This window comes from uncultured Maribacter sp. (genome assembly GCF_947500405.1).
Lineage (GTDB): Bacteria > Bacteroidota > Bacteroidia > Flavobacteriales > Flavobacteriaceae > Maribacter_B.
In genome coordinates, this window is the sequence record NZ_CANMRY010000005.1 from 57,672 (window position 1) to 115,342 (window position 57,671).

General features: G+C 30.1%; 62 protein-coding genes (2 of these 62 cut by a window edge). 20 read left to right on the forward strand and 42 right to left on the reverse strand.

All coding sequences use genetic code 11. The features are described from left to right. The 5 genes from Q0945_RS08495 to Q0945_RS08515 all read right to left on the reverse strand — a co-directional run. On the reverse strand, positions 1 to 46 hold the beginning of the coding sequence (locus Q0945_RS08495; RefSeq protein WP_299433463.1) for a HEAT repeat domain-containing protein. 2,414 nt of this gene lie to the left of the window's left edge; only the first 46 of its 2,460 coding nucleotides appear in the window; its start codon is at positions 44 to 46; its stop codon lies beyond the left edge, outside the window. A gap of 12 nt (positions 47 to 58) precedes the next feature. After that, on the reverse strand, positions 59 to 424 hold the full coding sequence (locus tag Q0945_RS08500) for a response regulator transcription factor (RefSeq protein WP_299433466.1): 366 nt from the start codon (positions 422 to 424) through the stop codon (positions 59 to 61). A 6-nt stretch (positions 425 to 430) separates the two neighbouring features. Continuing rightward, entirely contained in the window at positions 431 to 2,209 is a 1,779-nt protein-coding gene (locus tag Q0945_RS08505) for an ATP-binding protein (protein ID WP_299433469.1), read from the reverse strand. A 340-nt stretch (positions 2,210 to 2,549) separates the two neighbouring features. Beyond that, positions 2,550 to 2,942, reverse strand: coding sequence for a hotdog domain-containing protein (locus tag Q0945_RS08510; RefSeq protein ID WP_298485787.1), 393 nt, complete (start codon positions 2,940 to 2,942; stop codon positions 2,550 to 2,552). 42 nt (positions 2,943 to 2,984) lie between these two features. Continuing rightward, positions 2,985 to 3,881: a DUF72 domain-containing protein gene (locus tag Q0945_RS08515; RefSeq protein ID WP_299433473.1), complete on the reverse strand. Its 897-nt coding sequence runs from the start codon at positions 3,879 to 3,881 to the stop codon at positions 2,985 to 2,987. A gap of 151 nt (positions 3,882 to 4,032) precedes the next feature. On the opposite strand from Q0945_RS08515, the gene Q0945_RS08520 reads away from it, so the two are divergent. Beyond that, positions 4,033 to 4,443: a glyoxalase gene (locus tag Q0945_RS08520; RefSeq protein ID WP_299433476.1), complete on the forward strand. Its 411-nt coding sequence runs from the start codon at positions 4,033 to 4,035 to the stop codon at positions 4,441 to 4,443. Here the strand turns inward: Q0945_RS08520 and Q0945_RS08525 are convergent. Beyond that, positions 4,432 to 5,100 (reverse strand): DUF2461 domain-containing protein, encoded by a 669-nt coding sequence (locus Q0945_RS08525; RefSeq protein WP_299433479.1) that lies wholly within the window; start codon positions 5,098 to 5,100, stop codon positions 4,432 to 4,434. The genes Q0945_RS08520 and Q0945_RS08525 overlap by 12 nt on opposite strands. A gap of 107 nt (positions 5,101 to 5,207) precedes the next feature. Between Q0945_RS08525 and epsC the strand changes: the two genes are divergently transcribed. Continuing rightward, complete coding sequence (epsC, locus tag Q0945_RS08530) at positions 5,208 to 5,999, forward strand: serine O-acetyltransferase EpsC (protein WP_299433482.1); 792 nt, start codon at positions 5,208 to 5,210, stop codon at positions 5,997 to 5,999. Further along, the gene (cysM, locus tag Q0945_RS08535; RefSeq protein WP_299433485.1) at positions 5,992 to 6,876 is read left to right on the forward strand and encodes a cysteine synthase CysM; all 885 of its coding nucleotides are present in this window, start codon (positions 5,992 to 5,994) and stop codon (positions 6,874 to 6,876) included. Before epsC ends, cysM begins: the two co-directional genes overlap by 8 nt. 2 nt (positions 6,877 to 6,878) lie before the next feature. Here the strand turns inward: cysM and Q0945_RS08540 are convergent, their stop codons facing one another. Then, positions 6,879 to 7,676, reverse strand: coding sequence for an alpha/beta hydrolase (locus Q0945_RS08540; RefSeq protein WP_299433488.1), 798 nt, complete (start codon positions 7,674 to 7,676; stop codon positions 6,879 to 6,881). Between the two features lie 7 nt (positions 7,677 to 7,683). Continuing rightward, positions 7,684 to 8,469 (reverse strand): tRNA pseudouridine(38-40) synthase TruA, encoded by a 786-nt coding sequence (gene truA, locus Q0945_RS08545; RefSeq protein WP_299433491.1) that lies wholly within the window; start codon positions 8,467 to 8,469, stop codon positions 7,684 to 7,686. Between the two features lie 76 nt (positions 8,470 to 8,545). On the opposite strand from truA, the gene Q0945_RS08550 reads away from it, so the two are divergent. Both Q0945_RS08550 and Q0945_RS08555 read left to right on the forward strand, forming a co-directional pair. After that, positions 8,546 to 8,980: a hypothetical protein gene (locus tag Q0945_RS08550; RefSeq protein ID WP_299433494.1), complete on the forward strand. Its 435-nt coding sequence runs from the start codon at positions 8,546 to 8,548 to the stop codon at positions 8,978 to 8,980. A gap of 178 nt (positions 8,981 to 9,158) precedes the next feature. Beyond that, positions 9,159 to 9,641: a hypothetical protein gene (locus Q0945_RS08555; RefSeq protein ID WP_299433497.1), complete on the forward strand. Its 483-nt coding sequence runs from the start codon at positions 9,159 to 9,161 to the stop codon at positions 9,639 to 9,641. An 80-nt stretch (positions 9,642 to 9,721) separates the two neighbouring features. Here Q0945_RS08555 and Q0945_RS08560 read toward each other — a convergent pair whose 3' ends face one another. Continuing rightward, positions 9,722 to 10,603, reverse strand: coding sequence for a hypothetical protein (locus Q0945_RS08560; protein ID WP_299433500.1), 882 nt, complete (start codon positions 10,601 to 10,603; stop codon positions 9,722 to 9,724). 235 nt (positions 10,604 to 10,838) lie between these two features. Here Q0945_RS08560 and Q0945_RS08565 point away from each other — a divergent pair, with 235 nt between their 5' ends. Both Q0945_RS08565 and Q0945_RS08570 read left to right on the forward strand, forming a co-directional pair. After that, entirely contained in the window at positions 10,839 to 11,540 is a 702-nt protein-coding gene (locus tag Q0945_RS08565) for a response regulator transcription factor (protein ID WP_299433503.1), read from the forward strand. 77 nt (positions 11,541 to 11,617) lie between these two features. Next, on the forward strand, positions 11,618 to 13,036 hold the full coding sequence (locus Q0945_RS08570) for a HAMP domain-containing sensor histidine kinase (protein WP_299433506.1): 1,419 nt from the start codon (positions 11,618 to 11,620) through the stop codon (positions 13,034 to 13,036). Positions 13,037 to 13,093: 57 nt separating this feature from the next. Here Q0945_RS08570 and Q0945_RS08575 read toward each other — a convergent pair whose 3' ends face one another. Both Q0945_RS08575 and Q0945_RS08580 read right to left on the reverse strand, forming a co-directional pair. Then, positions 13,094 to 14,563 (reverse strand): magnesium chelatase, encoded by a 1,470-nt coding sequence (locus Q0945_RS08575; RefSeq protein ID WP_299433509.1) that lies wholly within the window; start codon positions 14,561 to 14,563, stop codon positions 13,094 to 13,096. Positions 14,564 to 14,642: 79 nt separating this feature from the next. After that, positions 14,643 to 15,800 carry a VWA domain-containing protein gene (locus Q0945_RS08580; protein WP_299433512.1) on the reverse strand — a complete coding sequence of 386 codons (1,158 nt, stop codon included), beginning with the start codon at positions 15,798 to 15,800 and terminating at the stop codon, positions 14,643 to 14,645. Positions 15,801 to 15,997: 197 nt separating this feature from the next. On the opposite strand from Q0945_RS08580, the gene Q0945_RS08585 reads away from it, so the two are divergent. From Q0945_RS08585 to Q0945_RS08610, 6 genes are all read left to right on the forward strand, one after another. Beyond that, positions 15,998 to 16,537, forward strand: a complete 540-nt coding sequence (locus Q0945_RS08585; protein WP_299433515.1) for an RNA polymerase sigma factor — start codon at positions 15,998 to 16,000, stop codon at positions 16,535 to 16,537. Further along, positions 16,534 to 17,085 (forward strand): hypothetical protein, encoded by a 552-nt coding sequence (locus Q0945_RS08590; protein WP_299433518.1) that lies wholly within the window; start codon positions 16,534 to 16,536, stop codon positions 17,083 to 17,085. The genes Q0945_RS08585 and Q0945_RS08590 overlap by 4 nt, the downstream gene beginning before the upstream one ends. A gap of 19 nt (positions 17,086 to 17,104) precedes the next feature. Then, positions 17,105 to 18,157: a hypothetical protein gene (locus tag Q0945_RS08595; RefSeq protein WP_299433521.1), complete on the forward strand. Its 1,053-nt coding sequence runs from the start codon at positions 17,105 to 17,107 to the stop codon at positions 18,155 to 18,157. A gap of 76 nt (positions 18,158 to 18,233) precedes the next feature. Further along, a complete protein-coding gene (locus Q0945_RS08600; RefSeq protein WP_299433524.1) occupies positions 18,234 to 18,896 on the forward strand; it encodes a hypothetical protein in 663 nt (220 codons plus the stop codon). 71 nt (positions 18,897 to 18,967) lie between these two features. After that, positions 18,968 to 19,624, forward strand: coding sequence for a hypothetical protein (locus Q0945_RS08605; protein ID WP_299433527.1), 657 nt, complete (start codon positions 18,968 to 18,970; stop codon positions 19,622 to 19,624). Positions 19,625 to 19,807: 183 nt separating this feature from the next. Then, positions 19,808 to 20,560: a head GIN domain-containing protein gene (locus Q0945_RS08610; RefSeq protein WP_299433530.1), complete on the forward strand. Its 753-nt coding sequence runs from the start codon at positions 19,808 to 19,810 to the stop codon at positions 20,558 to 20,560. A 74-nt stretch (positions 20,561 to 20,634) separates the two neighbouring features. Here the strand turns inward: Q0945_RS08610 and hisIE are convergent, their stop codons facing one another. From hisIE to Q0945_RS08725, 23 genes are all read right to left on the reverse strand, one after another. Further along, positions 20,635 to 21,234 (reverse strand): bifunctional phosphoribosyl-AMP cyclohydrolase/phosphoribosyl-ATP diphosphatase HisIE, encoded by a 600-nt coding sequence (gene hisIE, locus Q0945_RS08615; RefSeq protein WP_299433532.1) that lies wholly within the window; start codon positions 21,232 to 21,234, stop codon positions 20,635 to 20,637. An 8-nt stretch (positions 21,235 to 21,242) separates the two neighbouring features. Next, the gene (locus Q0945_RS08620) at positions 21,243 to 21,824 is read right to left on the reverse strand and encodes a GNAT family N-acetyltransferase (RefSeq protein WP_299433535.1); all 582 of its coding nucleotides are present in this window, start codon (positions 21,822 to 21,824) and stop codon (positions 21,243 to 21,245) included. Between the two features lie 3 nt (positions 21,825 to 21,827). Continuing rightward, positions 21,828 to 22,583, reverse strand: coding sequence for an imidazole glycerol phosphate synthase subunit HisF (gene hisF, locus Q0945_RS08625; protein ID WP_299433538.1), 756 nt, complete (start codon positions 22,581 to 22,583; stop codon positions 21,828 to 21,830). 122 nt (positions 22,584 to 22,705) lie between these two features. Next, on the reverse strand, positions 22,706 to 23,446 hold the full coding sequence (gene hisA / locus Q0945_RS08630) for a 1-(5-phosphoribosyl)-5-[(5-phosphoribosylamino)methylideneamino]imidazole-4-carboxamide isomerase (RefSeq protein ID WP_299433541.1): 741 nt from the start codon (positions 23,444 to 23,446) through the stop codon (positions 22,706 to 22,708). A 54-nt stretch (positions 23,447 to 23,500) separates the two neighbouring features. Further along, a complete protein-coding gene (locus Q0945_RS08635; RefSeq protein ID WP_299433544.1) occupies positions 23,501 to 23,857 on the reverse strand; it encodes a four helix bundle protein in 357 nt (118 codons plus the stop codon). Between the two features lie 55 nt (positions 23,858 to 23,912). Further along, a complete protein-coding gene (gene hisH, locus Q0945_RS08640; protein ID WP_299433547.1) occupies positions 23,913 to 24,494 on the reverse strand; it encodes an imidazole glycerol phosphate synthase subunit HisH in 582 nt (193 codons plus the stop codon). 89 nt (positions 24,495 to 24,583) lie between these two features. Further along, entirely contained in the window at positions 24,584 to 25,723 is a 1,140-nt protein-coding gene (hisB, locus tag Q0945_RS08645) for a bifunctional histidinol-phosphatase/imidazoleglycerol-phosphate dehydratase HisB (protein ID WP_299433550.1), read from the reverse strand. 1 nt (position 25,724) lies between these two features. Continuing rightward, positions 25,725 to 26,765 carry a histidinol-phosphate transaminase gene (gene hisC, locus Q0945_RS08650; RefSeq protein WP_299433553.1) on the reverse strand — a complete coding sequence of 347 codons (1,041 nt, stop codon included), beginning with the start codon at positions 26,763 to 26,765 and terminating at the stop codon, positions 25,725 to 25,727. Further along, complete coding sequence (hisD, locus tag Q0945_RS08655) at positions 26,765 to 28,048, reverse strand: histidinol dehydrogenase (RefSeq protein ID WP_299433556.1); 1,284 nt, start codon at positions 28,046 to 28,048, stop codon at positions 26,765 to 26,767. Before hisD ends, hisC begins: the two co-directional genes overlap by 1 nt. After that, the gene (locus tag Q0945_RS08660) at positions 28,041 to 28,487 is read right to left on the reverse strand and encodes a GNAT family N-acetyltransferase (protein WP_299433559.1); all 447 of its coding nucleotides are present in this window, start codon (positions 28,485 to 28,487) and stop codon (positions 28,041 to 28,043) included. The genes hisD and Q0945_RS08660 overlap by 8 nt, the downstream gene beginning before the upstream one ends. Positions 28,488 to 28,497: 10 nt before the next feature. After that, complete coding sequence (gene hisG, locus Q0945_RS08665; RefSeq protein ID WP_299433562.1) at positions 28,498 to 29,355, reverse strand: ATP phosphoribosyltransferase; 858 nt, start codon at positions 29,353 to 29,355, stop codon at positions 28,498 to 28,500. Between the two features lie 246 nt (positions 29,356 to 29,601). After that, the gene (locus Q0945_RS08670) at positions 29,602 to 30,414 is read right to left on the reverse strand and encodes a prohibitin family protein (protein ID WP_299433565.1); all 813 of its coding nucleotides are present in this window, start codon (positions 30,412 to 30,414) and stop codon (positions 29,602 to 29,604) included. Between the two features lie 10 nt (positions 30,415 to 30,424). Beyond that, on the reverse strand, positions 30,425 to 32,446 hold the full coding sequence (locus tag Q0945_RS08675) for a VWA domain-containing protein (protein WP_299433568.1): 2,022 nt from the start codon (positions 32,444 to 32,446) through the stop codon (positions 30,425 to 30,427). Between the two features lie 138 nt (positions 32,447 to 32,584). Further along, entirely contained in the window at positions 32,585 to 32,899 is a 315-nt protein-coding gene (locus tag Q0945_RS08680) for a YbjQ family protein (protein ID WP_298485724.1), read from the reverse strand. Between the two features lie 15 nt (positions 32,900 to 32,914). Continuing rightward, positions 32,915 to 33,661, reverse strand: coding sequence for a 3-oxoacyl-[acyl-carrier-protein] reductase (fabG, locus tag Q0945_RS08685; protein ID WP_299433572.1), 747 nt, complete (start codon positions 33,659 to 33,661; stop codon positions 32,915 to 32,917). A gap of 95 nt (positions 33,662 to 33,756) precedes the next feature. Further along, a complete protein-coding gene (locus Q0945_RS08690) occupies positions 33,757 to 36,720 on the reverse strand; it encodes a M16 family metallopeptidase (RefSeq protein WP_299433575.1) in 2,964 nt (987 codons plus the stop codon). Between the two features lie 155 nt (positions 36,721 to 36,875). Continuing rightward, positions 36,876 to 37,748, reverse strand: a complete 873-nt coding sequence (sucD, locus tag Q0945_RS08695; RefSeq protein ID WP_121066219.1) for a succinate--CoA ligase subunit alpha — start codon at positions 37,746 to 37,748, stop codon at positions 36,876 to 36,878. A 71-nt stretch (positions 37,749 to 37,819) separates the two neighbouring features. Further along, positions 37,820 to 38,752 carry a UDP-3-O-(3-hydroxymyristoyl)glucosamine N-acyltransferase gene (locus tag Q0945_RS08700; RefSeq protein ID WP_299433578.1) on the reverse strand — a complete coding sequence of 311 codons (933 nt, stop codon included), beginning with the start codon at positions 38,750 to 38,752 and terminating at the stop codon, positions 37,820 to 37,822. Positions 38,753 to 38,764: 12 nt separating this feature from the next. Beyond that, on the reverse strand, positions 38,765 to 39,331 hold the full coding sequence (gene efp, locus Q0945_RS08705) for an elongation factor P (protein WP_299433581.1): 567 nt from the start codon (positions 39,329 to 39,331) through the stop codon (positions 38,765 to 38,767). A gap of 72 nt (positions 39,332 to 39,403) precedes the next feature. Then, positions 39,404 to 40,189 carry an acyl-ACP--UDP-N-acetylglucosamine O-acyltransferase gene (gene lpxA, locus Q0945_RS08710; protein ID WP_121066210.1) on the reverse strand — a complete coding sequence of 262 codons (786 nt, stop codon included), beginning with the start codon at positions 40,187 to 40,189 and terminating at the stop codon, positions 39,404 to 39,406. A 2-nt stretch (positions 40,190 to 40,191) separates the two neighbouring features. After that, positions 40,192 to 41,586: a bifunctional UDP-3-O-[3-hydroxymyristoyl] N-acetylglucosamine deacetylase/3-hydroxyacyl-ACP dehydratase gene (locus tag Q0945_RS08715; protein WP_299433585.1), complete on the reverse strand. Its 1,395-nt coding sequence runs from the start codon at positions 41,584 to 41,586 to the stop codon at positions 40,192 to 40,194. Between the two features lie 8 nt (positions 41,587 to 41,594). Beyond that, entirely contained in the window at positions 41,595 to 42,611 is a 1,017-nt protein-coding gene (gene lpxD / locus Q0945_RS08720) for a UDP-3-O-(3-hydroxymyristoyl)glucosamine N-acyltransferase (RefSeq protein ID WP_299433588.1), read from the reverse strand. Positions 42,612 to 42,634: 23 nt separating this feature from the next. Then, the gene (locus Q0945_RS08725) at positions 42,635 to 43,864 is read right to left on the reverse strand and encodes an HD domain-containing protein (RefSeq protein WP_299433591.1); all 1,230 of its coding nucleotides are present in this window, start codon (positions 43,862 to 43,864) and stop codon (positions 42,635 to 42,637) included. Between the two features lie 35 nt (positions 43,865 to 43,899). On the opposite strand from Q0945_RS08725, the gene Q0945_RS08730 reads away from it, so the two are divergent. From Q0945_RS08730 to Q0945_RS08745, 4 genes are all read left to right on the forward strand, one after another. Continuing rightward, on the forward strand, positions 43,900 to 45,444 hold the full coding sequence (locus Q0945_RS08730; protein WP_299433594.1) for a PglZ domain-containing protein: 1,545 nt from the start codon (positions 43,900 to 43,902) through the stop codon (positions 45,442 to 45,444). 6 nt (positions 45,445 to 45,450) lie between these two features. Next, a complete protein-coding gene (gene tsaE, locus Q0945_RS08735; RefSeq protein WP_299433597.1) occupies positions 45,451 to 45,858 on the forward strand; it encodes a tRNA (adenosine(37)-N6)-threonylcarbamoyltransferase complex ATPase subunit type 1 TsaE in 408 nt (135 codons plus the stop codon). A gap of 170 nt (positions 45,859 to 46,028) precedes the next feature. Then, the gene (locus Q0945_RS08740) at positions 46,029 to 46,163 is read left to right on the forward strand and encodes a hypothetical protein (RefSeq protein ID WP_299433600.1); all 135 of its coding nucleotides are present in this window, start codon (positions 46,029 to 46,031) and stop codon (positions 46,161 to 46,163) included. 97 nt (positions 46,164 to 46,260) lie between these two features. Next, the gene (locus Q0945_RS08745) at positions 46,261 to 46,908 is read left to right on the forward strand and encodes a hypothetical protein (protein ID WP_299433603.1); all 648 of its coding nucleotides are present in this window, start codon (positions 46,261 to 46,263) and stop codon (positions 46,906 to 46,908) included. Positions 46,909 to 46,971: 63 nt separating this feature from the next. Here the strand turns inward: Q0945_RS08745 and Q0945_RS08750 are convergent, their stop codons facing one another. Continuing rightward, positions 46,972 to 47,166, reverse strand: coding sequence for a hypothetical protein (locus Q0945_RS08750; RefSeq protein WP_299433933.1), 195 nt, complete (start codon positions 47,164 to 47,166; stop codon positions 46,972 to 46,974). A gap of 104 nt (positions 47,167 to 47,270) precedes the next feature. Here Q0945_RS08750 and fumC point away from each other — a divergent pair, with 104 nt between their 5' ends. After that, positions 47,271 to 48,668, forward strand: coding sequence for a class II fumarate hydratase (gene fumC / locus Q0945_RS08755; protein WP_299433606.1), 1,398 nt, complete (start codon positions 47,271 to 47,273; stop codon positions 48,666 to 48,668). Between the two features lie 85 nt (positions 48,669 to 48,753). Here the strand turns inward: fumC and Q0945_RS08760 are convergent, their stop codons facing one another. Then, positions 48,754 to 49,641: a hypothetical protein gene (locus Q0945_RS08760; RefSeq protein WP_299433609.1), complete on the reverse strand. Its 888-nt coding sequence runs from the start codon at positions 49,639 to 49,641 to the stop codon at positions 48,754 to 48,756. Between the two features lie 164 nt (positions 49,642 to 49,805). Here Q0945_RS08760 and Q0945_RS08765 point away from each other — a divergent pair, with 164 nt between their 5' ends. Continuing rightward, the gene (locus Q0945_RS08765; protein ID WP_299433612.1) at positions 49,806 to 50,270 is read left to right on the forward strand and encodes a GNAT family N-acetyltransferase; all 465 of its coding nucleotides are present in this window, start codon (positions 49,806 to 49,808) and stop codon (positions 50,268 to 50,270) included. Positions 50,271 to 50,325: 55 nt separating this feature from the next. On the opposite strand, the gene ettA is transcribed toward Q0945_RS08765, so the two are convergent. From ettA to Q0945_RS08780, 3 genes are all read right to left on the reverse strand, one after another. After that, positions 50,326 to 52,017 carry an energy-dependent translational throttle protein EttA gene (gene ettA, locus Q0945_RS08770; RefSeq protein ID WP_299433615.1) on the reverse strand — a complete coding sequence of 564 codons (1,692 nt, stop codon included), beginning with the start codon at positions 52,015 to 52,017 and terminating at the stop codon, positions 50,326 to 50,328. Positions 52,018 to 52,055: 38 nt separating this feature from the next. Further along, positions 52,056 to 52,238 carry a CAL67264 family membrane protein gene (locus tag Q0945_RS08775; RefSeq protein WP_299433618.1) on the reverse strand — a complete coding sequence of 61 codons (183 nt, stop codon included), beginning with the start codon at positions 52,236 to 52,238 and terminating at the stop codon, positions 52,056 to 52,058. A 74-nt stretch (positions 52,239 to 52,312) separates the two neighbouring features. Beyond that, a complete protein-coding gene (locus tag Q0945_RS08780) occupies positions 52,313 to 53,287 on the reverse strand; it encodes a Gfo/Idh/MocA family oxidoreductase (protein ID WP_299433621.1) in 975 nt (324 codons plus the stop codon). Positions 53,288 to 53,372: 85 nt separating this feature from the next. On the opposite strand from Q0945_RS08780, the gene Q0945_RS08785 reads away from it, so the two are divergent. Next, positions 53,373 to 55,001 carry a carboxyl transferase domain-containing protein gene (locus tag Q0945_RS08785; RefSeq protein WP_299433624.1) on the forward strand — a complete coding sequence of 543 codons (1,629 nt, stop codon included), beginning with the start codon at positions 53,373 to 53,375 and terminating at the stop codon, positions 54,999 to 55,001. On the opposite strand, the gene Q0945_RS08790 is transcribed toward Q0945_RS08785, so the two are convergent. The 3 genes in view from Q0945_RS08790 to Q0945_RS08800 are tightly spaced (each overlapping or abutting the next) and all read right to left on the reverse strand, a layout consistent with a single transcriptional unit that may run on beyond the window. Beyond that, on the reverse strand, positions 54,990 to 56,063 hold the full coding sequence (locus tag Q0945_RS08790) for an AMP-binding protein (RefSeq protein ID WP_299433628.1): 1,074 nt from the start codon (positions 56,061 to 56,063) through the stop codon (positions 54,990 to 54,992). The genes Q0945_RS08785 and Q0945_RS08790 overlap by 12 nt on opposite strands. Next, on the reverse strand, positions 56,041 to 57,003 hold the full coding sequence (locus Q0945_RS08795) for a type II CAAX endopeptidase family protein (protein WP_299433631.1): 963 nt from the start codon (positions 57,001 to 57,003) through the stop codon (positions 56,041 to 56,043). The genes Q0945_RS08790 and Q0945_RS08795 overlap by 23 nt, the downstream gene beginning before the upstream one ends. Next, a protein-coding gene (locus Q0945_RS08800; RefSeq protein WP_299433634.1) for an o-succinylbenzoate synthase crosses the window boundary here: on the reverse strand, positions 56,994 to 57,671 show its 3' portion. Its footprint extends 375 nt past the window's final position; only the last 678 of its 1,053 coding nucleotides appear in the window; the start codon falls outside the window, past its right edge; it ends in the stop codon at positions 56,994 to 56,996. Before Q0945_RS08800 ends, Q0945_RS08795 begins: the two co-directional genes overlap by 10 nt.

The window sequence follows — 57,671 nt, forward strand, 5'->3', positions numbered from 1 at the left end:
GCGCAGTAATTAACGCTCGGGGGTTATGCGTCTTGATACTTAACAATTGGGGGTTGTTTTACTTATTTAATTCTTTTGTTATTCTTAATAATAATTCTGTTGGACTAAATGGTTTTGATATAAAATCATTTGCGCCTAACTCAAAAGCGCTTAATACATTTTCTTCATTTCCAGCGGAAGAAATTATTATTATTGGTATAGTTAATTTTAGTTCATTTCTTACAAAACCAACTAACTCAATTCCAGAGAAATAAGGCATCATAATATCACTAACAATAACATCTGGAATGGTGTTATTTAGATATTCTTTTACCTCTTTACCATTAGACACAAAAGTTACCTCATGACCTTCTTTTTTAAGCCTAAATTGTAGTAAAGAAATTAAAAGTTCATCATCATCTGCAAGTAATATTTTTTTTTTCATGCTTTATTATTGATTGCTTTTAATTTTAATAAAAGCAGCATCTAATTCTTTTTCTACTATTGGATATTCTATTAAAAATCTACCATATAAAAATTCTAGGTGTTTTTTGTCTACATTGTCCTTACAACCATTTTGTATTTGCACTATAATTTCTAACAAGCCTTCTGTTTGTAACATTGCTAAACCAGCTTTTATTTTATGTGCAGCTAAGCCAACTTCTTCAAAAGCATTATTTTTTAATTGTGTTTTTACAACGGTAATAAATTCTTGTGCATTTTTTTTATATAAGGATAATAGTTCTTCTAACAACTCTGTTTGTCCCATACACTCTTGCCAAATAGGAGTTAGATCTATTTCTTTTTTAGAAACTAGCTCTTTTTTAACTTCTATAAATTCTTTTGGCTCTTTTGCTACAGTAATCATTTTGGTTTTATTTTTTACAAGTTTTATTAATAAATCATCTGGGGCATATGGCTTTAAGATAAAATCATTAATTCCATATTCCGAACATTGTTCTTGGTCTCGAATACTAAAATCTGCCGATAAAGCAATAATTGGCACTTCTTTTATATATTTCTTTTTATTGTTTCTTATGAGCTCTGTAATTTGAAAACCATTCATATTTGGCATTCTTAAATCCATAAGAACAATATCAATTTTTTTATTTTTCAGAATATTTATACCATAAGTAGCACTATCTGTTATATATACTTTACAACCCCAAGTTGTTAAACGTTGCTCAATTAAACGTTGGTTTAAAAGATTGTCTTCAAAAACTAAAACGCGAGTACCATTTACCAGCTGTCTTCCTTTTTGTAAGTTTATAGTGTTTTTATTTTTCTTTGGAACCTTAGAATCATTTCCTTCTTTATATGGGAGTGTAAAACTAAAAGTGGTACCAATATTTACTTTACTGGTAACATGGATGGTTCCGCCAAGTTTTTCTATAATTTGCTTTACAATACTTAATCCAAGTCCAGTACCTCCATACTTAGTAAATGTATCATACTCAGCTTGTTTAAAAGAATCAAAAATATGATTTAGTTGTTCTTTAGTCATACCAATACCAGTATCTTGAACTCTAAATTCTAATATAAAACTTTTCTTGTCTTTTAATTCTTTTAGATTTATAGCAACATTTATTTCTCCATTTTCAACAAACTTTATAGCATTTCCAACAAGGTTTAATAAAATTTGAGATAATTTAGAAGGGTCTCCTATTAATGTTTCAGGTATTGCTTCATCAATTTTAGTATGTATGTTTATATTTTTACTAGCACTAAGTGTCTGGCATAAATAAACTACATCTTTTACTAAATCATAAAAATCAAAGTCTACACTTTCAAATTCTTCTAGACCTGCAGACAGTTTAGAATATTCTAAAAGTTCATTAATTATTTCCATTAAAGAATAAGAAGCAGATTGTATTGCATTTACTTGCTCTAACTGCTCTCCTTTTAATTTGCTTTCTTTTAATAAATCTGCAAAACCAATAATACCATTTAAGGGCGTTCTAATTTCATGACTAACATTTGCTATTAATTTATTAGCATCTGTATTTGTAGTATTAGAATCATTTGGAGTTTCCTCTAATTCTTCTAAAAATTGATTCTCTACATGCGTTGAAACAAGTGGTCCAAAAATTTTAGTTTCTAAGCTATTTTTAAAGGATAAAAAAGATTTTTTAAGCTTTGTAGCCTCTTCAGTATTTAGCTCTTCAAATGAAAATTCGTTTAAAGTAGTTTCTAAACGTAACATTTGATTAAGTAGGTCTTGTGTTTTCAATAAAATGGGTTTAATATTTATATAAACATTCTCTAATTTGCACAATGCCATTTTTTTAAAAGACATATTTAAAGAACTTAACATCCTTAAAACTCTACTAATAATGCTTAATTCGCAATAAAATGTTCCCTACTACCCAAAAAGTGTTGTAAAAATGCAGTATTTGTTGGTCAAAAAACCTTTGAAACTATGTATTTTGTCTATGTTTTTGGTATTTCGTAGATACTACTAGTTCAATAAAGGATGAAAAAAGGTGCTTATATAAAAAAAATAAAGACATAATTAGATATGCCTTTATAGAGTGAAGAATTAAATTTTTAAAAGAATATTTTAGCTATAATTATTCTACTGCTAACCTATCTTTCACATATTCTATTTTTGTTTTTCCGTGTGGTTTTGGTTTCCCATTTTCACCAAGATTTACCATTATAATATTATCTACGGTAACAATAGTTTCATGGGTCATTTTATTACGAACCTCACAATTTAAAGTAAGTGAAGATTTTCCAAATTTTACCACTTCAATACCAATTTCTATGACGTCACCTTTAACAGCAGTACTCATAAAGTTAATTTCGGACATATATTTTGTTACTACTCTTTTATTTTCTAACTGAATGATCGCATATAAAGCACATTCTTCATCTATCCAAGCTAAAACTGTACCTCCAAATAGGGTTGAATTAGCATTTAAATCTCCGGGTTTTACCCATTTTCTAGTATGAAACCTCATAGTTAAGATATTTTTTGCGTAAAATTAAAAAAGAATAAAATGCTAAAATAACTTTGGATTAGAAATATTAATCGTTTTTGGAATAATTAAATTACTTCCCATTCTTTTATTTAATTCTGTAATAAAATAGGCTGATAATAATGGAGACTCTAATTCTAAGTTTTGATGTATAAAAAAATGAATGTTTTTTAATCCTTGTTCTTTCCATTTTATTAATCTTAATATCCATTCATCTAATCTGGTATAATCACTTTTATGATTAGCGCCAACATATCTTATAAAAGCCTCATTTTTTGTAAGTCTCATATGCATTATATCTCTTCTGCCAGCAGTATCTACAATTGTATTACTTATGTTATTCTCTTCTAGTAAGGAATATAATTCACTAGCTACTGCTGTATCATTAAACCAATCTGTATGTCTAAATTCTATAGATAATGGAAATTCTTTTGGCCAGTATTCTATAAAACGCACTACTCTATCCCAATTTTTAGGTCCAAAGTTAGTATGCAATTGTAAAAAGATAGTACCTAATTTATCTTTTAAATTTGAAGTTACATTAAGGTATTCATCTAATATTGGATAAGCCTGATCATTGAGCCTTCTTAGGTGACTTACATTTTGAACTATTTTAGGAAAAAACTTAAAATTTTCTGGAGTCTTATCATACCATTTTTGATACTGTTCTGCAGGGAATATCCTGTAAAATGTAGCATTTAATTCTATACTATTAAATTGAGATGCATAATATGCCAACTCATCTTTTGTTCCTCTTGGATAAAAGTTTTTTAAATCTTGTTTATTCCATTTAGCACAGCCTACATAAATAGAAGTTGCCACATCTTTTTCGGATTTTGAAAGTACAAGATTAGTACCAGAATGATCTTTTGGTAGTGTAAAATCTATAAGTTCGGGTTGTTCTACTTTTCCAAATTTCATAGGAATAACAAAGTATAATGTTAAAAATATATTTTAAAATAATAAAGATAAAGTAATAGTAGTTTTGTTCATAACCACGTTAAAAACTAATTTTATTTTAAGAATTTTAAGATAAGGTTTCTTTTACCTTTATAAAAACCATATGATTATTATGTTAGATCGGTCCCAATACCTTTTAAAGATTCGTCCAGATATACCAACAACAGCAATAAATGAAACTATGGGTCTTAATGAAAGGTTCCAAAATGAAACATTACGGCCTGTGCTAAAGTTTCAGAATGGATTGCTTATAGCTGTATTTAAAAACTACATAACTAAACATAAAAATAAATTTCAAGAACTTTCTATAGAAAAAAAATTGCTTTATATAGAAAATGCAATACAAAAAGACATAAAATTTAGAAATTCTCTTAAGGGTATAATTATAGGTGCTTTTGCAGAAGAAGAATATGCTATTTATATACAAGATTCTTCTGCGCTAAATAAACGCATGATGAATTTAGTTATTAAAAGGTTACAAGATCAAATACAAGTATTTGAGGAAGAAGCATTAATCCACTAAAGATTCACCATTTAAGTTTGTAGTTAATATGCTACTCATTAAATTAAAAAAGGGTCTTATAGATTTAAAAGAATTGTCTATAACGGTAGTAAAATCTTTTGATAAAACTTCTTTATCAGAGAATTTCTTGATAAAAATGTATTGTTTTCTTTTAATTAAATCAATGTTTGGGTGTGCTTTATCAAAACCCTTTGGAGAAGTTTTTACTTGATCACCTACTACATCTCCCCATACTTTTTTAAAAGAAGGGGCTTCAATAATTTCTCTAACTTCTGTAGCATCTACCTCAAATTCTTTTCTTATTCGTAATAAATCTGCCGGATTAGGATCCCAAAACCCTGTGGCAACAAAAGAATCTCCTGGTTTTATTTGCAAATAGTAACCACCTCTTAATTTGGCACCAGATCTAGCAAAAGAGATAGAAAAATGAGACTTATAAGGTGTTTTGTCCTTAGAAAACCGTACATCTCTATATATTCTAAAAACTTTCAATTTTTCAATTTCGTCATGTTTATTTAGGTTTTCCATAACTACAGAAGCCAAGTTCTTTATAGTTGTTTGGTACTTTTTAAAAACCTCTTTATTTTCTGTAAACCACTCTCTATTATTGTTTTTTTCTAACTCTTTTAAAAAATTAAAAACTGGTTTTGTAATCATGTAATCTAACATTCGACTTATGTGTTGTTATTTTATGCTAAAGTTAACCATTTAGAACATTATACTTTTTAATATTTGGTTAATTTTGATGTATTAATCCTATGTTTATGAAACTAGAGTCTGTAATTAATAAAATAATTCAACATAAGAAACAACCTAACTTAAGATATCAATTAAAAGAAAAAGTAGAAGAATTTACGAATAGACTTTTTTATACTCTTTTTGATATTGATACTCCGGTAGAAGAAAATTTAAAAAAGCTAGAAGTAGATTTTGATGCTTTAGTAAATCTTGCTTGTTGGGAAGTAAAAAAACCATGTAAAAAAATATGGGAAAACTATGTGGAAAAATTACCTGAAATTTTAAAAAAATTAAACATTGATGCCGAAGCTACAGTAGAATGTGATCCCGCGTCTCTTTCTATAGAAGAAGTGTATATGGCATATCCAGGGTTTTATGCTATAGCTATTTACAGGTTAGCACATGAATTATATAATGATGGTTTTCCTTTAGTACCAAGATTAATGACAGAGTATGCGCATAGACAAACTGGCGTTGATATAAACCCAGGAGCAATTATTGGACATGCTTTTCATATAGATCACGGAACAGGAATTGTTATAGGAGAAACTGCAATAATTAAGAATCATGTAAAAATTTACCAAGGGGTAACTTTGGGAGGTTTATACGTAGCAAAGAGTTTACAAAAGACAAAAAGGCATCCTACTATTGAAGATAATGTAACTATATATGCCAATGCAACTATTTTAGGGGGCAATACTACTATTGGGAAGAATAGTATAATTGGTGGTAACGCATGGGTTACCGAAACTGTCCCAGAAAATTCAACTGTTTATCATACGCCAGAAATTAAAATTAAAACACTTCCAAATGTCTAAAACAATACTAGATTTAATTGGTAATACACCATTAGTAGAAGCTAGAGTTCTTAATCAAAATCCAAATGTTAAATTATTTTTTAAGTTAGAAGGGCATAACCCTGGAGGTAGTGTAAAAGACCGTGCTGCTTATAATATGATAAAAAATGGATTAGAAACAGGTTCTATAAAAAAGGAAGATAAATTAATTGAAGCTACAAGTGGAAATACTGGAATAGCTTTAGCTATGATAGCTGGCATTTATGGTTTAGATATGGAATTAGTGATGCCAGAAAACTCTACTAAAGAAAGAGTGCAAACCATGCGCGCATATGGCGCAAAAGTTACACTAACTAGTGCAGATGTAGGTATTGAAGGAGCAAGAGATTATGCAGATGCTAAAGTTGCAAATGAGGGGTATGTAATGCTAAACCAATTTGCAAATAATGATAATTGGAAAGCGCATTATAAAACTACAGGCCCAGAAATTTGGCAAGATACTAAGGAAGAAATAACGCATTTTGTGTCTGCCATGGGTACAACAGGGACTATTATGGGAACTTCTACTTACTTAAAAGAACAAAACCCAGACATACAAATTGTAGGAGTACAACCTATGGATGGTGCAAAAATTCCAGGAATACGTAAATGGCCAAAAGAATATTTACCAAAAATATTTGATGCTTCCAAAGTAGATAAGGTTATGGAAGTTAACCAAGAACAAGCTACGCAAACCACAATTAAATTAGCAAAAGAAGAAGGTATTTTTTCTGGTGTTAGTAGTGGCGGTGCTGCATATGCGGCAATACAATTAGCAACTACTTTAGAAAAAGGTGTAATTGTATCTATTGTTTGTGATCGGGGAGACAGGTATTTATCTTCAGATATATTTGGGTAATTTTATGGTAAAGCCTCTGTTAATCCCATTTTAAAAGTTTCGTAATCTTGTAAATAATTATGACCTGCATTTTCTATAACGTAAAACTTTTTCCTATTCCCCTTAATTTCATCAAATAATTTTTTACTTGAAGAAAAAGGAATAACACGATCATCTTTTCCGTGGAAAATAAAAATAGGACAAGAACTCTCTTTAATATATTCATTAGATGGAAATCTAAATTTAGATAACCAATTTATTGGTAAAAACGGAAATCTATGTTGTCCTAAACTAACTGCACTATAAAAAGGAGATTCTAAAATTAGCTTACAAGGTTTATTTTTGGATGCTAATGCAGAAGCTACTCCAGTACCAAATGACCTACCATATAGAATAATTTTATCTTCAGAATATCTTTCTAATGCGTATTTATACACCATATCAGAGTCTGAATAAATTGCTTTTTCAGTTAAAGTACCACTACTCTTTCCAAAAGTTCTGTAATCTATCATAATAATATCATACTCCTTTTTAGAAATCATATTTGCAACATGGGATAAATGAGATAAATTTCCAGAATTCCCATGAAAATAAAGAACAACCCCTTTAGTAGAATTATTTTTTATATGTATACCGTTTATTTTCCCTCCATCTTCCGCATTTAACCAAAACTCTTGAAAAGGTTGGCAAAAATCATAAATATGATTCATTGGCATTTTAGAAGGCATAAAAACAAGTTTGTCTTGGTTATAATAGGCTAAGGCAGTAATTGCAATGTATAAAACACCAATAATAAGTAGTATTTTTTTTAATCTTTTCATATATATTTTAATTGAAAGTCAAATTATTTAATAATAAACCAGAACCAGGAGCTACATGTTTTAGTAGTGCGGTATCTTCAGAAGTTAAACTAGCTTTAAGTTGGTCTATAGAAAACTCTCCTTTTCCTACTTGTAGTAATGCTCCCATCATCATTCTAATTTGATATCTAATAAACCCTTTTCCTTTAACATGAAAGGCATAAGATTTTTTAGGAAAAAAATTTGCTGATAATAAGGTATTTTCTGTAATATAAGAAGAGACAACTTTTCTTTGTACTATTGTATTCTCTTGTAATCTAGCAGTAAAACTTGAAAAGTCATGCTCTCCAACAAAGCAGTATGCAGCTTCTTTCATTACATCTAAATCTAAATTCTCTTGTATGTTTGTTAAATAAGGAGCACAAAAAGGATGATTTTTCTCACCAAAAGAAAATAAATAAACATATTCTTTTAATTTACTATGCTGTATTATATTAAACTCTTTGGTAGTTTCTTCTATATCTAGTACTCGAATATCAGATGGCAAGTTTTTATTAAAAAGTGTAATAAAAATACTTAAATCTTCTATTGATCTATCTGTTAAAAACAATTCAAAAGCAGCATCAAGAGCTGATACTTTAGCATCTGTCCTCCCGGCTCCTAGTATCTTAAAAGTGGTTTCTGGTAAAATATATTTTAAAGTTTTAGTGAGCATTCCTTCAATAGTTTTTTGGCCAGGTTGTTTTTGCCAACCACTAAATCTAAAACCCAAATATTGCAATCTTACCAAATAATAATATTTCTTTTTCTGCATTAATTTAAAATCACAAAATATAAACTTATAATTTTTTTGTAATTTAAGAAGAACTTTAACCAACTAAAATAATATTATGGCAACAATTAAAGAAAAAGCACCATTATGGTTTTGGGTAGTTAGTGGGCTAGCATTATTATGGAACCTTGCAGGTGCTGGGGCATATTTGCAACACGCGTATATGAGTATAGAAGATTTAGAAAAATTATCTCAGGCAGAAAGGCTATTGTATGAATCGCAACCATCATGGGTTACAGCAGCATTTGCTATTGCCGTTTGGGGTGGAACATTAGGATGCGTTGCTCTTTTATTAAGAAAAAAATGGGCAAAACCAATTTTATTAATTTCTTTAATTGGTGTACTTGCACAAATGGGATATTCTTTTTTTATGACAAATTCTTTTGAAGTATACGGGCCTGGTGCAATGATAATGCCAATTATGGTGATTATAATAGCCATAGCTTTGGTTTTCTTTGCTAGAAAATCTTTAGACAGAAAATGGATTACGTAATAACCGCAAAGAAACCTTCTAAACTTTAAAATCTGGATTTTCAATTGAATTTTCGCAACAATTTTTTAGTGTTTCTCAACATTAAATGTTGTTCATCGATTTTTTAAAATAAACAAAAATGAGTTCCGTTTTAAAATTTTAATAGGAGTTCCCCAAAAACTCAAAATTATTTTCTAATATGCAATTACTATCTAAGTTTCTTCCTTGGAAGAGAAGTGTTATTATTACTACGATTATACTTTCCTTATTAATTGTTTTAAGTTTTTATGGCTTATATACAAATAAGTTTTATTTTTTTAAATATGATAATTATATACTACCTGTATTTTCTATTATTCACTTTATTTTCCTATATGTTTTATGGTTTAAAATAAAAGAAGGTGAAATAAGTGATTCCCCAATGCGAAATGTAGAATATGCACTCTACATTGTATTAGTTGTATATATATTTAAATTATTTGATACTATATACACTCTAAGCACCTATACTGAGTTTGATAATCATCAAATACCAAGCACTTTTTTCCCAATGGGAATACTAATTGTTTTTTTATATATATTTTTAGTTGGATTAACTTTTTTAAGCTTTTTGTATCGTAAAAAACATGTTGGCCCATATAATGTGGATATATTAAATGAACAAATAGACTCTTGGGAATAAATTAAAATATTCTACGTTATGGCAAAAAGCCCTTGAGATAGTTTTATCTTAAGGGCTTTCTTTTTTTCTAATATATTTACTTACCTAGTAACCGTACCAGTAGGGAAACTTTCTGTTACATAATCTCCAATTTGTTGTACCCCCATAGCATCAGAAGGGATCATACCAAATAATGGTTTAAGAGTAAATGGAGCAGGACTATTATCCGGATAAGGTTCCACACTTATTACAGCCACTTTGCCTCTAACATCTGTCGGGAAAGTTACACCATCAGGAGCATTTACTAAAAAGTCTTCTCCTGGAAACGGAGGACCTGGGTTTGCTCCACTAAAAGGACTTCCTTCATCTGCACCCATTACAGAAGTAAAAGTGCCTGTAGATAAAGGAACACCGTCTATTACTACCCATCCTTCATATTTCCATCCGGCTTCTAATGTCGGTAATTCTAATCCTGCTACAGCGCTTCCAGAACTATTATCTAAAAACCAAACACCACTATATTTTTCTTCCTCTGCACCAGTACCTGTAGGGGCAGCAATGATAAATTTTCCGTTAATTGCATCAAAAGAAGGGGCAACAGTACCTGTAGTTAAGCTTGCAGAATTACCATCAAAACTTCCTATAAATATTTTAGTATCTGCAGGTGCGTCAGATGGGTCTGGATTAGGCTCAATAGTAAGAACAAAATCAGACGCACTTTCTAAGACTTCAGCATCTAAAGTAAAACTAGACTGTGACAAATTATGATCATCATCCACAGAAAAAGTACCTGTAGAAACAGGAGCTCCATTTACAATTACCCACCCTTCATACAAATAATCTGAACCTAGGTTATCTAAACCATTAATATCTAAAGTTAAAGCAGTAGATTTAGGACTATCATCTAAATCATCACTACTACATGAGGATACAAATACTACTAAAGCAAGTAGCATTACATTAGTTAATTTAAATTTTTTCATCTTTTTAATTGTTTTATGATTACAGGACAAATTAACTGAGACAACATAACAGAGATATCACAGAAGTATAAACTTTTGGTGATATTTTGTAAGTTTTACAAATATCTTTCGGCTTAAAACTGTATTAACCACCCTATGAAATAGTATTATAGTAGAAATAGAGTGTATTAATAGGAGATTTTAAACACTGTGATAATCATGTGATACTTTTTTGTTTATTTCGTAACAATCAATTATGAAGAAAATATTACTTATAGAAGATGATTTAGAAATAGTAAAATTACTAGAAATTCATCTTACAGATTTAATTTATGAAACCTCTAAAGCTACAGATGGTTCTATAGGTTTACAAATGGCACTGGAGAACGATTATGATTTAATTCTTCTAGACCTTACACTTCCTAGTATGGATGGCGTAGAGATTTGTAAAAGACTTAGAGCGGTTAAAAATACTCCCGTAATTATGCTAACCGCAAAATCTGAAGAAATAGATAGGGTTCTTGGGTTAGAAATAGGTGCAGATGATTATATAACAAAGCCTTTTAGCATTAGAGAACTCCTTGCAAGAGTTAAAGCTGTAATGAGAAGAACCGTTATTTCTACTGCAGAAAACTTAAAAGAAGATTCTTCTATAATTGCTGCAAATACTATGCAAATTGATATTGATAAAAGAAAAGTATTAATAGAAGATAAAAAAATAGAATTATCTCCTAAAGAGTTTGAATTGTTGGTTTTAATGGCCTCTAACCCTGGAAGAAATTATTCTAGAACCGAGTTACTAAATTTAATTTGGGGATACAATTTTACAGGTTATGAACATACTGTAAATTCTCATATTAATAGATTAAGAGCTAAAATTGAATCGGATATGACTAACCCAACTTATATATTAACTACTTGGGGTGTTGGTTATAAGTTTAATGAAGAAATACTATAATGGGCCAAAAATATAAAGCACTTACTCCCAAATTAGTCAAAAAATTATGGCTGGCATTTATACTATTAATTTTGCTAATGGGTACCTCTTATATTTTTATAACTGGGTATTATGCCAATAAATATAACCAAGCAACCATACAACAAGTAAATGCAAATGTTGCAAATCATGTAATACAAGAAAAATTTGCAAATGCTTCCCCTTTTTTGGAAGATGGCACCGTTAACAAACCATTATTTGGCGATTTGATGCACGATATGATGGCTGTAAATCGAAGTATAGAAGTGTATTTATTAAACGATATTGGTGAAATTTTATATTCAGTAGTTTTAGACCATAGTGATAATGCACCTGCAAAATCTGTTACACTAGAACCAATAAAAAAATTCATAAAAAATAAGGGAAATTCCTATATTGAAGGGGATGACCCAAGAAACCCCGGAGAACAAAAAATATTTTCCGCAGCTCCTTATGAAGTAGACTCAAGAAAAGGATATGTTTATGTAATACTGGCTGGTGCAGAATTTCAACATATAAGTAATAGTCTACTAGGTTCCTATTTTAGACAATTAGGAGTTGGTGCTACGTTATTAACTATGCTTTTTACAGTAATTATTGGTCTTTTAAGTATTTGGTTTTTAACTAAAAATTTACGTCTAATAACTGGTACCGTAAGAAGGTTTCAAGAAGGAGATTTAGAAGCTAGAATAGAAAATGCTGAAGATTCTGATATAGAAGTTTTTGCACATTCTTTTAATGAAATGGCAGATACTATTGTAGATAATATGGAGAAAATGAAATCTGTAGATTTATTACGTAGAGAGCTTATAGCCAACGTTTCTCATGATTTAAGAACACCTTTAGCCATATTAAAAGGGTATATAGAAACATTACAAATTAAAAAAGACACCCTTTCTGAGGTTGAAACAGATGAATATTTACAAATTACACATGATAATGTAGATAAATTATCTAATTTAATTAACCAATTATTTGAATATTCTAAACTAGAAGCAGAACAAGTTACACCAATTAAAGAACCTTTTTCTATCACCGAATTATCACATGACTTAATAGCAAAATTTAATGTTCTGGCTCAGAAAAAAGAAATAAAATTACAGTTAGAAAATCCTAAAGAAAATTGTATGGTTTTTGCTGATGTTAGCCTTGTAGAAAGGGCTTTGCAAAACCTTATAGAAAATGCTATAAAATATACAAACCCTCATGGTTTGGTAACATTATCCTTAAACAAAATAGGGAATAATATAGAAATTAACCTTACAGATAATGGTGCTGGTATACCCTTAAATGAACAGCCTTTTATTTTTGATAGATATAAGCAAGTAAATGAAAGCGCTAAAAAACAAGGATATGGTTTAGGACTTGCAATTGTAAAGAAGATTATGGACTTACACGATACTACTATTACGGTTTTAAGTAAACCTAAAGAAGGAAGTTCTTTTGTTTTTAACCTACCAGCTTATCAAATACAATAAAGATTGCTATGTAAAAGAAAAGCTCCTTAACATAAGTATTAAGGAGCTTTTTAATAGTTATAGACCACTTATATAACTTCCATACAAATCATTAAATTGGTAACCTTCAGAAAATCTATGCTTACTTAATTTTTTATGAGCAACTAACCCCCAAAGAAGTACTTCTTTTAAAAAGTTCTTGTCTTTCTCTTCAAAGTCTGGTTGGTACTCCTTAATTAATTGAGTTAAAGGTGCTATATTATTTAACGCCCTTACATATTCTTCCTCTGTATAATCATCATCTATATCAACTCCTTCTCCTTCATAAAACCATTGTATTAATTCATCATAAGGGGTTTCTTCACCTTTACGTTCTAATTTATTTATTGCAGGAAAATAGCTAGTAAAAATAGTTTTAACAGCTTCGTTTAATAATAAACTTGCAACACCATCTGCACCTTCTTGTTCTCCCTCATAAACCAATTCTATTTTTCCAGTAATTGCAGGAATAACACCAACAAAATCGCTTAACCTTACAGTTGTTGCTTCTGCCCCACTTAATAATGTTCTTCTTTCGGCTGTACTTAATAAATTTTCAAAAGCAGTAATACTGGTACGTGCACTTACGCCACTTTTAACATCTACATACTCACTCTTACGAGCTTCAAAACTAATTTGTTCTAGAATATCTTTAGCTATACTAGGAACGTAAACAACATCTTCTTGTCTAGAATCTAAGTTAGATTCTTGTTCTGTAATTTTACGTGCTGTTTCTATATTTTCTGGATAGTGTGTAAGTATTTGTGAACCAATCCTATCCTTTAAAGGGGTTACAATACTACCCCTATTGGTATAATCTTCTGGATTTGCAGTAAATATAAACTGAAGATCCAAAGGTAAACGAAGTTTAAAACCTCTTATTTGTATATCCCCTTCTTGTAAAATATTAAATAAGGATACCTGAATTCTTGCTTGTAAATCTGGTAATTCATTAATAACAAAAATGCAACGATTAGCACGTGGAATCATTCCAAAATGTAAAACACGCTCATCTGCATAAGACAATTTAAGATTTGCTGCTTTTATTGGATCTACATCTCCTATTAAATCTGCAACAGTAACATCTGGCGTTGCTAATTTTTCATAAAAACGGTCGCTTCTATGCATCCATGAAATCGGTGTATTATCTCCTTTTTCTTTTAATAATTCTATAGCATAGCGAGACATGGGTTGCAAAGGGTCATCATTTATTTCGGAACCTTCTACAACAGGTATCCATTCATCTAATAAAGTTATCATTAACCTTGCTAAACGAGTTTTTGCTTGTCCACGAAGTCCTAGTAAATTTATATTGTGTCTAGATAAAATAGCTCTCTCTAATTCTGGAATAACCGTATTCTCATACCCCCAAACTCCTTCAAAAGTAGTCTCTCCATTTTTAATTTTATTTCTTAGGTTATCTCTAAGCTCATCTTTTATACTTTTACTTTTATATCCTACTTTTTTTAATTCTGCTAATGTGGATATTTCTTGATAATTCAATTTCATATATTTTTTTAATATTTTAAACCGATTTTGACTTTACTAAATCTCAAAAATTATGATGACTAAGCGTAGTCATAGTTTTTTATTTCAACCTCTTTCTTCTATTAGTTTCATAATCTTCAAAAATCATTTCCCCCAGACCTTTTAAACCCGTAAAAAATGCTTTCCCTTTATTGGCTTCTGTAAACAGTCTAATAAACTTCATTAAATAAGGATCTTGGGCAATCATAAAAGTGGTAATTGGAATATGTAATTTTCTAGCTTGGCTAGCCATATTATAACATTTCTCTACAATATACTCATCAAGACCAACACTATTTTTATAATAGGTGCCGTCTGGCATACGTAAACAACTTGGTTTACCATCGGTAATCATAAATATTTGTTTGTTGGTATTTTTTTTTCGTCTTAACATGTCCATTGCTAATTGCAAACCAGCAACTGTATTGGTGTGGTAAGGACCAACTTTTAAGTATGGTAAATCTTTAATTGGTATTGGCCAAGCATCATTACCAAATACAAGAATATCTAAAGTGTCTTTTGGGTATCTTGTCGTAATAAGTTCTGCAAGTGCCATGGCTACTTTTTTAGCAGGTGTTATTCTATCTTCTCCATACAAAATCATACTATGGCTTATATCTATCATAAGCACTGTACTCATTTGCGCTTTATGTTCTGTATCTTCTACTACTAAATCCTCTTCATTTAAAGTAAAATTACCTATTCCACTATTTACTTGCGCATTTTTAATACTCTCGGTCATAGAGATATTATCTAAACCATCTCCGTATTTATACGCTCTTAAATTTCCAGTATGCTCATCTCCATTTCCAGATTTTCCTGTTTTATGGTTCCCAGAACCACTACGCTTAAGTTTACCAAAAATTTGGTCTAACGCACGTTTTCTAATAATACGTTCCATTTTAGCAGTAATAGAAACTGTTCCTTTAGGGTCTTCTGTACCTTCACCATCATCATTTGTTTCTCCTGCCCCATCTTTAAACTCTTCCTGTATATATCCTTTTTGTTTTAAATCTTCAATAAAGTCATCAATAGTATAATCTTCATCTGTAAGTTGGTATTCTTTATCTAATTCTCGTAACCAATCTATAGCCTCATCAAAATCACCAGAGGTATGCGTTATAAGTTCCTGAAAAATATCAAACAACTTTTCAAAAGGGGTCTGATTTGGAGCTTCATAGTTTGAAAAACGAAATCCTTTTCTTGTTTGTAATCCCATTCTATAAAAATAACACATAAACAAATTATAAAATAGCTTTTAAGAAAACTTAACTATTTGTTTCGCAACTATTTTAAAAAAATATAAATAATAAAATTTAATTTTAATTTGATGCAACCTTTTACTTTTACAATTGTCTTTGTAATAAGAATGTAACTAAAATTTAAGAAAACAACCAAAGAAGCGTAATTACTTAATTGGAAACTATAGTCCAAAATACACACAAAGAGCTTGTTGAAAAAAGCAAGCTTGGCGATAGAAACTCGCAATACAAATTGTATGAGTTATATGTAGATGCTATGTATTCTGTAAGTATGCGTATGGTTGGTATTAAAGAAGATGCTGAGGATGTAGTACAAGACAGTTTTATAGATGCTTTTAAAAAAATTAACAGTTTTAAATACGAAAGTTCTTTTGGAGCTTGGTTAAAAAGAATAGTAATTAATAAAAGTATAAATCATTTAAAAGTTAAGCGTATTGCCTTAACACCTATAGAAGATCATGAATACCACTTAAAAGATGAAACTGCGGAACCTATAGAAAAAATAGATTTGATAAAAGTAAAACTAGGAATAGAAAAATTACCACAAGGTTATAAACAAATAATATGCCTGTACTTAATTGAAGGTTATGATCATAATGAAATTGGAGAAATTTTAGAAATAAGTACCTCCACTTCTAAATCACAATACCATAGAGCAAAAAAGAAATTAATTGAAATTATTAAAGGGTTATGATGGATAATTTTGAAAAACATATACGAGAAAACAAAGACTTTTTTAATGATAAAAAGGTGGATAAAAATAAAATGTGGGATGCTATATCTAAAGAATTAGACGCTACAAAACCTAAAAAAGTTATTCCGTTATGGAGGTCTACAGGCTTTAAAATAGCAGCTAGTATCCTTCTAATATTAGGGCTCTTAACTATAGCTGGCCCATTTTTATTACAACCAAATAATACAAGCATAGAAACTAGCTATGCAAATAAAGAGGTTTTAGATATAGAAATTCATTATAAAAGCCTAGTAGAGCACCAGGTAAAATTAGTACAAGAACACCCTGCTTTATCTAAAGAAGACAAAAAAGAGTTTTTATCCTTTATGCAAGATTTGGATGATGAGTATGATGAACTAAAAATTGAAATGAAGAAAAATTTAGACAATGAGCGTATACTAGAGGCACTTATTGGTAATTATAAAAAGAGAATTGAATTAATAGAGAATTTACTAAAACAGATAAACTCTTCTAAAAAAATAAACGAGGATTATGGTTATACATTATAAAAAACTACTGCTGTTCATAATGGCTATTGTTTTAAACTTTAGCCTACATGCACAAAATAAAATTTCTAAGAAAATAGAAAAAACTTTTCCTATGACTAATTCAGGAAAGCTTTATCTAGAAAATAATTATGGAGACATTTCTGTGCAAGGGTGGAACAAAGAGAGTCTAGTTATTAAAATGGAAATTGAAGTAACTCATAAAAAAAGTGAGAATGCAAAAAGTCTTATAGATAGAATTGGTACTTCTATAAATGAAAATAAAGATTATATCATTTTTAAAACTGCAATAGCAGAAAAAAGTACAGGCTTTTTTGCAAAGTATTGGAATAAAGCAACTCCTTTTGATTATAATAAAAGTAACTTAAAAATTAACTATAAAGTGTTTTTACCAAAAAATGCCGAATTAGATATTACGAACAAATTTGGAGACATTATCGTAGAAGATTGGACCGGAAAATTCAAAACAGATATACAACATGGTGATTTATGGTTAAATGGAAATTTAAATTTTGTAGACATAACCATGAAATATGGAAAAATTAAAGCCGAAACTATTAACTATGGTAATGTTCGCGTAAAAAACGGAAAATTTATTGTAGAAAACTCAGAAGATTTACGAGTTAATAGTTCTGGTTCTATTCTTAATTTAGAAACTATTAATACGCTAGAATTATACTCCAATAAAGATGAAATAAAAATTGATGTAGTAAATAAAATAAAAGGCTCTATGAAGTTTACTACTATAGACATTAATTCTTTAAAAAAAGAAACTAATCTTGATTTAAAAATAGCGGATTTAGTAATTAAAGAAATTACTACAAGTATACCTTTTATAAAATTAAATCAAGAATCATCAGAAATTAACATTAATGTAGAAGATACTTCTTTAAAGTTTAATGCAACATTAGAAGAAGGACTATTAAGGTTACCAAAATCTTTTAATAATGTTACCTCAGATGTTATAGATAAAGGAGATAGAATTAGAAAAATTAATGCCACCTACGGAAAAGAACAATTGGGTAGCATTACTATTATAGGAAAAAAAGGGCTAATTCAAATTAAAGATAATTAGAAAAAATGTTCCTGTTATTGTAACAATATTTATTAAAAAATAGTCTACTTAATACAACAATTAAAAACAACCAATAATGAAAAATTATAATATAATAATGCTCTTAGCTATGTTAGGATTTTGCCTAATAACCAACGCGCAGGACAATGGAGATTATATAGAGTTTAACGACCGTAAAAATGTTGTACATGGTGTTTATCTAGGACTTTCTATGCATTATGGAGAAATGGATAATAAAAGCACCTATTTACCAAGTTTTAAAGTTGCATATGTTGCTAATAGAAAAGTAGAAGTTGGTTTTGTAGCAACATTCTTTTATTCTCAACAAAACTATTTTAATGAAATAGAAGGCATAAATGAAGATATTATTGGTGCCTATGGTGGTTTACATATAGAACCTATACTTTTTAGCAAATCTACTGTAAACCTGTCATTTCCTTTATTAATTGGTGCTGGTGGACTTGGTGTTTTTGATTCCGATTTTGATTTTGAAAATAATGATTTAGAAGATGACGAATTAAGAGAATCTGATGGTTTCTTTGTTGTAGAACCAGGTGTTAATCTTTTATTTAATGTATCTAGATATTTACAATTAGAAGCAGGAGTTAAATATCGCTTTTCAAGTAAAACAAGGTTAGAACCAGCAACTTTAGATCGTATAAATGGTTTTTCTGCTGGTGTCGGTATAAAAGTTGGTGTTTTTAATATGGGAAGAAACCGCTACAAGAAAAAAATATAATCCTAATAAACAAAAGAAATAGTTTTTGCTAAAAATACTTTAATAACCAAAATTGATTTTAAAATTTTTGTATGAAAAATAAAAACAATGTTTTACTTTTTTTTCTACTAGTATTTAGTTTTTTTAGTAATGCGCAAGATACTACAGACTATATAGAATTTAATGACCGTAATAATGTAGTTAATGGTGTTTATTTAGGTTTATCTGCTATTTATGGAGAGTTAGGAGGAGAACCATTATATGGAGGGCAATTTAAAATAGCATATGTAGCGGATCAAAAATTTGAAGTCGGAATAGAAATTACAGGATTTCAATCGGATCAGCAATTTATAACTAGCACTACAATAGAGAACAAACTTATTGGAGGATATATTGGAACACATTTAGAACCTATTCTATTTAGTAAACGTAAGGTTAGTTTGTCTTTTCCTCTTTTTATTGGTTTGGGGGCTATTGGTTACACTAATAATGGAGATGATTTTGATGATGATTTTATTGAAAAAGAATATGAAGACGTTAAAGCTATTTTTGTTTTAGAACCAGGTGTAAATGCACTTTTTAATATCTCTAGATATTTGCAGTTAGAGGCTGGTATTAAATACCGTATCACAAACAATTTTAATCTTGCTACTAGTCCTATTAAAAATTTCAATGGTTTTTCTGCTGGTGTTGGAATAAAAGTTGGGGTTTTTAATATGGGTAGAAATCGCTACAAAAAGAAACTATAATGTTTAAAAATAGAAAAAGAAAGGTTATAAAAACACAAGCTGTGTTTGTGAAAAACAACCAAGTTTTTTTAAAAAAAAGTTCAACTAATAAAAACTATTCCGAAGAATGGTTACCAGTTGTGCTACAATGGACAACAGTTTAAATTAAACATATTCATCAATAATCAATCAAAATTAACAATCATGAAAATCAATCAAAATCAATCAATTACAAAAGTTATTTTTTTAAAATTAATAATTGTGTTAACAGCCGCAACAACTTTTTTCTCTTGTGAAGATAATTTTATAAGGGCATCTGGAGATATAGAAACGAGAGAATATTCTTTTTCAGAGTTTAATTCTATTGAAGTTTCTAATGATTTTAATGTTTATGTACATTTTACAGAAGGAGAAGAATCTGTGAAGATTGAAGCAAATAGTAATGTCTTTAAAGCTATACGAATAGACCAAGAAGGAAGTAATTTAAAAATTAGACTTAAAAATTTTGTAGTTATAAAAGGTAAAGAAACATTAAATGTTTATATATCTGCAAAGAATATTACAAATTATAAAGTTTCTACAGATGCTAAAATTGAGTTAGAAAATACATTAATATCTAATACTGTTTTTATTGAAGCTTTTGCCAATGGTTCTTTTAAAGGAGAAGTTGATGTTGAGAATATTGAAGTAAAACTATCTGCAGATTCTAAAGTAGATTTATTTGGTTCTGCAACTAAACTAAAAGCTAAATTAACCGCAGATTCTGAATTAAGAAATTATGATTTAGAAGTAGAAGATTTAAATATAAATCTTTTAGCAGATTCTAGAGCTTACTTATCAGTTTCTAATACAATAGATGTAGTAGCCAAAGCAAATAGTAGACTATACTATAAAGGAGATGCAAAAATTACGCATGAAAAAGTAAACAGTGGTTCTAAGCTTATCCATAAAGACTAAAGCATTATATACGAACAAAAAGAGCCTTTTAATCTTAGTAAGATCAAAAGGCTCTTTTTGTATTTATAGGAAAACTACTTTTCTCTTCCTCTTAAAACTTCTTCAATATCTTTTAAAGTAAAACCTTTGGCTTGCAAAAGCATTAAATAGTGAAAAAGTAAATCTGCGCTTTCATTTAAGAATAAATCATCATTATCATCTTTAGCTTCAATAACAACTTCTACAGCTTCCTCTCCTACTTTTTGAGCTAGCTTGTTTATTCCTTTTTCAAAAAGAGAAGCAACATAAGATTTTGTGCCGTCTGATGATGTTCTTCTTTGTTCTATTGTTTTTTCTAATTTAGATAGAAATCCAAAGCTAGAATCATTTTCTTCATTCCAACATGTATCTGTTCCTGTATGGCATGTTGGCCCTACTGGGTTTACTTTAATTAATAAAGAATCGTTGTCACAATCGTTTTTAATAGAAACTAAATTTAAGAAATTTCCACTTTCTTCACCTTTAGTCCATAATCGCTGTTTACTTCTACTAAAAAAAGTAACCACATTAGTTTCTACAGTCTTATTATATGCTTCTTGGTTTAAATACCCTAGCATAAGCACATTTTTAGTAGTAGCGTCTTGTATAATTGCTGGCACTAAACCATCCTTATTTTTATCGAAATCTATTTTCATTACTTCTATTAATTTAATCGTAGTAAACTTATAGGAAAGCCTAATGTTTTTTCCTCTCTTATTATTTTAAAACCAAATTTTTGATACAGCTTTATATTATACTCTGATACGGTATCTAAAACTACAGGTTTTTTATTTTTTTTATACTGACTCATTATTCGTAACACCATCCTTGCCGCAGAACCACTACCATAAGCTTCTTTTAAAGCTCCCATAATAACTGGTTTTATATGTGCTTCTTTAGGATAAAAATCTTTAATTATTTTTTGTCTTTTTAGAACATTAAATAAATTCTTAAAACCAATACAGTTAAAAAGTAATTTTAAATCTAAACCTATAGTTTTTAAAGTAACTTTCTCTTTTTCTGAAAAAGATAGTAAAAGACATGCATTTTTATTCTGAGATAAATATACCTCACCAAATAGCATGGATTTTTCGAATAAATATCCCATTAAAGCTTTCATTCTATCTATTCTATCCTCTCCATTTTCTACAATAAAATTAATAGAATTATCTTCTTCTAAATCTTTAAAAGCAGACACTAAAATACTAACTACTAACTCTTTATCTTTTTCTGATGCTTTAATCAAAACTTATAATCTTACTGGTATTCCTTCTTTTTTTAATTGACGCTTTAAATCTATAATTTCAATTTCTTTAAAATGAAAAACACTAGCAGCTAAAGCTGCATCTGCCTTACCTTTTACAAAAGTATCGGTAAAATGTTGCATGGATCCTGCGCCTCCAGAGGCAATTATAGGAATATTTAACTCTGTAGACAATTTATTTAATGCTTCATTTGCAAATCCGTCTTTAGTACCATCATTATTCATAGAAGTAAAAAGTATTTCTCCAGCCCCTCTTTCTTCTACTTCTTTTGCCCAATCAAACAAATTCAATTCTGTAGGAACCTTACCTCCTACTAAATGCACAATCCAATCTCCATCAATCTTTTTTGCATCTATAGCTACTACTATACATTGAGAACCAAACTTAGCAACTAAATCATTAATTAATTGCGGATTCTTAACAGCAGAAGAATTTATAGAAACTTTGTCTGCACCGTTTTGCAAAAGTATATCTACATCTTCTACTGAGGATATTCCACCACCAACTGTAAATGGGATATTTACTTTCTCTGCAACATGGTAGACTAATTCTGCCAATGTTTTTCTACGTTCTTCAGTTGCAGAAATATCTAAAAACACCAATTCATCTGCTCCAGAAGCTGCATAAATTTCTGCAAGTTCTACAGGATCTCCTGCATCTCTTAAATCAACAAAATTTACACCTTTAACGGTTCTTCCATTTTTTATATCAAGACAAGGAATAATTCTTTTAGTAAGCATTTATTTAAAGTAGTTAGTAGTTAGTAGTTAGTAGTTAGCAAGCTAAATACGTAATACTACAAGCTATAGATTATTATTCTTTTTAAACTGTTTTGCAATTACTTGTTTATTTTTTATAGTTACTAATTCTTAGTACTATTATTTAATATGAAAGCTTCTAATTGTTTTAAACTAATTCGATTTTCATAAATAGCTTTACCAATTATGGTTCCTTCGCAACCTATTTCCGCTAGTTTTGGTAATTCATTAAAAGTAGAAATACCACCACTTGCTATAAGTTTTAATCCAGATTCTGATTGTTCCAATATCTTTTTATACAAATTAAAAGAAGGTCCTTCTAACATACCATCTTTGCTAATATCAGTACAAATAACATAGCTTACTCCTTCTTTTTGGTAGCCTTGAATAAAAGGAACTAACTCTTCTTTAGACTCTTCTAACCAACCAGATACTGCAACTTTTTCATCCATAGCATCTGCGCCAAGGATAATCTTTTCTGCTCCAAAATTAGAAATCCATTTGGTAAAAGTTTCTCTATCTTTTACTGCAATACTCCCGCCTGTTATTTGGTTAGCACCACTTTCAAAAGCAATACGTAAATCATCATCTGTCTTTAAACCACCGCCAAAATCTATTTTTAAACTGGTCTTACTAGCAATTTGCTCTAAAATTTTATGATTTACAATATGTTTAGATTTTGCACCATCTAGGTCTACCAAATGTAAATGAGTTATTCCATGATCTTCAAATTCTTTAGCTACTTCTAATGGATTCTCATTATAAATTTTCTTGGTATCATAATCTCCTTTAGAAAGCCTTACACATTGTCCTTCTATTATATCTATTGCTGGTATTATTCTCATTTTTTTCTAGTAAATAGTACTAAGTAAGCAGTACTAAGCATTAAATATTTTTCTCTATTCTTTATTCAAACTTCTTTGTAATGAAAAATTCATTTTTTTAACTTCAATACATATATCTAATATTGGCTTTATTTTATGTTCCGAGCATGATTTTAATCTTTGCACTAGTAATATTTGAGTTTCTAATTCGGTTGTTGAACCATTAGCGATACTTAAAAAATGAGCAAACTGTTTGTTTGAATTTCTTCCAGCTCCTTCTGCAATATTGGAAGGAATACTAATAGAACATCGTTTAATCTGTGAAGTTAATCCATATATTTCATCTGCTGGCATATCTTTCATTAACTCATAAATTAACTCCACGAGATCCATTGCCTTTTGCCAAATTTTTAAATCCTCATATTTATTCATACATCAACTATAACACAAAGCTACTATATACTATTTACTTAGTACTTAATACTATTTAAATGCTTAAAAAATTCTCTAGTATTTGCTCTCCTACTTTGCTACTTTTTTCTGGGTGAAATTGTGTGCCGTAAAAATTATTTTTTTGCAGTGCAGCACTATAATTAATTCCATAGCCAGAAGTTGCAATTGTTTCATCACATATGGGAGCATAAAAACTATGCACTAGGTATATATGCGCATTATCTTTTATATCAGAAAATAAAGGGGATTTTAAATCAGAAATTTCGTTCCAACCAATTTGTGGAACTTTTACTCCATTATTAAATTTCACAACATCAACGTTAAAAATCCCTAAACCTTCTGTGCTTCCTTCTTCTGAAGCATTGCACATTAATTGCATTCCTAAGCAAATACCTAAAACTGGTTGCTTTAAAGTTGGTACAAGCGTATCTAATCCACTATCTACAAGTTTAGCCATAGCACTACTTGCCTCTCCTACTCCTGGAAAAATAACTTTATCGGCAGATTTTATTTCTTCAACATTATCTGTTAAAACAGCTTCATACCCTAAACGCTTTATCGCAAATTTGATACTCTGAATATTCCCCGCTCCGTAATTTATAATTACTATTTTCATTGTTTATTTAGTATTAAGTAACTAGTACTAAGTATTAAGTCTATCATAAAAAACTTATTACTCTTTACTTTGAACTAAGTACTGGTATGCTAAAGCATACCTTTTGTACTTGGCAAAAACATTTTATTTACATCTCTTTTTACAGCCATTTTCATTGCTTTAGCAAAAGCTTTAAAAATACCTTCTATTTTATGATGTTCGTTATCCCCTTCTGCCTTGATGTTTAAATTACATTTTGCCCCATCAGAAAACGATTTAAATAAATGCAAAAACATCTCGGTTGGCATATCTCCAATTTTCTCACGTTTAAAATGGGCATCCCAAACTAACCAAGGTCTTCCTCCAAAATCTACTGCCACTTGCGCCAAACAGTCATCCATTGGTAAACAGAATCCGTAACGTTCTATTCCTAATTTGTTTCCTAATGCTTTTGCGAATAATTCCCCTAAAGCAATCATGGTATCTTCTATAGTATGATGCTCATCAACATGTAAATCACCATCTACTTTTACTGTTAAATCCATAGCGCCATGGCGGCCAATTTGGTCTAACATATGATCAAAAAAATCTAATCCAGTAGAGATATCATTTTTTCCTGAACCATCTAAATTTAACTTAATATAAATCTTAGTTTCATTGGTATTACGTGTAATTTCTGTTACTCTATCTTGTAACTTTAAAAACTCATAAATCTTTTTCCAGTCTGTAGATGTTAATGCAATAGCATCTAAAATAGTTTGCTTATTAGCCTCTATCTCATCTGCACCTAATTCTGGGTCTTCTGATAAAAATATTCCTTTAGCCCCTAAATTCTTAGCCAATTCCATATCGGTAATACGGTCTCCTAACACAAAAGAATTTTCTAAATCGTATTCTTCTTTATTAAAATACTTAGTAAGTAAACCTGTTCTTGGCTTGCGTGTTTCTGCATTTTCATGGGCAAAAGTTTTATCTATAAACACTTCTTTAAAAACGACTCCTTCTTTTTCAAAAGCAGAAATAACTTTATTTTGTGCTGGCCAAAAAGTATCTTCAGGAAAAGAATCGGTTCCTAAACCATCTTGATTAGTAACCATAACTAATTCATAATCCAATTCAGAAGCTATTTTAGCCATGTATTGAAATACTTTTGGGTAATATTCCAATTTTTCTAAACTATCTAATTGATAATCTACAGGGGGCTCTAAAACCAATGTTCCATCACGATCTATAAAAAGTACTTTTTTCATTTTATACTAATTCTTTTAAAGCTTTTATTAAAGCATTGTTTTCTTGAGTTGTTCCTATAGTAAAGCGTAAAGTATTCTCACACAAAGCCTGTGTAGTTCTATTACGAACAACAATACCTTTTTCTAATAATTGATTGTATCTTTTTGTAGCATCATCAACCTTTACAAGAACAAAATTTGCGTTAGTTGTATATATTACTTTTACATAAAATATATCTTGCAGCGCACGTATTAAAGTATCTCTTTCTTTAAGAATATTTTGCACTTCTGTAGCAATCAATTTTTTATCAATAACGCGTTCTAATGCCTTTTTCTGAGTTAATTCATTTACATTATATGGTGGTTTAATCTTATTTAAAACCGCTATTATTTCTCTAGATGCTAAACAAATACCTAAACGTATACCTGCCATACCATAGGCTTTAGATAATGTTTGCGTTATTATTAAATTTGGATAATTAACTAATTCTGCAACCCAACTTTCATCTTCAGAAAAATCTATATAAGCTTCGTCTATAACTACTAAACCTTTAAAATTAGTTAATAATTCTGAAATCTTACTTTTTGAGATAGTATTCCCAGTTGGATTATTTGGTGAACAAATAAAAAGAATTTTTGTAACCGCAGTTACTGCACTTAATATTGCTTCAACATCTGGCTGAAATTCTTTAGTTAATAGTACTTCTTTATTTTCTACAGCATTAATATTGCATAAAACTTTATACATACCATAAGTGGGGGGTAAACTAATAATAGCATCTACATTTGGCTCACAAAAAGCTCTAAATAGTAAATCTAAAACTTCATCACTGCCATTTCCTAAAAGTATATTTTCTGATGAAATACCTTTTTGTTCAGCTAATACTCTCTTTAAGCTTCTCTGTTGTGGGTCTGGATATCTATTTACTCCATTATTATAAGGATTTTCATTCGCATCTAAAAAGACCATTGTAGAACCATCAGAAACATATTCATCTCTAGCAGATGAATATGGCTGTAACCCTTTAATATTTTCTCTAATTATAGTATCTAAACTAAACATTATTCTAAACTTTTTAAACGTAATGTAACTGCATTTTTATGAGCTTGTAGGCCTTCTGCTTCTGCCATAAGTTCAATAGCTTTACCTATTTCTTGTATGCCTTTTGGCGTAATTTTTTGGAAAGTCATACTCTTCATAAAACTATCTAAATTTACTCCACTATACTGTTTTGCATAACCATTTGTTGGTAAAGTATGGTTTGTTCCAGAAGCGTAATCTCCAGCACTTTCTGGCGTATAATTTCCTATAAATACAGAACCAGCATTTTTTATTTGTTTAATAAAAATTTCTTCATTTAAAACACATAAAATATAATGTTCTGGGCCATATTCATTTATTAAATCTATTGCAATTTGTTCATTCTCTACATAGATAAGTTTACTGTTTGCAATTGCTTGCTTTGCAATTTCTTTTCTAGGTAAAACATTAAGCTGTTCTGCAACTTCTTTTTCTACAGCATCTATCACACTTTTTGATGTAGATACTAAGATTACTTGACTATCTACACCATGTTCTGCCTGACTCAACAAATCTGAAGCAACAAAGGAGGCATTAGCAGTATCGTCTGCCATTACTAAAAGTTCACTAGGACCAGCAGGCATATCTATTGCAACACCGTATTTAGTTGCTATTTGCTTTGCTACGGTTACAAATTGATTTCCTGGTCCAAATATTTTATATACTTCTGGAATAGTTTCCGTCCCAAATGTCATTCCTGCAATTGCTTGTATACCACCAACTTTAAATATTTTAGTTACTCCACAAAGATTTGCTGTATAGAGTATCGCCGGATTTACATTGCCTTCTTTGTCTGGCGGTGTACATAATACAATCTCTTCGCAGCCAGCAATATTAGCAGGCACTGCAAGCATTAAAATTGTTGAAAATAATGGTGCCGTTCCTCCTGGAATATATAAACCAACTTTTTGAATAGGACGTTTCTCTTGCCAACATTGCACTCCGTTAGCAGTTTCTACTGAAACTTTAGCAGTTTTTTGAGCAGCATGAAAAACTTCAATATTATTTTTTGCTAGTTGAATAGCTTTTTTTAAATCTTCAGAAATAAGCGAAGCTGCAGCATTAATTTCGTCCTTAGAAACTATGTTAGAGAAAAGTGTTACACCATCAAATTTTTTTGTGTATTTAGTTAAAATACTATCACCACCCTCTTGTACTTCTTTAAAAATATTATTTACTGTGCCTTCTATGTCTGCAACCGTTTGTGTTGGTCGCATAAGAATGGTTTTCCAGTCTTCTTTATTTGGGTTATAAATTTTATTCATTATTTCTATCAAAAACGTTTCTCATGTGGTATCCTTCTGGAACATATCCTTGTTCTTCCCAAAATTGTACTCCTCTAGTATTTTTTACATAGCAATTAATCTCAGAGCTATTACAATTATTTTCTTTTGCATACTCATAAATCCAATCTAACATTAATTTGCCTACACCTCTACTTCTATATTCTTTGGATATAAAAACATTATCTGGTTCTATATGCTTTCCTATATAAAACTTATTTAAAATCCAAAAACCGCATATACCAATTAGCTTTTCTGCATCATACACACCAATGCATTGAAAACCAATTTTCTTCATCTCAGATAAGCGCTCTTCAAGAATTTTTGTTTCTATCTTTCCATCATTAAGAATAGCAACTAAAGGTAAAATTGTGTGTAATTCTTCTTGTGGTATTAAGAAAATTTTCAACTCATTTTCCATAGCAAAAATTTTACAAAACCATTTTCTCTATTGGACAAACAAGTAAACCTTCAGCTCCTGCTTGCTTTAACTCATCTATAACTTCCCAAAACTTGTTTTTATTAATAACAGTATGTACAGAACTCCACCCTTCTTCTGCTAATGGTAAAACAGTAGGACTTCGCATTCCTGGTAATAAAGAAATTATACTATCCAATTTATCGTTTGGAGCATTTAAAAGAACATATTTAGATTGTCTAGCCGTTAATACTGCATTAATTCTAAATTGTAATTTTTTAAGTATCTCTTTACGTTCTTCAGATATTTTAGGAGAAACAGCTAATACTGCTTCACTTTTTAGCATTACTTCTACTTCTTTTAAACCATTTTTAAATAAAGTACTACCACTAGAAACAATATCGCAAATACCGTCCGCTAAACCAATGTTAGGTGCAATTTCTACAGAACCATTAATAATGTGTATATCTGCAGCTACTCCTTTTTGTTTTAAATATTGTTTTACTGTATTAGGGTAAGATGTAGCAATACGTTTACCATTAAAATCTTTTACAGAAGAATATTTTACTTCTTTTGGGACAGCTAAAGACACTTTGCATTTAGAAAACCCTAGTCTTACATTAAAACCAATACCTTCTCCTTTTTCTATTAAAACATTCTCTCCAATAATAGCTATATCTACAACACCATCTTTCAAATATTGTGGAATATCACCGTTTCTTAAATAAAAAACTTCCATAGGAAAATTACGGGCAGATGCTTTTAATTGATCTTTACCATTGTCTATAGATATACCACAGTTTTTAAGTATTTCTATAGAGTCTTCATTTAATCTTCCAGATTTTTGAATTGCAATTCTAATTTTTGTCATTCCTTTCTTAATTTTGTTTGGAAATCAAATTGGTTTAAAAATAAAACCCGCTTGATTTCTCAAACGGGTTATATATATTTAGTTTACACAATACATTATCACCTCGCTTGACAGCCAGTATGAAAATGATGATGTGTAGTTTTGTTTCTCATTACTCTGTAAATGTAAAATATATTTTAATTGCATAAAAGCAAAAACTATTTTTTTAACAACTATTAATGTTTTAATAAAAAAAATAACAGTTATTTAGTTATTCCCTAATATTAATGGCAAACCAGAATCACCACTACCAACTACAATAACTTTTGCATTTGGAGATTCTGATAATTTAATAGTTGCATCTATTCCTTTATCTTGTAATATTTTATCTGTTAAAGATGCACTTAAAATACGGTTTGCATCTGCTTTACCTTGCGCTTCAATAGTAACTTTTTCTGCTTCTTTTTTAGCTGTTACTAGTCTAAACTCATACTCTAAAGACTCTTGCTCTTGTTTTAATTTACGCTCAATAGCATCTTTTATAGTATTTGGAAGTTTTACATTTTCTACTAATACTCGCTTTACATTTACGTATTGACCATCAAGCTCTTTTCTAACTTCTTCTAATATCTCTAACTCTATTATATCTCTTTTACTTGAATATAATTGTTCTGGAGTATACCTACCTACAACACTTTTAGCTGCTGCATTAATTGCAGGACTTAAAAGTTCATTTATATAATCTTCCCCTTTAGTCTTTATAAGTAATCCTAAACTTTTAAATTCTGGCTCAAACCAAATTGTACCACTTACTGTAATATCTAACCCATTTACAGAGAGTACATTCATATTATCTGATATAGATTGCTGACGAACTTTTTGCACAATCATATCATTCCAAGGAGCTACAATATGAAACCCTTCTCCATAGGTTCTTTCTGTATTAATACCTTCTCCAAAAGTTTCAAAAATTACTCCACCTTCTCCAGGCCCAATGGTTACAGCAGATTTAGAAATTAATAATGCTAATACTATTAAAGCAAATACAACGGGTACAGCTATTTTAGGTAATTTATCCATAATTATTTATTTACATTAAACCTTTATACTTTCTTATAAACCACTCTAAAGTAAGAGCTCCTATTATTAAGCCTAAAAGAATCTTAAAGTCTACCAAAGGTACAATATTTTCAGTCCTCTTTTGCACTGGTACAAATGCTTTATTAGACAATAAGGTATTTTCTAATTCCGAAATTTGACTTGGAAATAAGAGTTTTCCATTGTTATCATTTGCTAGAGACTGCATTTTTTTATAGTTAGAAGACAAAAACTGTTGCTCTACATTAAAATTTTTAATAGAAAAACTTCCTGATTTTGAATAGTTTTTATCTTTGACTGTTACAATAAAGGTATAATTTCCAGGTGCCAAATTAGATACATCTACTTCAAAAAAATCTTGTTTTAAAAGCATTGGAATTTCTAATTTTTTCTCTTTATTTTGAATAGTAACTATAATAGTTGCATTAGAGTCAAAAGTAAAAGACTCATCAAAATAGGTAGCTGTAATTTTTGAATTACTATTTCCTTGATATACTGGTTTGTAATCTACATTTAGTCTATCCTTATTTTTTGAACTAGTTAAATAGATTATTATTTTCCCTATAAAATCATCAAAATTTTTAAACTCTTTAGAATTTCTATATTCTTGAACTCTCCATTTCCAAATATTTTCACCAAACCAGAAACCTTCTTTTGTTATATTATTATCTAAAACAACGCACAGAGGATTGTCTATATCTACACCTTTTACAACCATATTTAACAATGACTCCACATTATCATTAAAAATAATAGGCCCTACATTCGTCTCTAAAGGTGGATAATCTATGGATTTAAAATCGGATATATCAAATTTTGAAAAAGTCTGATTTATTTTAGGGACTACCTCTTGTATTGGATAATTATCCTGAACTTTTACATTCTTTTGAATAGCATTTAAAAAACTCCAGTCGGTTTTAGTTCCTGTTACAGTAAGACTATTTACTTGTTTTTGCTTGATGTAATTATAAATTGAAGAAAAAGAACTATTTGGCTGATAAAGTATAAACAAATCTATCTTTTCTAATTCTGAAAGACTTGTAGTAGGTTTTAAAATAAAAACTTCTCTTTGCTTATTTATTTCAATAGATTTTTTTAAAGTACCAATATCTGGATGTAATATAGAAGATACTACTCCAATTTTTGTAGTTTCATCTATTACTTCTATAAATGCAATTTTACGGTTGTTAACTACATTTTTTTCCTTCTCTAGCGTTTCTATATGTACCGCAATAGATTTTACCCCAACGCTTAAAGCCTTTAAATTCGCAGAAATAGTTTTAGAAGAATTATTTTTAGAAAAAGAAATTTTTTCTTGATATTCTTTTTTTCCATCTACAGTAATTGTAATAGTTTTATTTACTTGTGAAATACCATCATAATTTACAATTACTTCAATAGGAAATTGATTGTTTAAAAAAGAGTACGGATTACTATTAATTTGTTCTACTCTAATATCATTATATTTAGTTGTGTCTCCTATACAAATTGGAAAAATTGTAAAATCCTTTTTTAATTTTAAATGTTCGTAATCTTGTCCTATAGTTTGGTTACCATCTGTGAGTAGTACTACAGCAGAATTTGTTCTAGTATAAATATCTTCTGTAGTTAATAAAGCTTTTGAAATATTAGTGTTTTGCTCTAAAAATGATAATGAGTCTAATGTGCTAAATTCTTTTCCAAAAGCATATTTATGAATAGTAAACTTATCTTTTAAAGCCTTATTTGTAGTTAACTTTTCTAAAAGACTTTTAATAAGAGTTTCTTCTTTTTTTATAGAAGAGGAGTTATCTACTAAAAGAACTAGATTAGTTTTTACTATCTCATAATTGTTCTTAACAAACTTTGGATTTATAAGAAGTAACAAAATACCAAAAATGGAAATAAAACGTAAAAAGGAAAGCACAATAGTTGTCTTTCCTTTTATTTTTTTTTTGTAGTAATATTGATATAGCACTAGAAACAATGCTACCACTACAGCTAAAATAATAAATAGTACTGTTTTGGTTTGCATGTATTAGTTATCTCTCTTCTCAAAATTTTCTTTCTTCTTATCTTCTATCCTTTTAAATATTAAATAAATTATTATGGCAAAAAAACTACCATAAATTAAAATCATTAAAAAGACAGGAAATAATTCCATAAGATGTAATTACTTAAGTTTTACAGCAGTACCATAAGCAAGCATTTCTGCTGCACCTTGCATAACTTGAGATGTAGTAAAACGAACATTAACAACAGCATCTGCGCCTAAACGTTGTGCATCATCTAACATACGTTTAATTGCTTGTTCTCTAGCATCTGCTAATAACTTTGTGTATTCTGATATTTCACCACCAACAATATTTTTTAATCCTGCAAAAATATCTCTTCCAATATTTCTTGCTCTAACAGTACTTCCTCTAACTGTTCCTAATGCAGATTCTATTTCTTTACCCCCAACGGTTTCTGTAGTTACGTATATCATAATAAGTATTTTAATTTATGTAAGCATCCCGCCATCTACATTAAGTACTTGGCCGGTAACATAAGCAGATAAATCGGATGCAAAAAATAAACAAGCATTGGCTATATCTTCTGTAGTACCTCCTCTTTTTAAAGGAATACCATCTCTCCAACCTTGTACTACTTTTTCATCTAATTTAGCAGTCATTTCAGTTTCTATAAAACCAGGAGCTATTGCATTACATCGTATATTTCTAGAACCCAATTCTAAGGCTATAGATTTAGTAAAGCCAATCATGCCAGCTTTAGAAGCGGCATAATTTGCCTGGCCGGCATTCCCTTTTACACCAACGACACTACTCATATTAACAATAGAACCTTTACGTTGTTTAAGCATAGTACGTTGTACTGCCTTTGTCATATTAAAAACAGATTTAAGGTTTATTTCAATAACTTTATCAAAATCATCCTCTGCCATTCTCATTAGTAAATTATCTTTTGTAATACCTGCATTATTAATTAATACATCTATACCTCCAAAATCTTCCAAAACTTTAGCTACTAACTCCTCAGAATCGCTAAAACTTCCTGCATTACTTTTATATGCTTTTGCTTTTATTCCTTTTTCTGATAGTTCTTTTTCTAATGTCAAAGCCGGAGCTTCACTAGAACTATATGTAAATGCTACGTTTGCACCATTTTCTGCAAACACCTGTGCTATCCCCGTTCCTATTCCCCTACTTGCACCTGTGATTATCACATTTTTTCCTTCTAATAATTTCATACTAGCTTAATTTGTTATTTTTTGGTTAGCAAAACAAATATACCAATTAAAAATACTCTGCATAAATTATAAAAGAGCTTTTCTTTTAATTTTTATTACCCTTTTATTGGAGCCGATTTTTCAAAATTAAAAATTTCATCAATATCCATTTCTTTAATATCTCCTAACTTTTTTAATGCATTAAAATCGATATCTTTTTTATTTCCAATTACAATAACATTGTAATTTTCACCTTTAATGTTTGCATTAAAAAAAGTTTTTAAATCATTTAAAGTCATATTTTTTATAGCATTATAAAGCGCTTCTCTATTGTCATTTTCAAATCCTCTTTTCTTTAAAGATTCATAAGTCCAAAAAATGTTAGACTTTGTTATTCTTTCTGCAGCTATCTTTTTTAATGTAGCTTCTTTTGCCTGGTTAAATTGTTCTTCCGCCTCAGGCATATTTGTCATTAATTCCATCATAGCATCTACAGCTTCTGGTAATTTATTTGCCTGTGTTCCTACATACGCCATAACATAGTCAGAATCTCCTTTTTCTCTTGCATTGCTATAACTAGAAAATGCGGAATACGCTAAAGATTTAGATTCTCTTATTTCTTGGAAAACAATAGAAGACAAACCACTTCCAAAATACATATTAAACAATCTAGAGACTGCCATTTTTTTAGCGTCAAACTTTGCGCCTTTTGCTAATAAAAGAATTTCACTTTGTACCATGTCATAATCTACAAAGTAAACGTTACCTCCAGTTTCTTTTTCCTCGTATCTTTTTCTTTCTGGATAATCCTTAAGTTCATTAATGTTTATGGCATGATTAGTATCTAAAGATGTAATTGCATTATCTACATCTTTTCCATAATAAAAAACTCGTTGTTTATATTCTTTGAGTTTTTTTATTTTTTCTACTAGTTCAGAAGGCGTAATAGCTCTTAATTCAGACATAGTATAAATATCACGTAAACGAGAATCTTCTCCGTACTTACTATAACTCATTAACCCATTCCAAAAAATATTTCTCTTTTGCGTTTTAGAATCTTGCCTTCCCTTTAATATTTTGTCCACATATTTATTATATGTTTCTTGATCAGGAACTGCATTTTCCCAAAGATGTTCTAATAATTCTAAACCTGGGTTTAAATTTTCTTTTAAGCCAGAAATACCAACATAAGTTTTATCGTTAGCCGTATTTACATAATAAGAAATTCCAATCTTATAAAATTCTTGTTTAAGTTCTTCTGGAGAATATTTATTTGTTCCTAAATAATCTAAATATCCGGCAGCTAAAGAAACCATTGGATCATTGTCTTTACCCATATCAAAAATTATATTCAGATTAAATATGTCATTATTTGGGTTTTCTATATAAGAAACTTTTAAACCATTTTTAGTTTTTGTTTCATTAATTTCAGACTTATAATCTACAAATTTCGGAGTTAAATCTGGAGAGCGTACCGCATTAAATTCTTTTAAGAAATTAGACTCTTTGTCTCTATTTAAGTTTATTGGGGTAATTCCTGGATTATCTACTTTTACAATATGTTTATCTTCTCCTTTTATTTTGTGTACTTCTACATAATTATCTGCATATAATTCATTTGCAAAAGAAATTACTTCTTCTTTTGTTATTTTTTTCATCTCATCTAGCATACTTAAACGCCTGTTCCAATCTTGAAAACCAATAAAAGCATCTAAATATTCATAAGCCGTAGAGGAAGATTTTTCAAAAGATTTAATTTTAGAAAGTCGTAAGTCATTTACAACTGCATCTAAAAGCCAGTCCTCAAATTCTCCTTTTTTAATTTTCTCTACTTGTCCTAATAACAAATCTCTTACTTCATCTAAAGTTTGCCCTTGTTTTGGAGTCCCATATAATAAATGAAAACCGTAATCATTATTAAAATTGGTAAAAGAAGAAGCTCTTTGCACCATTTGTTTTTGATTTAAATTTAAATCTATTAATCCAGCATTAGAGTTTGCCAACATGTAATCTATTAAAGTAACCATTACTTCTTCTTTGTCCCCTTTTCCCTTGGTTCTAAAAGCAACATAAACAGATTCTGCCGTTGGTCCATATACTTCTTTTTTAACAGGAGTTACTAAAGGTATTTCTTCTGGAAAAGTAGGATGCGAAACTTCTTTTGATTTATAGTCTCCAAAAGAATTATTTACTTTTTTTATAGTTTCTTCAAAATCTAAATCGCCAACCATAATAACTGCCATATTATTTGGGACGTAATATGTTTCAAAATAATTATGAATAGCCTTCATTGACGGGTTCTTTAAATGCTCTGACTTCCCTATTGTAGATTGCGTTCCGTATGGGTGATTAGGATACAGACCTTCTAAAACAGCAAAATATTGTTTTCTTCCATCACTATCCTGCCCTCTATTAAATTCTTCATAAACAGCCTCTAACTCTGTATGAAATAAACGCAAGACTAATGTTTTAAAACGCTCGCTTTCTAATTGTAACCATTTATCTATTTCATTTGAAGGTATTTTATTAACATATACAGTTTTCTCATTAGATGTAAAAGCATTTGTACCTTCTGCTCCTAGAGAGCTTACCATTTTATCATATTCATTTGCAATAGAGATATTAGAAGCAAGTAAAGAAACGGAATCTATCTTTTTATAAATTTCTCTCTTCTTTACCGTATCCTTTTCTTTTTTATGCGCTTCATACAGGTCAGAAATTTGATTCAAAAAAACTTTTTCTTTTTCAAAATTTTGTGTCCCTATTTTGTCGGTTCCCTTAAAAAACATGTGCTCTAAGTAATGTGCTAAACCAGTATTATCTGCTGGGTCATATTTAGAACCCGCTCTTACAGCAATTAAAGTTTGTATTTTTGGTTCTTCCGTATTTTTTCCTAAATAAACTTTTAAACCATTATCTAAAGTATACAATCGTAAACCTGTAGGGTCATCTTTAACTATTTCATAGGTAAAACCATTACTATCTTTAATAGTTGAAGATGCATGCTTTTCATTTTTAGATTTAGAACACCCTACAATAATTAAAAGACCTGTAAAAACTGCTATAAATTGGTTTTTCATTGAAATAGATTTTAAATAGTTAACACTTTTAAAAATACAAATTATTAGTTTTAAAAAGACGCTGAATTTTTTGTAAAAAAAATCCACCATTCTAATGTAAGAATGATGGATTTAATGTAAGGCTTATTTTGAAATATTTAACACTTAAAGTGTTATTATCCCATAACTTCTTTTACTTTAACACCTATTTCGGCAGGAGAATCTACAACGTGTATTCCACATTCTCTCATAATACGCTTTTTTGCTTGTGCAGTATCATCACTACCTCCAACTATAGCACCAGCATGCCCCATAGTTCTTCCTGCTGGAGCAGTTTCACCAGCAATAAAACCAACAATTGGTTTTTTACTTCCACTTGCCTTGTACCATTCTGCAGCATCAGCTTCTAGTTGTCCTCCAATTTCTCCAATCATTACAACACACTCAGTTTCAGAATCATTAATCAATAATTCTACAGCTTCTTTTGTTGTAGTTCCAATTATTGGATCACCACCAATACCAATTGCAGTAGTTATTCCTAATCCTTGACGAACAACTTGGTCTGCAGCTTCATAAGTTAAAGTTCCTGATTTAGAAACAATACCTACATTACCTTCTTTAAAAACAAATCCTGGCATAATACCAACTTTTGCTTCTCCTGGAGTAATAACTCCTGGACAATTAGGCCCAACAAGTCTACAGTCTTTATCTTTTATATAATTAGAAGCTTTTACCATGTCTGCTACAGGTATGCCTTCTGTAATTGTAATAATAACTTTAATACCTGCATTAGCAGCTTCCATAATAGCATCTGCAGCAAATGCTGGCGGTACAAATATAATAGTTGTATCTGCCCCAACTTTTTCAACTGCTTCTAAAACAGTATTAAAAACAGGTTTTCCTAAATGTTCTTGCCCCCCTTTTCCCGGAGTAACACCACCAACAACGTTAGTACCGTAATCAATCATTTGTCCGGCATGGAAAGTTCCTTCACTTCCTGTAAAACCTTGTACTATTATTTTAGAATCTTTGTTAACTAGAACACTCATACGATATTATTTTTTTAATGACACAAAAATATGTGTTTGTAAATGATTTTTAAAGTAAACTTCTTTTTAATTTACTTTTCTACTTTTTTTATTATTTCTGGAATTTTTTTAATGTATGCTAATTGCTTCAATTTCTCTCTAGATTCTTCTATTGGAGTTCCAAAATAGCTTTTACCACCTGGCACTGACTTAGTAACTCCTGTTTGCCCCATTATAACAGCTTTTTTACCAATAGTAATTCCACTATTGGTTCCTACTTGCCCCCACAAGGTTACTTCATCTTCAATAATAACACAACCAGCAATTCCTGTTTGGGATGCAATTAAACATTTTTTCCCAATAACAGTATCATGCCCTACATGTACTTGATTATCAAGTTTTGTTCCTTTTCCAATGGTAGTATCTCCTGTAACTCCTTTATCTATAGTACAAAGAGCACCTATATCTACATTATCTTCTAATACAACTCTTCCGCCAGAACGTAATTTATCAAAACCTTCAGGTCTATTTTTATAATAAAAAGCATCAGCTCCTAAAACACTCCCTGCATGGATAGTAACATTATTTCCTATAACACAATTATCATAAATGGCTACGTTAGAATGTACTACACAATTTTCTCCGATAGAAACATTATTACCAATAAATGTATTGGGTTGTATAATGGTACCCTTTCCTATTTTCGCACTTTCTGAAATAGCGGAACTTGCAGGTACAAATGGCTTAAAATAATTTGTTAGTTTATTAAAATCGCGAAAAGGGTCGTCTGAAATTAATAGAGCCTTGCCTTCTGGGCAAGCTACTTCTTTATTTATTAAGATAGTAGTAGCTTTAGAGTTTAGTGCTTTATCATAATATTTTGGATGATCCACAAATACAATATCTCCCTTTTCTACAACGTGAATTTCATTCATACCAGTTATAGAAAAATTAGCTTCTCCTCTATATTCTGACTGAATAATTTGAGAGATTTCTTGTAAAGTATACGATTTAGGAAATTTCATTCTAAAAAGCTACTATTCTTTTACTCTTTCCATGTAGCTACCTTTCTCTGTATCTACTTTAATTTTATCTCCTTCGTTTATAAATAAAGGAACGTTAACTTCTGCTCCAGTTTCTACTTTTGCAGGTTTTGTAGCATTTGTAGCTGTATTTCCTTTTACACCGGGTTCTGTATAGGTAACCTCTAAAATTACACTTGCAGGCATTTCTACAGATAAAGGCATGCTATCTTCAGTATTAAACATGATTTTTACAATAGTACCTTCTTTTAACAAGCCAGGAGCGTCTAATGAACTTTCTTGTAATGTAATTTGGTTGTAATCATCTGTATTCATAAAATGAAAAGTATCTCCTTCTGGGTATAAAAATTGATATGAACGTGTTTCTACACGAACATCTTCTATTTTATGTCCAGCAGAAAAAGTATTATCTAATACTTTCCCAGAACTAACACTTTTTAATTTTGTTCTAACAAAAGCAGGGCCTTTTCCTGGTTTTACATGTAAAAATTCAATGATTTTGTATATATCATTATTATATCTGATGCATAATCCTTTTCTAATATCTGATGTAGATGCCATTTATTTGTTGTTAGTTATTGGTTAATTATTAAGAGAGTTCTTTTAAAAGATATATTCTCTTATATTTTATACTTAGTTATTACTAAAATACCCTTTCATAATTCCACGTTGTGAATCTCTTATAAATTGAAGAATTTCATCACGTTCTGGAGTTGCTTCCATTTCTGCTTCAAGAATTTGAACTGCTTGTGTATTATTATAGTTTTTTTGATAAAGTATTCTATAAATATTCTGAATTTCTCTAATTTTTTCTGATGCTATTCCTCTTCTTCTTAATCCTACAGAATTAATACCAACATAAGAAAGTGGTTCACGTGCGGCTTTTACAAAAGGTGGCACATCTTTACGAACCAAAGAACCTCCTGTTACAAACGCATGCTGCCCTACAGATACAAATTGATGTACTGCAACTAAACCAGCTAATATTACATTATCTCCAATAGTTACATGTCCTGCTAAGGTAGAGTTATTAGAAAAAATACAATTATCACCAACTAAACAATCATGTGCTACATGGCAATAAGCCATAATTAAACAATTTTTACCTATAACAGTTTTCATCCTATCTGAGGTTCCTTTGTGTATTGTTGCACATTCTCTAATAGTAGTATTGTCTCCTATTACAACCGTAGTTTCTTCACCATCATATTTCAAATCTTGAGGTGGTGCAGAAATTACTGCTCCTGGGAAAATATTACAATTTTTTCCAATTCTTGCTCCTTCCATAATTGTTACATTGGATCCTATCCAAGTACCATCACCAATAGAAACATTATTATGAATTGTTGTAAAAGGTTCTACAACTACATTTTTTGCAATTTTTGCACCAGGATGTATATAAGCTAAAGGTTGATTCATTTTTATTTCTTTTTAGCTATTTGCGCCATTAATTCTGCCTCACAAACTAACTTATTATTAGCATAAGCATATGCTTGCATATGACAAATTCCTCTTCGTATAGGAGTAATTAAACTACAGTGAAAAACTAGTGTATCTCCTGGAAGTACTTTTTGCTTAAACTTTACATTATCCATTTTCATGAAAAAGGTAAGGTAGTTTTCTGGATCTGGCACAGTACTAAGCACTAAAATGCCACCTGTTTGCGCCATTGCCTCCACTTGTAATACACCGGGCATTACTGGTGCTCCAGGGAAATGGCCAACAAAAAATGGCTCATTCATAGAAACATTTTTCATACCAACAACATGTGTATCAGAAAGCTCTAAAACTCTATCAATTAATAAAAATGGAGGTCTGTGAGGTAACATATCCATAATTTGATGGATATCCATTAATGGTGGTTGGTTTAGATCATAACTAGGAACTTTATTTCTTTTCTCAAGTTTAATAATCTTTGCTATTTTCTTAGCAAATTGTGTATTTACATAGTGCCCTGGTTTATTGGCTATAATTTTACCACGTATGCGTGTTCCTGCTAATGCTAAATCTCCAATAACATCTAATAATTTGTGTCTTGCTGCTTCATTTGGCTGATGCAATGTTAAGTTATCTAATATGCCATTAGGTTTAACAGATAGCTTTTCTTTATCAAAAGCTTTCTGTAATTTTTTCATTGTGGTTTCGGAAATTTCCTTATCCACATAAACAATGGCATTATTTAAATCTCCTCCTTTAATAAGTCCATGCTCTAATAAAGCTTCTAACTCATGTAAGAAACTAAAAGTTCTTGCATCTGCAATTTCAGTTTTAAAATCGCTAAGTTTTTCTAAAGTCGCATTTTGTGTTCCCAAAACTTTGGTACCAAAATCTACCATTGTAGTTACCATATACGTATCAGATGGTATTATAGTTATTTCACTACCAGTAGCTTCATCTTTATAAGAAATAACATCTTTTACAATATATTCTTCTCTTTCAGCTTCTTGTTCTACAAGCCCAGCTTTTTCTAAAGCTTCAACAAAAAACTTAGAAGAACCATCCATTATTGGTGGTTCTGGAGCATTTAATTCTATTAAAACATTGTCAATTTCAAGACCAACTAAAGCAGCTAAAACATGCTCTGATGTTTGTATTTTAACTCCATGCTTTTCTAAATTAGTTCCTCTTTGTGTGTTTACTACATAATTGGCATCTGCCTCTATTATTGGCTCCCCTTCTAAATCCACTCTTTTAAAAGCATAACCATGATTTTCTGCCGCTGGTAAAAATGTAAGAGTTACATTTTCTCCTGTATGTAAACCTACACCTGTTAGTGTAACTTCTTTTCCAATTGTTCTTTGTTTTTGTGGTTTCATATTCACAATTATTCTTTTTTTTCCAATTGATTTATTCTATTTACAATTTTTGGTAAATTTTTAAAATGTACATAAGATTTATTATAATCTCCATAATTTAAAGCAGGAGAACCTTGTAAAACTTCGTTATCTTTTACATTTCTTCCAATACCAGATTGCGCTTGTATTCTAACATTATCGCCAATAGTAATGTGCCCAACAATACCTACTTGCCCTCCTATCATACAGTTTTTACCAATCTTTGTTGATCCTGCAACACCAGTTTGGGCAGCTATTACTGTGTTTTCTCCAATTTCTACATTATGAGCTATTTGTATTTGATTATCTAGCTTTACACCTTTACGAAGTACTGTAGACCCTAATGTTGCTCTATCTATTGTGGTTCCTGCACCAACATCTATATTATCTTCTAAAATTACATTTCCAGTTTGCGGTATTTTTCTATATGAGCCATCTTTATTTGGTGCAAAACCAAAACCGTCTGCCCCCACAATAGCACCACTATGAATGGTACAGTTTTTTCCAATAACGGATTCTGAACAAACTCTTGCACCTGCTAAAACAGAACTATTATCTCCTATTACTACATTGTCCCCAATAAAAACATTAGGGAAAATCTTTACATTTTTTCCAATTACAACATTAGCACCTATATAGGTAAAAGCTCCTATATATATATCTTCTTCATATTTTGCAGTGTCTGCAATAAATACAGGATTCTCTATACCTTGCTTATTATTTTTTACCTTATTGTAATATTCTAATAGCTTAGAAAAAGATTCATAAGCATCTTCTACTTTAATTAATGTTGTAGATATGCTTTGCTCTGGAATAAAGTCTTTATTTACAATTGTAACTGATGCTTTTGTAGAATATATATGTGAAGTATATTTTGGATTAGCTAAAAAAGTAAGAGAACCTTTTTCTCCTTCTTCTATTTTGGCTAATTTGTGAACGGCAATCTCTGGGTTTCCTTCAATTTCCCCCTCTAATATGCCTGCAATTTGACTCGCTGTAAATACCATGAGCACAAAAGTAAGAAAAATAGTTAAACGTAATCTTTAGGGTAGCATATATAATATTTAGAAACCGTCTTTGACAATGTTTTTATTTTTAAATAATCAGACAGTTTTGCAATATCTACTACTCTTCCATTTTTTTTAAGGATATTAATTGGCTGATAATCTCTATCATACGCCTTATTTTTTATTTCTCCTGTAAAAACAAAATAATTTGTTTCTTCATCAGTTAAATCATTTTCTGCTTTAAAATCATTAAAATGTTTTTCTAATTTAATTTCAGAAATAGGTTCATTTTTAACTTTCACTTGCAAAAGTCTTCTATTTATAACCATTTGGCATAATTGCGACAAAACAAAATCGGAACTTTCTTGCCAATTCTTAATTGCAGAAAGAATATCTATATCATCTAGCTTAGAAAATCGGACTAACGTATCTAAATCAAAATTATCAATGTCAATTTTATTTTCTAAAAAGAACTTTAAATTTTTACTGCAATCTAGGTGCTCTCCTCTTAATATTAATTCTTTGGAACGTTTTAGAATACGCATTAATAATTGCTCTGCAGCTACTCCAGTTTTATGTAAATAAACTTGCCAATACATAAACCTGCGAGCCATAATAAATTTTTCAATAGAATAAATTCCTTTTTCTTCTATTACTAACTCTCCATTAACTACATTAAGCATTGTAATTAATCGTTCTGCATTTGTATTCCCTTCTGCCACACCAGTATAAAAACTATCTCTTTTAAGGTAGTCTAACCTATCCATATCTAACTGGCTAGATACTAATTGATTTAAAAACTTTTTAGGGTAATTGCCATTAAATATTTCAATAGCTAAAGTTAATTTTCCTTCAAATTTTTTATTCAACTCTTGCATAAAACATAAAGAAATATGCTCATGATTAACCCCTTCTACAATACTGTGTTCCATTGCATGCGAAAAAGGTCCGTGGCCAATATCATGTAAAAGAATTGCTATTAAAAGCCCTTCTTCTTCTTCCTTTGTTAATGCTACATGCTTAAATCTTAGTACTTGTATAGCTTTCCGCATTAAGTGCATACACCCTAAAGCATGATGAAAACGTGTATGATGTGCCCCTGGATATACAAGGTAAGAAAGCCCCATTTGAGATATTCTTCGCAGCCTTTGAAAAAAAGGATCTGCAATAAGATCAAAAATTAAAGTGTTGGGAATTCTAATAAATCCGTAAATTGGATCATTAAATATTTTAAGCTTGTTAGATTTTATCAAAATCGGTATAATTTACGCGCAAATATAAGTACTAAATGAACAAGATAACAATACTTTGGGTAGATGATGAAATAGATTTATTAAAACCACATATTCTATTCTTAGAAGCTAAAAATTATATAGTTGTAACCTGTAAAAGTGGACAAGAAGCCTTAGAAGAACTTCAAGAAACTCGTGTAGATATTGTTTTCTTAGATGAAAATATGCCTGGTATTTCTGGGTTGGAAACCTTAAACGAAATAAAAATTTTAAATTCTTCCTTACCTGTAGTAATGATTACTAAAAGTGAAGAAGAGCTTATTATGGAGGAAGCAATTGGCTCTAAAATAGCAGATTACCTTATAAAACCCGTTAATCCTAATCAAATTTTACTTTCTTTAAAAAAGAACTTAGACCATTCTCGCTTAGTTTCTGAAAAAACTACTGCCAACTACCAACAAGAATTTAGAAAAATAGCTATGGATTTAGCCATGGTAAATTCTAAAGAAGAATGGATAGAATTATACAATAAGCTAATATACTGGGAATTACAATTAGAAGAAATTGAAGATAGCAGTATGTTCGAGATTTTAGAATCTCAAAAAACAGAAGCAAATAATCAATTTTCAAAATTTATTGATAAAGAATATAAAAATTGGTTTGTAAATGATAATGCTCCCGTATTATCGCATACTTTATTTAAAAAATGGGTAGTACCTGAGCTCAAAAACAATAAAACATTATTAGTTGTTATTGATAACCTTAGATTAGATCAATGGTGTTCTTTTGAAGATACGGTAAACTCTTTTTACAAAAAAATTAAAGAAGATTGTTACTTTAGTATTTTACCTACTGCTACGCAGTATGCAAGAAATTCTATTTTTTCTGGATTAACGCCTTTAGAAATGGAAAAAAAACATCCTGACTGGTGGAAAAACGATACAGATGAAGGAGGAAAAAATCTTTTTGAAGATAAATTTCTTAGTGCACAAATAAAGAATTTAGGCTTAGATATAAAATGGGAATACCATAAAATTAGTAGCTTAAAACAAGGAAAGTATTTATCTCAAAACTTTAAATCTCAAAAGGATAACGACTTAACTGCAATTGTATACAACTTTGTAGATATGCTCTCACATTCCAAAACTGAAATGGAGGTAATTAAAGAACTTGCTTCCAATGATAAAGCGTATAGGTCATTAACACAAAGTTGGTTTAAAAATTCTCCGTTATTAGAAATAATACAGCAAGCTCAAAATATGGGAATGAAACTTATTATTACTACAGATCATGGAACCATAAATGTAAAGCAAGCTTCTAAAGTAATTGGAGATAAAGACACTAGCTTAAACCTAAGGTACAAAACAGGTAGAAGTTTAACATATGAAGATAAAGAGGTAATTGCAGCAACAAATCCTAAAAATATACAATTACCAAGTATAAATATGAGTAGTTCTTTTATTTTTGCAAAAAATGATATGTTTTTTGCATATCCTAACAACTATAATCATTACGTAAAATACTATAGAAATACTTACCAACATGGTGGTGTTTCTTTAGAAGAAATGATTATTCCGTTTGTAGTATTAGAGCCTAAATAAAATTAAATGAACATTATATATTCTGAAAATCAGTTAAAAGAAGTTGCAGAAGAGATTTTAAGAAACGCTCCAAATAAATTTTTAGCCTTTAATGGTGAAATGGGAGCTGGAAAAACAACATTAATAAAAGAAATAGTAAAACTTCTTGATGTAAAAGATATAGCAAACAGTCCTACTTTTGGAATTGTAAATGAATATGAAAATATAGAAGGAGAATTAATTGCCTATCATTTTGATTTTTATAGATTAAATGATGAAAATGAAGCTTTAGACTTTGGTTTAGAAGATTATTTAAATTCTAAAGCATGGATACTTATGGAGTGGCCAGAAAAAATACCTTCCTATCTTCCTGAAGATACTACACAAATAACTATAGAAATTATTGATACCACTAACCGCCAATTAGTTATGTAATCCTTTTTCTTATATACAAAAAGCACTTCTCCATCCTTTAAAAAACATCGACAAAATGCCTTTTTTTACGTTAAAGTGTTTAATTTTAACGTTTAAATGCATTGTCGCATCATTTTTTTAGTTACTTTCGTTTGTAGAAACACTCCATGTCTAACTAAATACTTATGAAAATGAAAAAAATTATTTTTGCTTTTGCAGCATTGGTTACTTTAATGGCTTTTTCTTGTTCCCCTAACACGTCATCTGATGATGATCAACTGTATGAACAAGGGATTGAAAAAAAGAAGCTAGATAGAAGAATTTAAAAATCTCAATAAATTTTTAGGAAGAGCAATAAATTATTGCTCTTTTTTTTATACTTTTTTTAAAGCATTATCGTTAGTAGAAAAGAACTTCTACCAAATGATAAATAACTCTACAAGTAAAAAAGCTAGGACTAGAATTATTTTAGAATCTTTTTGTGTTTTTTTCATAGCTATTTCCCCTTTTTTATATAAAGTATATGATTATTTACCTACAGACCCTAGTGCCGTTATTTCTATTTTAGGAATTAAAATTAGTAATAATGGATTTTCAGATGTATCTACATATTTTTGGTTCGTCATTAGTAAGATTATTCCTTTGTATTTATTAATATTATGGTTCATGACAGCAAAAAATTGGTGGTATCATATTATTATAATACCAATTGCAATGTATGCTTTTCAATTATTTGAAGTACTTTTTGATTCTGATGATGTAATAGATACTGAAAACATATGGTGGGTAATTCCTATATGTATGGTGGTAATTCCTATTGTGTATTTTATACGTATTAAACTGTATGATAGGTATGTGCATGGTATAGACATTGAAGCCATGGAAAAAGAACTACATATTCTTAAAAAGAAACAAAAAGAGAAAGAAACTAAGGAGTACAAAGAAGAACTCTCAAGTGAAGAAGATATTTACAAAAAATACTCTTGGTCAGAAATTATAAATAGAAAATTATCTACCCATAATCTAGAAAAATATTTTAGAGGCTTTCAAAACACGTTAAATAATTGGTAATATAACTGCAAAGAAAATACTTAGAAACAAAAAAAGGGAAATCTTATAGATTTCCCTTTTTATTTATGCCTTTTCTCGAGCTGCTTTTTTAGCATCTCTTTTTTCTTTTAGTAATTCTTTAATATTACCAAATAACCAGTAAGGGATAACAAATGTTAACAAAAAAATCATTAACCAAAAACCTATGGTTAAAATGGTTAAAAATGATAAAAATCCTAAATATTGGTCAAAGTCAAACATGATATATAATATTAACATTGCAAAGATACTTTTAAATACACTAATAGTGCAAATCAAAATTAAAAAAAATGGAAATAAATCTGTAAACCCCTACCTTTGGTATAAATAAAACTTTTTAAGAAATGAGCTTTAGGATAGAAAAAGACACTATGGGCGAAGTAAAAGTTCCTAGTGATAAGTATTGGGGAGCGCAAACAGAACGCTCCAGAAATAATTTTAAAATAGGAGCAGCTGCATCTATGCCATTAGATATAGTATATGGTTTTGCCTATTTAAAAAAAGCAGCTGCTTATACCAATCATGATTTAGGAGTACTTACCATTGAAAAAAGAGATTTAATTGCTAGTGTTTGCGATGAAATTCTTGCAGGAAAACACGATGATCAATTTCCTTTAGTTATATGGCAAACCGGTTCTGGTACGCAAAGTAATATGAATGTAAATGAGGTTATTGCTAATCGTGCTCATGAAATTGCTGGAAAAAAAATTGGTGAAGGAGATAAAACTATACAACCTAATGATGATGTAAACAAATCGCAATCTTCTAACGATACCTTTCCTACAGGCATGCATATTGCTGCCTATAAAAAAATAGTAGAAAATACTATTCCTGGTGTAACACAGTTAAGAGATACATTTGCTAAGAAAGGAAAAGAATTTAACAATGTTGTAAAAATTGGTAGAACCCATTTAATGGATGCTACTCCCCTAACCTTAGGGCAAGAATTTTCTGGTTATGTATCGCAGTTAGATCATGGACTAAAAGCCTTAAAAAACACACTAGCACATTTAAGTGAACTTGCTTTAGGTGGTACTGCTGTAGGTACGGGCTTAAATACCCCAGAAGGCTATGATGTATTAGTAGCAAAGTACATTGCAGAATTTTCTGAATTACCTTTTATTACTGCGGAGAATAAATTTGAAGCACTTGCTGCACACGATGCTATTGTAGAAAGTCATGGAGCTTTAAAACAATTAGCGGTTTCTTTAAATAAAATTGCTAATGATATTAGAATGATGGCTTCTGGTCCTCGTTCTGGTATTGGCGAAATTATTATTCCTGCAAATGAACCAGGTAGTTCTATTATGCCAGGAAAAGTAAACCCAACACAATGCGAAGCACTTACCATGGTATGTGCGCAAGTAATGGGTAACGATGTTGCTGTTACTATAGGTGGAACGCAAGGTCATTATGAATTAAATGTTTTTAAACCAATGATGGGTGCAAACATTTTACAATCTGCACAACTAATTGGAGATGCTTGTGTAAGTTTTGATGTTAATTGCGCTTCTGGCATAGAGCCTAATCATAGTGTTATTAAAGAGTTATTAAACAACTCTTTAATGCTTGTTACAGCTTTAAACACTAAAATTGGTTATTATAAAGCTGCAGAAATTGCAAACACTGCACATAAAAATGGTACTACTCTTAAGCAAGAAGCCGTTAATCTTGGGTATGTATCTGCAGATGATTATGATGCGTGGGTAAAACCAGAAAATATGGTAGGTAGCTTAAAGTAATATTTTAATTCTACTACAAAATAAAAGAGCCAATCAAATTAATGATTGGCTCTTAAATATTAATGGATAGTGTGTGTTCTCGTTATTACTTCAAAGTAAACTTAGAAGTTCCTAATAATTTTAATTTATCATCATAAACATTTACCATATAATTTCCTTTTTGGAAATCTCCAGCAGGCTTTCCTATATAGTCACAAACATCTAAAGATTTATTTTCATAATAAAAACTTGTAGACTTGCTATAGGTTACAGAAGCTCCAGATTCATTTGTTTTAGAATAGCTTTCTCCTAAAACGTTTCCTTGAGGGTCTAAAACTTCCACAAAAAATTCTCTATCACCAGCACCTGCAATTACATTATCTGCAACGGTAAAACATATTTTAAATTTATCGGTTCTACTAGCTCTAGATGTAGATACTAATTTTCCACTATTACGCTCTTTTACAGCATCTACAGAAAATTTTGATAAATTTAATGCAGAGCCTTTTTCTACAACATCTGCTAATTGTGTGTTTTGTACAACTAGAGAATCATTAAAAACTGTTTGCTTTTCTAATTCTACGTATGTACTATCCCTTTCCAAAGCAATTAAAGTATTAGAGCGTGTAAGAGAATCTACTTGCTTTAATAATTTAGCTCTTTCCGCTTTTAAAACACCTACTTGTCTTCTATATCTAGACAAAGATGCTATATCTCCTTTCATTGCTTTTACAGAATCAATATATTTTGAAATGTTATCTCTTGCAGTTACTAATTCTTCATTAGTAGCATTACTTTCTAAAATAGCTTTATCGTACTCCGATTTTAAACTATTTAAATCTTCTACTACTAATTCTTTTTCTTTCGTAAGAACAGTTTCGGTCTTTTTCTTCTCTTGATAAAGACTAACAGTATAAATAATAGTTCCTAAAAGAATTACTCCTAGTAACCCTGCTAATACCTTTAAACCGTTGTTATTTTTAGATTCACTCATAATGTAAAAAATTAATTAACCTTGTTTAACTTTTAAAATTTGGTTGTTTGCTTTTTAAATATACGCATGAAAAGTTGTTTTAGATTTTTTTTGTTAAAAAAAGTTGGAATTAATTTTATTTCTATGAATTCTATATCTTTAATAAAATACAGTAATTACAAAAAATGAGGTTACAAATAATACCCTATAAACCTATACACGCAAAAGCTTTTAAAGATTTAAATATAGCTTGGTTGGAAAAATATTTTCATGTTGAAGAAAAAGATTCTCAATTATTAGAAAATTGTGAAGATGCTATTATTAAACCCGGTGGTTATATTTTCATGGCTCAATACCAAAATACTATAGTTGGTTGTTTTTCTTATATTATAATGAAAGACGGTAATTATGAATTAGGTAAAATGGCTGTGAATCAAGATTACCAAGGCTTAAAGATAGGGCAACAACTATTAGAATTTGCTATAAATTTTGCCAAAGAAAAGAAATGGCCTAAAATTCTATTATATTCTAGTACCAAATTAGATACAGCTCTTCATATTTATAAAAAATATGGTTTTGCACACATTCCTTTGGAAAAAAATTTGCCTTATGTTAGAAGTGATGTAAAAATGGAATTAATTTTAGACTAAAAAAATGCCTCTTGTATATCTTACAAAGAGGCATTTAATGTTGATATTATATTTTTTATCTAATTAACTTTTTGTACTTAATACGTTTAGGCATTAAATCGCCGCCTAAACGTGCTTTCTTATTTTCTTCATAATCAGAAAAAGAACCTTCAAAGAAATATACTTGAGAATCTCCTTCAAAAGCCAATATATGTGTGCAAATACGATCTAAAAACCAACGGTCGTGAGAAATAACTACTGCGCAACCTGCAAAATTCTCCAAACCTTCCTCTAAAGCTCGTAATGTATTAACATCTAAATCATTGGTAGGTTCATCTAAAAGCAAAACATTCCCTTCTTCCTTAAGTGTCATTGCCAAATGTAAACGGTTACGCTCCCCACCTGAAAGCATGTTTACTTTTTTATTTTGTTCACTACCAGAAAAATTAAATCTACTCAAATACGCTCTAGAATTTACTTGCCTGCCTCCCATCATAATAAGCTCTTGCTCATCACTAAAATTTTGCCAGATAGTTTTTTCTGGATCAATATTAGAATGACTTTGATCTACATAGGCAATCTTTGCTGTTTCACCCACAACAAACTCTCCTTTGTCTGGAGTTTCCTCTCCCATTATCATTCTAAAAATAGTAGTTTTACCAGCACCATTTGGACCAATAATACCTACAATACCAGCTTGCGGAAGATTAAATTTTAAATCTTCATACAGTAATTTATCGCCATAGGCTTTGCTTACTCCTGTTGCTTCAATAACATTAGTTCCTAGTCTAGGGCCATTAGGGATATATATTTCTAATTTTTCGTCAAGTTGTTTTTGATCTTGACTCATTAACTTATCATAATTCTTAAGACGTGCCTTTTGTTTGGTTTGCCTTCCTTTTGCTCCTTGGCGTACCCACTCTAACTCTCGTTCTAATGTTTTTTGTCTTTTAGAAGCTGTTTTGCTCTCTTGCGCTAATCGTTTAGATTTTTGATCTAACCAAGAAGAATAATTTCCTTTCCAAGGAATACCTTCTCCTCTATCCAATTCTAAAATCCATCCTGCAACATTATCTAAAAAATATCTATCATGTGTTACAGCAATAACAGTTCCCTTATATTGTGCTAAATGGTGTTCTAACCAGTGTACAGATTCTGCATCTAAATGGTTAGTAGGCTCATCTAATAATAAAATTTCTGGTTCTTGTAGTAGCAATCTACATAATGCAACTCGTCTTCGTTCCCCTCCAGATAATACCGCTATTTTTTTATCGGAATCTGGAGTACGTAACGCATCCATTGCTATTTCTAACTTGGTATCTAATTCCCAAGCATTAGAAGCATCAATTTGGTCTTGTAAAACAGCTTGTCTAGCCATTAACTTTTCCATCTTATCAGCATCAGAATATACTTCTTCTAGACCAAATTGGTCATTAATACTGTTATACTCATCTAAAATGGCAACTGTTTCTGCAACACCTTCTTTTACAATTTCTAGTACCGTTTTATCCTCATCTAACTGTGGTTCTTGTTCTAAATAACCAACCTTATAGCCTGGAGAAAAAACGACATCCCCTTGAAAATTTTTATCAACCCCTGCAATAATCTTTAGTAAGGTAGATTTACCAGAACCATTAAGTCCTAAAATTCCAATTTTTGCTCCGTAAAAGAAGCTTAAGTATATATTTTTTAATACAGGTGTATTTGCAGTTTTAAACGTCTTGGAAACTCCAGACATTGAGAAAATTACTTTCTTATCGTCAGACATAGTTTGTATTTATCGTAAATGAAAAGTGTGAAAATTTATTAAACTCTACCTTTTAAGGCGTTAAAAACCCATGCAATTGCAAAAAAACCAATACCTACTGATGCAAATCCTATTCCTGATACTTCTCTATATTTAAAAGCTCCTAGCGCAATAAGAACCACTCCTACAAATAGCATTATAAATGTTGCCCACGCGAGTACGGTGTTTTTATTCATTCCCATAGTTTTTTGGTTTAGTTTTTGGTAATTTCAAATATCGGAAAAATTCCAAGATTTATAAATGTATAATTCTAATATTATTCTTCAAAAGGAAAAATAACTCCTACTTCTTTACGAATAGAGTCTAACAATTGTGCTAAATCTATACTATTTTGATGGTTCCACAATTCACTTTCTGTTTTATTTTTTAGAATACATTGCTGCACTTCTTGAATTTCATACGTAAACCCAAGTCCAATTCTTGGCATAGAAAAGAAAGAAGACTCATTTTCTTTTTTTAATTCATAACCTTGCGCTTCATGCCATCTAGAAGGAATTAGTATGGAACCTTCAGTGCCAGAAAACTCAGCTATTGTTTGCGTAGTAGAATTTAATCCAGAATATAGTATTGCTTGTGCATTTTTATAATGAAAAATTATAGAGGTTTGGATTTCTACACCTGTACTATGAAAATTAGATTTAGCAAGGATAGTCTCTGGTTTACCTAAAAATAAATAAGCCAAAAAGACCGGATAAATTCCAATGTCTAGCAATGAACCACCTGCCATAGTAGGGTTTAACAATCTTCCATTCTCTTCTCTATTTAATCCATAAAAAGCAAAATCTGCATATATATGATTTAAACTACCTATCTCTTTTTTATCAATAAGATTTTTTACTTTTCTAATTGTCGGGTTAAATCTAGACCACAAACCTTCCATTAAAAAAACCTTATTATTTTTAGAAGCTGCTACCATTGCTCTTACTTCTTTTTCATTAACACCTAAAGGCTTTTCACACAAAACATGTTTCCCGTGCGTCATTGCCTGTATACTTAATTCTGCATGATTATTATGTGGTGTAGCTATATAAATAACTGCAACTTCCTTATCTTCAAAAAGCTGCTGGTACGTTCCAAAAGCCTTAGAAGCATTATTTTCATGAGCAAATTCATTTGCCTTAGTTAAATCTCTGGAAGCTACAGCATGAAGCGTAGCTGTTGGGACTAACTCTAAATCTGAAGCAAATTTTTTAGCTATATTCCCTAAACCTAAAATACCCCATTTTATCATTGTTATCTTTTTGATTATTGATTTTTATCAAATGTAATCAATTTTACTTCTTATCTTTATACGGACTAATAAACAAAAATAAGGAATGGATTTAACCTTCAATAAGAACGAAGATCATAATAAATTACTTTTATCAGAATTAAGAAAAAGACTTGCTCTAATTAAATTAGGAGGAGGAAAAAAAAGAATAGAAAAACAACATTCTCTAGGTAAAATGACTGCTAGAGAACGTATAGACTATTTATTAGACAACAAAAAAGATAGTATTGAAATTGGAGCTGTTGTAGGCGAAGGAATGTATGAAGAACACGGAGGCTGTCCTTCAGGTGGTGTTGTAATTAAAATGGGGTATGTTTCTGGGAAACAATGTCTTGTTGTTGCAAATGATGCTACTGTAAAAGCTGGAGCTTGGTTTCCCATTACAGCAAAAAAGAATCTAAGAGCCCAAGAAATTGCAATTGAAAATAGATTACCAATTATTTACTTAGTAGATAGTGCTGGAGTATACCTTCCATTGCAAGATGAAATTTTTCCAGACAAAGAACACTTTGGACGTATTTTTAGAAATAATGCCAAAATGAGTAGTATGGGTATTACACAAATATCTGCCGTTATGGGTAGTTGTGTTGCTGGAGGAGCCTATTTGCCTATTATGAGCGATGAAGCTTTAATTGTTGATAAAACAGGAAGCATATTTCTTGCGGGTAGTTACCTTGTTAAGGCTGCTATTGGAGAACAAATTGACAATGAAACTTTAGGAGGAGCCTCTACACATTGTGAAATTAGTGGTGTAACCGATTATAAAGAAAAAGATGATACCTCTGCTCTGGATACCATAAAAGGTATTATGGATAAAATTGGTGATTTTGATAAAGCTGGTTATAACCGAACAAAAGCTATTAAACCAAAAGAAAACCCTGAAGACATATATGGTTTACTACCAGCTGCTCGTCATGAGCAATATGATATGGTAGAAATAATAAAAAGACTTGTAGACAATTCTGACTTTGAACAATATAAAGAGGGTTATGGACAAACTATATTAACTGGTTATGCTAGAATAGATGGTTGGGCTGTAGGTATTGTTGCCAACCAGCGTAAAGTTGTAAAAACCACCAAAGGAGAAATGCAATTTGGGGGAGTTATTTATTCTGATTCTGCGGATAAAGCCACTAGATTTATTGCCAATTGCAACCAAAAGAAAATTCCGTTAGTATTTTTGCAAGATGTCACTGGCTTCATGGTAGGCAGTAAAAGTGAGCATGGCGGTATAATTAAAGATGGCGCTAAAATGGTAAACGCAGTTAGTAATTCTGTTGTTCCTAAGTTTACTATAGTAATTGGCAATAGTTATGGTGCTGGTAATTATGCTATGTGTGGTAAAGCTTATGACCCAAGACTTATTGCTGCTTGGCCAAGTGCAGAATTAGCTGTAATGAGTGGTAATTCTGCGGCAAAAGTTCTTCTACAAATAGAAAAATCTTCTTTAAAGAAAAAAGGGGAAGAAATAACTCCAGAAAAGGAAGCTGAGTTATTCTCCAAAATTAAAGAAAGGTATGACGATCAGGTTTCTCCTTATTATGCAGCTTCTCGCCTTTGGACCGATGCTATTATAGACCCATTAGACACTAGAAAATGGATATCTATGGGTATTGAAGCAGCAAACCATGCTCCTATTGAAAAACCTTTTAATATGGGGGTTTTACAGGTTTAAAGCTCTTAATGTAGCTTTTCTATTAATTTTCCCATTAGGCGTATATACAAAGTTCTGTGCTGTATATACACCTTTTGGAATTTGATATTTTGTAATAGTTTTTAATTCTTTTATTTCCTCTAAAATTGAAGGGTTTTGTTTATCCGTTTCTAAAACTAGTAGTAGTTTCTGCCCTAAGGTTTCATCTGGTACTCCTGCAACAAAAAATCTGTTTTTAACAATAGTAGAAAGTTTAGTTTCAATTTGTTCGGGATGTAATTTTACTCCTCCAGAATTAATAACATTATCTACTCTACCCAACCAATTAAATTCTGTTTCAGAAATTATCTCTACTACATCATTCGTATAAATGGTTGCATTTGTAATTTTGGGCGCGTCAATTACCAAACAATCTCTATTATCTTTTGTTATTTTAATACTTGGAAGAATAGAAAAAGTTTTTTCTGTATTATTATTTATTTTCTTTAGAGCAATATGGGTAATTGTTTCAGTCATTCCATAGGTTTCAAAAACTTCTGTTTTTATTCCTTGCACTTTTTCTTTTAAAGAGGCAGACATTGGAGCACCACCAATAATAACTTTTTTTAAAGTATGTAATTTGTTTATAGAGTTTTGCAATTGTAAGGGTACCATTGCACAAAAATCAAACTGTTTTACTACGTTCTTTAAAGGAGTAGAACTAGGTGCAATAATTGTTATTTGCAATCCTAACACCATTGCCCTTACCAGCATCATTTTACCAGCAATATAGCTTGCAGACATACACATGAGTGCAGTATTCTTAGGCTTTAAATTAAAATAATCTCCTGTTGCTAAAGCAGAGTTCACCATATGTTCTTTTTTAAGAACAATTAATTTTGGAATTCCTGTAGAACCAGAAGTTCTAACTTCAATAGTTTCTTTATTATCTATCCAACATTGCAAAAAGTCACCAATTTCCTTTTCAAAATCTTCCCCTTCTTTAATAAAAGAATAAGCAACTTCAGAGATTGAATCTTCCCCAATAGAAACACCATTTAATTTAAAGTCTGCATGTATTTTATTCCAATCCAATTTCTTCAATTTTCTCTTCTAAAAATTCTTCTTTAGATACAATTTCTCCTGTAAGACGTTCTTTCCAATTGGTCCAATTATACTTTTTAGAAAAAATATAGAGCAGAATAGGAAAAATCACAAAAATTGGAACAAAAACATCTAAACCTAATTCTGGGTTAGATATATCTCTATAAATAGAATCGGTCTGAAAAGCTGTCCAATCTGCCGTTACAAGCAATGCTGTAATTAAATTGTTTGCAGCATGAAAACCTAACGCTAACTCTAGACCTTCATCCATTAAAGTTAAAATGCCTAGAAAAAAACCAGTTCCTATATAGAATACCATAATGCCGTACCCTAATTTATCCACTTCAGGATTGGCTAAATGTAATAGCCCAAAAATTACAGAGGTAATAACCAAAGGGAGCCATTTATTTTTAGCTACAATTCCTATTCCTTGCATTAAATATCCTCTTAAAAAATATTCTTCAAAACTCGTTTGTATCGGAATAAGAATAATACTTATTGCAGCAAGAATAAGAAATTGTTTTAATTTAAAGTTTAATACATAATCATCTGGAGATAGATAAATATCCAACAACATTAATCCAGCAGATAGTATTCCCCATAAACTAAAAGAAAAAAATACTCTACTCCAATCTATTTTTTTTCTAGAAGTAGTTAGTGAAACTATTTTTTGCTGGTGTAATACAGATGTGGTAAAAAATGTAGCAACAAGACCAAAAGCAAAAGAAACCAACATTAAAAAAAGAAACATATTAGACCCTAATAAGGTACTCATTCCTGCAACATCTGTTGGTAAATTTCCTAAGCCATCCACTTTAGATACAAGACCAATCATTAAAGGAATCATCCCTAAAATTTGCCAACCCACAAAAATAATTAAGACACCAATAATATATCTCCAAAAATCTTCTCTTCCTTTAAATCCTTGCTCTATATACATAAATCTTCTATTAAATTATTTTGCCAACCTTCAAATTTACTGTAGAATAATTTTCCGTTTTCTACATATAACGGACTAGTAAAATTATTGGTAAATAAGGCTCCTGTTCCAAGACCTTGCGGCATTTTATTAGAAAGTGTATATGTCCATTGCGCAATTGCATTTAAACCAATATTACTTTCTAAAGCACTGGTTACCCACCAACCAATATTATATTTTTCTGCTAAAGTAATCCATTCTAAACTTCCTTTAAAACCACCAACTAAACTTGGTTTAAGGATTATATATTGTGGCATTATTGTTTGCAATAATTTTTCTTTCTCATCAATTGTAAAAACTCCAATTAACTCCTCATCTAATGCAATTGGTAAAGGGGTTGCATTACACAAAACTTTCATATCTAAAATATTACCTTGTTTAATAGGTTGCTCTATAGAATGAATTTTAAATTGTGCTAATTGTTTGAGTTTAGATAAAGCTTCTTCTATAGTAAATGCACCATTGGCATCTACTCTTAATTCTATTTCCTCAGGCGTAAACTTTTTTCTAATAGATTCTAATAGCGCTAATTCTTTAGAAAAATCTATTGCTCCAATCTTTAACTTTATACAATTAAAGCCTTCTCGTAATTTTTCTTCAATTTGTTTTAACATAAAACCTTCATCTCC

Bases quoted from the DNA above. Each gene is read 5' to 3' on its own strand.
- Q0945_RS08500 (WP_299433466.1), bottom strand. From the start codon at position 424: ATGAAAAAAAAAATATTACTTGCAGATGATGATGAACTTTTAATTTCT.
- Q0945_RS08510 (WP_298485787.1), bottom strand. From the start codon at position 2,942: ATGAGGTTTCATACTAGAAAATGGGTAAAACCCGGAGATTTAAATGCT.
- Q0945_RS08515 (WP_299433473.1), bottom strand. From the start codon at position 3,881: ATGAAATTTGGAAAAGTAGAACAACCCGAACTTATAGATTTTACACTA.
- Q0945_RS08520 (WP_299433476.1), top strand. From the start codon at position 4,033: ATGTTAGATCGGTCCCAATACCTTTTAAAGATTCGTCCAGATATACCA.
- Q0945_RS08525 (WP_299433479.1), bottom strand. From the start codon at position 5,100: ATGATTACAAAACCAGTTTTTAATTTTTTAAAAGAGTTAGAAAAAAAC.
- epsC (WP_299433482.1), top strand. From the start codon at position 5,208: ATGAAACTAGAGTCTGTAATTAATAAAATAATTCAACATAAGAAACAA.
- cysM (WP_299433485.1), top strand. From the start codon at position 5,992: ATGTCTAAAACAATACTAGATTTAATTGGTAATACACCATTAGTAGAA.
- Q0945_RS08540 (WP_299433488.1), bottom strand. From the start codon at position 7,676: ATGAAAAGATTAAAAAAAATACTACTTATTATTGGTGTTTTATACATT.
- truA (WP_299433491.1), bottom strand. From the start codon at position 8,469: ATGCAGAAAAAGAAATATTATTATTTGGTAAGATTGCAATATTTGGGT.
- Q0945_RS08550 (WP_299433494.1), top strand. From the start codon at position 8,546: ATGGCAACAATTAAAGAAAAAGCACCATTATGGTTTTGGGTAGTTAGT.
- Q0945_RS08555 (WP_299433497.1), top strand. From the start codon at position 9,159: ATGCAATTACTATCTAAGTTTCTTCCTTGGAAGAGAAGTGTTATTATT.
- Q0945_RS08560 (WP_299433500.1), bottom strand. From the start codon at position 10,603: ATGAAAAAATTTAAATTAACTAATGTAATGCTACTTGCTTTAGTAGTA.
- Q0945_RS08565 (WP_299433503.1), top strand. From the start codon at position 10,839: ATGAAGAAAATATTACTTATAGAAGATGATTTAGAAATAGTAAAATTA.
- Q0945_RS08570 (WP_299433506.1), top strand. From the start codon at position 11,618: ATGGGTACCTCTTATATTTTTATAACTGGGTATTATGCCAATAAATAT.
- Q0945_RS08575 (WP_299433509.1), bottom strand. From the start codon at position 14,563: ATGAAATTGAATTATCAAGAAATATCCACATTAGCAGAATTAAAAAAA.
- Q0945_RS08580 (WP_299433512.1), bottom strand. From the start codon at position 15,800: ATGGGATTACAAACAAGAAAAGGATTTCGTTTTTCAAACTATGAAGCT.
- Q0945_RS08590 (WP_299433518.1), top strand. From the start codon at position 16,534: ATGATGGATAATTTTGAAAAACATATACGAGAAAACAAAGACTTTTTT.
- Q0945_RS08595 (WP_299433521.1), top strand. From the start codon at position 17,105: ATGGCTATTGTTTTAAACTTTAGCCTACATGCACAAAATAAAATTTCT.
- Q0945_RS08600 (WP_299433524.1), top strand. From the start codon at position 18,234: ATGAAAAATTATAATATAATAATGCTCTTAGCTATGTTAGGATTTTGC.
- Q0945_RS08605 (WP_299433527.1), top strand. From the start codon at position 18,968: ATGAAAAATAAAAACAATGTTTTACTTTTTTTTCTACTAGTATTTAGT.
- Q0945_RS08610 (WP_299433530.1), top strand. From the start codon at position 19,808: ATGAAAATCAATCAAAATCAATCAATTACAAAAGTTATTTTTTTAAAA.
- hisIE (WP_299433532.1), bottom strand. From the start codon at position 21,234: ATGAAAATAGATTTCGATAAAAATAAGGATGGTTTAGTGCCAGCAATT.
- hisF (WP_299433538.1), bottom strand. From the start codon at position 22,583: ATGCTTACTAAAAGAATTATTCCTTGTCTTGATATAAAAAATGGAAGA.
- hisA (WP_299433541.1), bottom strand. From the start codon at position 23,446: ATGAGAATAATACCAGCAATAGATATAATAGAAGGACAATGTGTAAGG.
- Q0945_RS08635 (WP_299433544.1), bottom strand. From the start codon at position 23,857: ATGAATAAATATGAGGATTTAAAAATTTGGCAAAAGGCAATGGATCTC.
- hisH (WP_299433547.1), bottom strand. From the start codon at position 24,494: ATGAAAATAGTAATTATAAATTACGGAGCGGGGAATATTCAGAGTATC.
- hisB (WP_299433550.1), bottom strand. From the start codon at position 25,723: ATGAAAAAAGTACTTTTTATAGATCGTGATGGAACATTGGTTTTAGAG.
- hisC (WP_299433553.1), bottom strand. From the start codon at position 26,765: ATGTTTAGTTTAGATACTATAATTAGAGAAAATATTAAAGGGTTACAG.
- hisD (WP_299433556.1), bottom strand. From the start codon at position 28,048: ATGAATAAAATTTATAACCCAAATAAAGAAGACTGGAAAACCATTCTT.
- Q0945_RS08660 (WP_299433559.1), bottom strand. From the start codon at position 28,487: ATGGAAAATGAGTTGAAAATTTTCTTAATACCACAAGAAGAATTACAC.
- hisG (WP_299433562.1), bottom strand. From the start codon at position 29,355: ATGACAAAAATTAGAATTGCAATTCAAAAATCTGGAAGATTAAATGAA.
- Q0945_RS08670 (WP_299433565.1), bottom strand. From the start codon at position 30,414: ATGGATAAATTACCTAAAATAGCTGTACCCGTTGTATTTGCTTTAATA.
- Q0945_RS08675 (WP_299433568.1), bottom strand. From the start codon at position 32,446: ATGCAAACCAAAACAGTACTATTTATTATTTTAGCTGTAGTGGTAGCA.
- Q0945_RS08680 (WP_298485724.1), bottom strand. From the start codon at position 32,899: ATGATATACGTAACTACAGAAACCGTTGGGGGTAAAGAAATAGAATCT.
- fabG (WP_299433572.1), bottom strand. From the start codon at position 33,661: ATGAAATTATTAGAAGGAAAAAATGTGATAATCACAGGTGCAAGTAGG.
- Q0945_RS08690 (WP_299433575.1), bottom strand. From the start codon at position 36,720: ATGAAAAACCAATTTATAGCAGTTTTTACAGGTCTTTTAATTATTGTA.
- sucD (WP_121066219.1), bottom strand. From the start codon at position 37,748: ATGAGTGTTCTAGTTAACAAAGATTCTAAAATAATAGTACAAGGTTTT.
- Q0945_RS08700 (WP_299433578.1), bottom strand. From the start codon at position 38,752: ATGAAATTTCCTAAATCGTATACTTTACAAGAAATCTCTCAAATTATT.
- efp (WP_299433581.1), bottom strand. From the start codon at position 39,331: ATGGCATCTACATCAGATATTAGAAAAGGATTATGCATCAGATATAAT.
- lpxA (WP_121066210.1), bottom strand. From the start codon at position 40,189: ATGAATCAACCTTTAGCTTATATACATCCTGGTGCAAAAATTGCAAAA.
- Q0945_RS08715 (WP_299433585.1), bottom strand. From the start codon at position 41,586: ATGAAACCACAAAAACAAAGAACAATTGGAAAAGAAGTTACACTAACA.
- lpxD (WP_299433588.1), bottom strand. From the start codon at position 42,611: ATGGTATTTACAGCGAGTCAAATTGCAGGCATATTAGAGGGGGAAATT.
- Q0945_RS08730 (WP_299433594.1), top strand. From the start codon at position 43,900: ATGAACAAGATAACAATACTTTGGGTAGATGATGAAATAGATTTATTA.
- tsaE (WP_299433597.1), top strand. From the start codon at position 45,451: ATGAACATTATATATTCTGAAAATCAGTTAAAAGAAGTTGCAGAAGAG.
- Q0945_RS08740 (WP_299433600.1), top strand. From the start codon at position 46,029: ATGAAAAAAATTATTTTTGCTTTTGCAGCATTGGTTACTTTAATGGCT.
- Q0945_RS08745 (WP_299433603.1), top strand. From the start codon at position 46,261: ATGATAAATAACTCTACAAGTAAAAAAGCTAGGACTAGAATTATTTTA.
- Q0945_RS08750 (WP_299433933.1), bottom strand. From the start codon at position 47,166: ATGTTAATATTATATATCATGTTTGACTTTGACCAATATTTAGGATTT.
- fumC (WP_299433606.1), top strand. From the start codon at position 47,271: ATGAGCTTTAGGATAGAAAAAGACACTATGGGCGAAGTAAAAGTTCCT.
- Q0945_RS08760 (WP_299433609.1), bottom strand. From the start codon at position 49,641: ATGAGTGAATCTAAAAATAACAACGGTTTAAAGGTATTAGCAGGGTTA.
- Q0945_RS08765 (WP_299433612.1), top strand. From the start codon at position 49,806: ATGAGGTTACAAATAATACCCTATAAACCTATACACGCAAAAGCTTTT.
- ettA (WP_299433615.1), bottom strand. From the start codon at position 52,017: ATGTCTGACGATAAGAAAGTAATTTTCTCAATGTCTGGAGTTTCCAAG.
- Q0945_RS08775 (WP_299433618.1), bottom strand. From the start codon at position 52,238: ATGGGAATGAATAAAAACACCGTACTCGCGTGGGCAACATTTATAATG.
- Q0945_RS08780 (WP_299433621.1), bottom strand. From the start codon at position 53,287: ATGATAAAATGGGGTATTTTAGGTTTAGGGAATATAGCTAAAAAATTT.
- Q0945_RS08785 (WP_299433624.1), top strand. From the start codon at position 53,373: ATGGATTTAACCTTCAATAAGAACGAAGATCATAATAAATTACTTTTA.
- Q0945_RS08795 (WP_299433631.1), bottom strand. From the start codon at position 57,003: ATGTATATAGAGCAAGGATTTAAAGGAAGAGAAGATTTTTGGAGATAT.